50 protein-coding genes (1 of these 50 running past the window's edge) are annotated in these 57,671 nt (G+C 44.1%); 25 read left to right on the top strand and 25 right to left on the bottom strand.

Annotation, left to right across the window (positions count from 1 at the left end):
• A protein-coding gene (locus tag R7E78_RS05380) for a bifunctional metallophosphatase/5'-nucleotidase (RefSeq protein WP_005376363.1) crosses the window boundary here: on the bottom strand, nt 1–430 show its beginning. Its footprint begins 1,313 nt before the window's first position; the window shows 430 of its 1,743 coding nt (coding positions 1–430); it begins with the start codon at nt 428–430; its stop codon lies beyond the left edge, outside the window.
• 268 nt (nt 431–698) lie between these two features.
• Here R7E78_RS05380 and R7E78_RS05375 point away from each other — a divergent pair, with 268 nt between their 5' ends.
• Nucleotides 699–2,333, top strand: coding sequence for an ATP-dependent endonuclease (locus R7E78_RS05375; RefSeq protein ID WP_213965239.1), 1,635 nt, complete (start codon nt 699–701; stop codon nt 2,331–2,333).
• A gap of 153 nt (nt 2,334–2,486) precedes the next feature.
• Here R7E78_RS05375 and R7E78_RS05370 read toward each other — a convergent pair whose 3' ends face one another.
• Both R7E78_RS05370 and R7E78_RS05365 read right to left on the bottom strand, forming a co-directional pair.
• Complete coding sequence (locus tag R7E78_RS05370; RefSeq protein WP_017634175.1) at nt 2,487–2,969, bottom strand: DUF1097 domain-containing protein; 483 nt, start codon at nt 2,967–2,969, stop codon at nt 2,487–2,489.
• 227 nt (nt 2,970–3,196) lie between these two features.
• Nucleotides 3,197–4,102 (bottom strand): LysR substrate-binding domain-containing protein, encoded by a 906-nt coding sequence (locus R7E78_RS05365; RefSeq protein ID WP_005376369.1) that lies wholly within the window; start codon nt 4,100–4,102, stop codon nt 3,197–3,199.
• A 301-nt stretch (nt 4,103–4,403) separates the two neighbouring features.
• Here R7E78_RS05365 and focA point away from each other — a divergent pair, with 301 nt between their 5' ends.
• Nucleotides 4,404–5,855, top strand: a complete 1,452-nt coding sequence (gene focA / locus R7E78_RS05360) for a formate transporter FocA (RefSeq protein ID WP_025767788.1) — start codon at nt 4,404–4,406, stop codon at nt 5,853–5,855.
• Between the two features lie 137 nt (nt 5,856–5,992).
• On the opposite strand, the gene R7E78_RS05355 is transcribed toward focA, so the two are convergent.
• The 3 genes from R7E78_RS05355 to R7E78_RS05345 form a co-directional block, all read right to left on the bottom strand.
• Nucleotides 5,993–6,562: a YceI family protein gene (locus R7E78_RS05355; protein ID WP_017634178.1), complete on the bottom strand. Its 570-nt coding sequence runs from the start codon at nt 6,560–6,562 to the stop codon at nt 5,993–5,995.
• Entirely contained in the window at nt 6,559–7,098 is a 540-nt protein-coding gene (locus tag R7E78_RS05350; RefSeq protein WP_047103577.1) for a cytochrome b, read from the bottom strand. The genes R7E78_RS05355 and R7E78_RS05350 overlap by 4 nt, the downstream gene beginning before the upstream one ends.
• A 174-nt stretch (nt 7,099–7,272) precedes the next feature.
• Nucleotides 7,273–7,515, bottom strand: coding sequence for a DUF2164 domain-containing protein (locus R7E78_RS05345; protein WP_042520836.1), 243 nt, complete (start codon nt 7,513–7,515; stop codon nt 7,273–7,275).
• A gap of 183 nt (nt 7,516–7,698) precedes the next feature.
• Between R7E78_RS05345 and R7E78_RS05340 the strand changes: the two genes are divergently transcribed.
• Together R7E78_RS05340 and R7E78_RS05335 are read left to right on the top strand one after the other, a co-directional pair.
• Nucleotides 7,699–8,331 (top strand): hypothetical protein, encoded by a 633-nt coding sequence (locus R7E78_RS05340; protein WP_318057733.1) that lies wholly within the window; start codon nt 7,699–7,701, stop codon nt 8,329–8,331.
• 187 nt (nt 8,332–8,518) lie between these two features.
• On the top strand, nt 8,519–9,307 hold the full coding sequence (locus tag R7E78_RS05335; protein ID WP_318057732.1) for an EAL domain-containing protein: 789 nt from the start codon (nt 8,519–8,521) through the stop codon (nt 9,305–9,307).
• Nucleotides 9,308–9,334: 27 nt separating this feature from the next.
• Here the strand turns inward: R7E78_RS05335 and R7E78_RS05330 are convergent, their stop codons facing one another.
• From R7E78_RS05330 to R7E78_RS05320, 3 genes are all read right to left on the bottom strand, one after another.
• The gene (locus R7E78_RS05330) at nt 9,335–10,594 is read right to left on the bottom strand and encodes a DEAD/DEAH box helicase (protein ID WP_318057731.1); all 1,260 of its coding nucleotides are present in this window, start codon (nt 10,592–10,594) and stop codon (nt 9,335–9,337) included.
• 67 nt (nt 10,595–10,661) lie between these two features.
• A complete protein-coding gene (locus R7E78_RS05325) occupies nt 10,662–11,264 on the bottom strand; it encodes an ACP phosphodiesterase (protein ID WP_017820947.1) in 603 nt (200 codons plus the stop codon).
• 81 nt (nt 11,265–11,345) lie between these two features.
• A complete protein-coding gene (locus R7E78_RS05320; RefSeq protein ID WP_162488831.1) occupies nt 11,346–11,519 on the bottom strand; it encodes a hypothetical protein in 174 nt (57 codons plus the stop codon).
• 314 nt (nt 11,520–11,833) lie between these two features.
• On the opposite strand from R7E78_RS05320, the gene R7E78_RS05315 reads away from it, so the two are divergent.
• Nucleotides 11,834–13,264: a methyl-accepting chemotaxis protein gene (locus R7E78_RS05315; RefSeq protein WP_025767793.1), complete on the top strand. Its 1,431-nt coding sequence runs from the start codon at nt 11,834–11,836 to the stop codon at nt 13,262–13,264.
• A gap of 430 nt (nt 13,265–13,694) precedes the next feature.
• On the opposite strand, the gene R7E78_RS05310 is transcribed toward R7E78_RS05315, so the two are convergent.
• Nucleotides 13,695–14,363 carry an HAD-IA family hydrolase gene (locus R7E78_RS05310; RefSeq protein WP_047103569.1) on the bottom strand — a complete coding sequence of 223 codons (669 nt, stop codon included), beginning with the start codon at nt 14,361–14,363 and terminating at the stop codon, nt 13,695–13,697.
• A 195-nt stretch (nt 14,364–14,558) separates the two neighbouring features.
• On the bottom strand, nt 14,559–15,068 hold the full coding sequence (locus R7E78_RS05305; RefSeq protein WP_005386088.1) for a hypothetical protein: 510 nt from the start codon (nt 15,066–15,068) through the stop codon (nt 14,559–14,561).
• Between the two features lie 145 nt (nt 15,069–15,213).
• Between R7E78_RS05305 and R7E78_RS05300 the strand changes: the two genes are divergently transcribed.
• The 4 genes from R7E78_RS05300 to glgC all read left to right on the top strand — a co-directional run bounded on the left by R7E78_RS05300 (nt 15,214) and on the right by glgC (nt 20,963).
• The gene (locus R7E78_RS05300) at nt 15,214–15,684 is read left to right on the top strand and encodes a CreA family protein (protein ID WP_318057730.1); all 471 of its coding nucleotides are present in this window, start codon (nt 15,214–15,216) and stop codon (nt 15,682–15,684) included.
• A 234-nt stretch (nt 15,685–15,918) separates the two neighbouring features.
• Nucleotides 15,919–17,223, top strand: a complete 1,305-nt coding sequence (locus R7E78_RS05295; RefSeq protein WP_005376376.1) for an inosine/guanosine kinase — start codon at nt 15,919–15,921, stop codon at nt 17,221–17,223.
• Nucleotides 17,224–17,459: 236 nt separating this feature from the next.
• Nucleotides 17,460–19,208 carry a formate--tetrahydrofolate ligase gene (locus R7E78_RS05290; protein ID WP_318057729.1) on the top strand — a complete coding sequence of 583 codons (1,749 nt, stop codon included), beginning with the start codon at nt 17,460–17,462 and terminating at the stop codon, nt 19,206–19,208.
• A 537-nt stretch (nt 19,209–19,745) separates the two neighbouring features.
• The gene (glgC, locus tag R7E78_RS05285) at nt 19,746–20,963 is read left to right on the top strand and encodes a glucose-1-phosphate adenylyltransferase (RefSeq protein ID WP_213971520.1); all 1,218 of its coding nucleotides are present in this window, start codon (nt 19,746–19,748) and stop codon (nt 20,961–20,963) included.
• Nucleotides 20,964–21,060: 97 nt separating this feature from the next.
• Here glgC and R7E78_RS05280 read toward each other — a convergent pair whose 3' ends face one another.
• Both R7E78_RS05280 and R7E78_RS05275 read right to left on the bottom strand, forming a co-directional pair.
• Nucleotides 21,061–24,222: a chitinase C-terminal domain-containing protein gene (locus R7E78_RS05280; RefSeq protein WP_318057728.1), complete on the bottom strand. Its 3,162-nt coding sequence runs from the start codon at nt 24,220–24,222 to the stop codon at nt 21,061–21,063.
• A gap of 277 nt (nt 24,223–24,499) precedes the next feature.
• The gene (locus R7E78_RS05275; RefSeq protein WP_005386077.1) at nt 24,500–25,381 is read right to left on the bottom strand and encodes an AraC family transcriptional regulator; all 882 of its coding nucleotides are present in this window, start codon (nt 25,379–25,381) and stop codon (nt 24,500–24,502) included.
• 206 nt (nt 25,382–25,587) lie between these two features.
• On the opposite strand from R7E78_RS05275, the gene R7E78_RS05270 reads away from it, so the two are divergent.
• The 7 genes from R7E78_RS05270 (at nt 25,588) to R7E78_RS05240 (ending at nt 32,122) form a co-directional block, all read left to right on the top strand.
• Complete coding sequence (locus R7E78_RS05270) at nt 25,588–26,736, top strand: iron-containing alcohol dehydrogenase (RefSeq protein WP_047103556.1); 1,149 nt, start codon at nt 25,588–25,590, stop codon at nt 26,734–26,736.
• A 294-nt stretch (nt 26,737–27,030) separates the two neighbouring features.
• Nucleotides 27,031–27,687, top strand: a complete 657-nt coding sequence (locus tag R7E78_RS05265; protein ID WP_005376394.1) for a lysoplasmalogenase — start codon at nt 27,031–27,033, stop codon at nt 27,685–27,687.
• 162 nt (nt 27,688–27,849) lie between these two features.
• Nucleotides 27,850–28,584 (top strand): amino acid ABC transporter ATP-binding protein, encoded by a 735-nt coding sequence (locus tag R7E78_RS05260; protein WP_318057727.1) that lies wholly within the window; start codon nt 27,850–27,852, stop codon nt 28,582–28,584.
• On the top strand, nt 28,584–29,381 hold the full coding sequence (locus R7E78_RS05255) for an amino acid ABC transporter permease (protein WP_033906535.1): 798 nt from the start codon (nt 28,584–28,586) through the stop codon (nt 29,379–29,381). The genes R7E78_RS05260 and R7E78_RS05255 overlap by 1 nt, the downstream gene beginning before the upstream one ends.
• A gap of 9 nt (nt 29,382–29,390) precedes the next feature.
• A complete protein-coding gene (locus tag R7E78_RS05250) occupies nt 29,391–30,209 on the top strand; it encodes a transporter substrate-binding domain-containing protein (RefSeq protein WP_318057726.1) in 819 nt (272 codons plus the stop codon).
• Nucleotides 30,210–30,290: 81 nt separating this feature from the next.
• Nucleotides 30,291–31,211 carry an amino acid ABC transporter permease gene (locus R7E78_RS05245; protein WP_017820957.1) on the top strand — a complete coding sequence of 307 codons (921 nt, stop codon included), beginning with the start codon at nt 30,291–30,293 and terminating at the stop codon, nt 31,209–31,211.
• A 92-nt stretch (nt 31,212–31,303) separates the two neighbouring features.
• Entirely contained in the window at nt 31,304–32,122 is an 819-nt protein-coding gene (locus R7E78_RS05240; RefSeq protein ID WP_054700950.1) for an EAL domain-containing protein, read from the top strand.
• A 126-nt stretch (nt 32,123–32,248) separates the two neighbouring features.
• On the opposite strand, the gene R7E78_RS05235 is transcribed toward R7E78_RS05240, so the two are convergent.
• Entirely contained in the window at nt 32,249–32,782 is a 534-nt protein-coding gene (locus R7E78_RS05235) for an RNA-binding S4 domain-containing protein (protein ID WP_138940210.1), read from the bottom strand.
• 226 nt (nt 32,783–33,008) lie between these two features.
• On the opposite strand from R7E78_RS05235, the gene R7E78_RS05230 reads away from it, so the two are divergent.
• Complete coding sequence (locus R7E78_RS05230) at nt 33,009–33,962, top strand: endonuclease/exonuclease/phosphatase family protein (protein WP_170890110.1); 954 nt, start codon at nt 33,009–33,011, stop codon at nt 33,960–33,962.
• Between the two features lie 17 nt (nt 33,963–33,979).
• Here R7E78_RS05230 and cra read toward each other — a convergent pair whose 3' ends face one another.
• A complete protein-coding gene (cra, locus tag R7E78_RS05225; RefSeq protein WP_047103541.1) occupies nt 33,980–34,960 on the bottom strand; it encodes a catabolite repressor/activator in 981 nt (326 codons plus the stop codon).
• A 373-nt stretch (nt 34,961–35,333) separates the two neighbouring features.
• Here cra and fruB point away from each other — a divergent pair, with 373 nt between their 5' ends.
• Genes fruB through fruA form a run of 3 tightly spaced genes read left to right on the top strand, consistent with a single transcriptional unit; the run spans nt 35,334 to nt 39,206 of the window.
• Entirely contained in the window at nt 35,334–36,467 is a 1,134-nt protein-coding gene (fruB, locus tag R7E78_RS05220; protein WP_047103539.1) for a fused PTS fructose transporter subunit IIA/HPr protein, read from the top strand.
• Between the two features lie 9 nt (nt 36,468–36,476).
• The gene (gene pfkB / locus R7E78_RS05215) at nt 36,477–37,448 is read left to right on the top strand and encodes a 1-phosphofructokinase (protein ID WP_318057725.1); all 972 of its coding nucleotides are present in this window, start codon (nt 36,477–36,479) and stop codon (nt 37,446–37,448) included.
• A gap of 18 nt (nt 37,449–37,466) precedes the next feature.
• The gene (gene fruA, locus R7E78_RS05210) at nt 37,467–39,206 is read left to right on the top strand and encodes a PTS fructose transporter subunit IIBC (protein WP_033906530.1); all 1,740 of its coding nucleotides are present in this window, start codon (nt 37,467–37,469) and stop codon (nt 39,204–39,206) included.
• 82 nt (nt 39,207–39,288) lie between these two features.
• On the opposite strand, the gene R7E78_RS05205 is transcribed toward fruA, so the two are convergent.
• The 4 genes from R7E78_RS05205 to R7E78_RS05190 form a co-directional block, all read right to left on the bottom strand.
• Nucleotides 39,289–39,999 carry a hypothetical protein gene (locus R7E78_RS05205; protein WP_047103537.1) on the bottom strand — a complete coding sequence of 237 codons (711 nt, stop codon included), beginning with the start codon at nt 39,997–39,999 and terminating at the stop codon, nt 39,289–39,291.
• Between the two features lie 175 nt (nt 40,000–40,174).
• Nucleotides 40,175–43,234, bottom strand: coding sequence for an efflux RND transporter permease subunit (locus R7E78_RS05200; protein ID WP_047103536.1), 3,060 nt, complete (start codon nt 43,232–43,234; stop codon nt 40,175–40,177).
• Nucleotides 43,234–44,295: an efflux RND transporter periplasmic adaptor subunit gene (locus tag R7E78_RS05195; protein WP_005376420.1), complete on the bottom strand. Its 1,062-nt coding sequence runs from the start codon at nt 44,293–44,295 to the stop codon at nt 43,234–43,236. Before R7E78_RS05195 ends, R7E78_RS05200 begins: the two co-directional genes overlap by 1 nt.
• Nucleotides 44,295–45,368 carry an efflux RND transporter periplasmic adaptor subunit gene (locus R7E78_RS05190; RefSeq protein WP_017820965.1) on the bottom strand — a complete coding sequence of 358 codons (1,074 nt, stop codon included), beginning with the start codon at nt 45,366–45,368 and terminating at the stop codon, nt 44,295–44,297. Before R7E78_RS05190 ends, R7E78_RS05195 begins: the two co-directional genes overlap by 1 nt.
• 160 nt (nt 45,369–45,528) lie before the next feature.
• On the opposite strand from R7E78_RS05190, the gene vdeR reads away from it, so the two are divergent.
• Complete coding sequence (vdeR, locus tag R7E78_RS05185) at nt 45,529–46,257, top strand: efflux transporter transcriptional repressor VdeR (protein ID WP_005376423.1); 729 nt, start codon at nt 45,529–45,531, stop codon at nt 46,255–46,257.
• Between the two features lie 71 nt (nt 46,258–46,328).
• Here the strand turns inward: vdeR and gcvT are convergent, their stop codons facing one another.
• Both gcvT and R7E78_RS05175 read right to left on the bottom strand, forming a co-directional pair.
• Nucleotides 46,329–47,447, bottom strand: a complete 1,119-nt coding sequence (gene gcvT / locus R7E78_RS05180) for a glycine cleavage system aminomethyltransferase GcvT (protein ID WP_047103535.1) — start codon at nt 47,445–47,447, stop codon at nt 46,329–46,331.
• A 260-nt stretch (nt 47,448–47,707) separates the two neighbouring features.
• On the bottom strand, nt 47,708–48,331 hold the full coding sequence (locus tag R7E78_RS05175; RefSeq protein WP_005376429.1) for a helix-turn-helix domain-containing protein: 624 nt from the start codon (nt 48,329–48,331) through the stop codon (nt 47,708–47,710).
• Nucleotides 48,332–48,710: 379 nt separating this feature from the next.
• On the opposite strand from R7E78_RS05175, the gene R7E78_RS05170 reads away from it, so the two are divergent.
• The 3 genes from R7E78_RS05170 (at nt 48,711) to gcvP (ending at nt 53,431) form a co-directional block, all read left to right on the top strand.
• Nucleotides 48,711–50,006, top strand: a complete 1,296-nt coding sequence (locus tag R7E78_RS05170) for a serine hydroxymethyltransferase (protein ID WP_005376430.1) — start codon at nt 48,711–48,713, stop codon at nt 50,004–50,006.
• Between the two features lie 53 nt (nt 50,007–50,059).
• The gene (gene gcvH / locus R7E78_RS05165; RefSeq protein ID WP_005376432.1) at nt 50,060–50,440 is read left to right on the top strand and encodes a glycine cleavage system protein GcvH; all 381 of its coding nucleotides are present in this window, start codon (nt 50,060–50,062) and stop codon (nt 50,438–50,440) included.
• Nucleotides 50,441–50,566: 126 nt separating this feature from the next.
• A complete protein-coding gene (gene gcvP, locus R7E78_RS05160; protein WP_318057724.1) occupies nt 50,567–53,431 on the top strand; it encodes an aminomethyl-transferring glycine dehydrogenase in 2,865 nt (954 codons plus the stop codon).
• Nucleotides 53,432–53,672: 241 nt separating this feature from the next.
• Here the strand turns inward: gcvP and R7E78_RS05155 are convergent, their stop codons facing one another.
• The 3 genes from R7E78_RS05155 to R7E78_RS05145 form a co-directional block, all read right to left on the bottom strand.
• Nucleotides 53,673–54,074, bottom strand: a complete 402-nt coding sequence (locus tag R7E78_RS05155) for a VOC family protein (protein WP_005388788.1) — start codon at nt 54,072–54,074, stop codon at nt 53,673–53,675.
• 250 nt (nt 54,075–54,324) lie between these two features.
• Nucleotides 54,325–55,152 (bottom strand): MBL fold metallo-hydrolase, encoded by an 828-nt coding sequence (locus R7E78_RS05150; protein WP_318057723.1) that lies wholly within the window; start codon nt 55,150–55,152, stop codon nt 54,325–54,327.
• Nucleotides 55,153–55,418: 266 nt separating this feature from the next.
• The gene (locus R7E78_RS05145) at nt 55,419–56,309 is read right to left on the bottom strand and encodes a LysR family transcriptional regulator (RefSeq protein ID WP_250154718.1); all 891 of its coding nucleotides are present in this window, start codon (nt 56,307–56,309) and stop codon (nt 55,419–55,421) included.
• Nucleotides 56,310–56,417: 108 nt separating this feature from the next.
• Here R7E78_RS05145 and R7E78_RS05140 point away from each other — a divergent pair, with 108 nt between their 5' ends.
• The gene (locus R7E78_RS05140; protein WP_318057722.1) at nt 56,418–57,314 is read left to right on the top strand and encodes a DMT family transporter; all 897 of its coding nucleotides are present in this window, start codon (nt 56,418–56,420) and stop codon (nt 57,312–57,314) included.
• Here the strand turns inward: R7E78_RS05140 and R7E78_RS05135 are convergent.
• Nucleotides 57,311–57,671: IS3 family transposase (locus R7E78_RS05135; protein WP_318057721.1), on the bottom strand; the 361-nt coding region annotated here is incomplete at its 5' end. The two genes, R7E78_RS05140 and R7E78_RS05135, sit on opposite strands and share 4 nt — an antisense overlap.

Genomic DNA, 57,671 nt, shown 5'->3' with positions numbered 1-57,671 from the left:
TAAGTGATTCATTGGATAAATCCCAGTTGCCAGCAAGCAATGGGAACTGAGTACGTTGGCAAAACAATGCAACTGGCTCATTCCCCATATCTAATTCATGGTTACCTAACGCCATTGCATCAATCTTTAATGCGTTCAATAAGTCGGCATTGGCTTTGCCTTTAAATAATGAGAAATACAGCGTACCTTGGAAGCAATCTCCGGCATGGAGGAACAACATCCCATGACCTTGGCGCTGAGCATCATCTCTTAACTGCTCGACTCGGGTTGCGATACGAGAAAAGCCGCCAGCACTGACATAGGGCTCTAGCGTGAGTTCATTGTTTATCTTAAGCTTTAACTGTAATGACGTTGGTTCAAAGTAGGAATGTGTGTCATTGATGTGTGCCAGTTTGATTCTCACTGGCTTATGATTGTTATTCATCTTCATCTTCTCTTTTTTCATTCCTTATAATAATAAGAAGTGAATCATGACAGAATCATGAATTTTATGAAACTGCGATTTAGGATTTCATGTTTAAGTGATCACGATGCTGTCCCCCGGCTTTGAAAGCAAGCCTCGCTTGTAACGGTCTCTATTCAGTAAGAGGCTCTCGTAATTTTGTGAACTGAGCTTAACTCAAAAATTTCGAATTCATATATGCTTAGGAGTAGCAAAATAACTCTCGATAATTCAAATAATTGCAAGGAGGATTGAGATGAGACTAGAACGCATCGAAATCTCCGGGTTTAGAGGCATCAAACGCCTTTCACTCTCTTTTGACGAACTCACCACGCTTATCGGTGAAAACACGTGGGGCAAATCATCATTACTCGATGCCCTTTCCATCGCATTACCTGCCAATGGCTCATTGTATCAATTCAAACTGAAAGATTTTCACGTTGACTACTCAATTTCTCATCCACAAACACAACACTTACAGATCATTGTTTGTTTTAAAGCACAGGATAAAAACGAAGTAAAAGCGGGACGCTACAGACGCATAAAGCCTACATGGTGCACCAACGAAGAGGGTGAGCAAGTCATTTACTATCGTATTAGTGCGTCTCGCGATGAGCACGGCATTAATACAGAGTACGCGTTTTTGGATCATAACGGCAAACCCAAAAAACTTCACCACTCAGAGAAACTCGCTATTGAGTTAATGACACTTCATCCTGTAATCCGACTACGTGACTCCCGACGCTTCCCAGATTTAAACCATGTCAACGGCGATGGTAAAAATGCTCGGATTGAAAAACGAATCAACAACACCTGTCGACGCTTATTGGCTATGCCTGGCCATGTGAATAAAGGTGAGATTCGTAGTAGCCTCGACTCAATGCAAACGCTTGTTGAACACTATTTTGCGTTCAGAAGTGTCAGTAAAGGTAACCCACGCAAACCTCGTGATGGTCTTTTCTATACAAGCCCTTCCTCTGATAAAGGTTTGAGTCAGTTCTTGAAAGAAACCAATGACAAACAAAGCCGCTTGCTTTTAATGGGGTTACTCAATGCCTATCTTCAAGCTAAAGGCCCCACCGATTTAAGGCGCTGTGCGAGACCAATACTGATCATTGAAGATCCAGAAGGTCGACTGCATCCAACTCATCTAGCGAGAGCGTGGTCCTTATTGCAATTGTTGCCAATGCAAAAGATATTAACCACCAACAGTGGCACGTTACTCGGTTCTGTTCCACTGTATTCAATTCGACGTTTAATTCGGCTATCAGACAGAACCATCGCTAAGAGTTTAAACTCAACAAAGTTTGGTCGAGATGAGTTGCGCCGAATTGGTTTCCATATTCGTTTTCATCGTTCAGGCGCATTATTTGCGCGGTGCTGGTTACTTGTTGAGGGCGAAACCGAAGTTTGGCTTTTTCATGAACTGGCTCGTCAATGCGGGTATGACTTGGCTGCCGAAGGGGTTCAAATCGTTGAGTTTGCTCAATCAGGTCTAAAATCACTCATCAAAGTAGCAAAAGAGTTTGGTATTGATTGGCATGTCGTTACTGATGGCGACCCAGCAGGGAAAAAGTACGCGCATGCAGTGCGAGCACAGCTCGACCATGATCAGGAAAGGCATCGACTTACGGAGTTACCCGACCGAGACATCGAGCACTTTCTGTACAACAATGGTTTTGAACTTTTCTTTAAGGACATCATCAAAGTTCCTCATGACCACCCTATCCCTGCTAAAAAAGTCGTAAATCGTGTTTTGAAAAAACATGCAAAACCGGACTTAGCTTTGGCTATTGTTTCTCATTGTGAAGAGAAAGGCATGGAGTGTATTCCTGTTCTTCTGCGCTGGACACTTAAACGCGTTGTTACCATGGCCAACGGCAATACATGAGTTAGGCGTATTTCACACTCAGCGTATTGTCTTGTAATACAAAAAAAGCACACCAATTTGGTGTGCTTGTATCAAACATCATTAATTTTGATTAAGGGTATTGAGAGGGATAAAACTCAATACACAGTGGATACCAATAAGATCGGGGGTTCACTACTGTGCTTGCTCAGCAAGCGAAGAAGAAGTAGCGGTTGATTTCGTATGCAACCATAGCCCTGTCGCTTTCATTAGATAGCCAAACACACCACCTAGCAACAACGATGGAATGACAAGTTGCCAGTTTCCGTCAGCCGCAAATGTTGCGCATGAACCAATAAAAGTACCAGGGATGTACGCGAGCCAAGCCTGTTTAGCTTGAATACACATGAAGAATGCCACAATAGCGGTAATCACATAGCCAATAATTTCCAACCCCACGTAAGTGGAACCGTGAATAATTACCATTGCCCAGAATACGCCTGTCATATTGGTGATTAAGCTGATGCCTAGTCCTTTCAATCCGCTCGTTGGCGCTGCAAAGTAGCTCGTGCAACCTAAAAAACCAGCCCAAGAAAGCAAACCTAAAGAGATGGCGATCCAACCCCATACGCCAGATAAAATTCCAGTAGTAATAGAAATAGCTAAAAGTGTCGTCATGGTAGTCATACCTACTCGGCTATTATCGTACCTATATGGTTCAATAACTGCCTTCATACATTGAAATCAAGGACACATGTTAGATACATCAGCTCAGCTTATCGGTGATATTGATCACAATAAGATACTATTATTTTCACAATTTACATTAAAAGTTTGACGCAACCGATAAATCAACAGATTTAGGGAATAAACCAACTCATCTCGTAGGCATATTTAATCAACCTTTAAAGAACTGAAGGCTTCCCTTTCATCATTCGCAGCCCCTCTCTTTTAATGCAGTCGACTAATGGGTTTTCTGCCATATCTGAACGCCATATAAATGAAAGCGTCCTTTCCATTTTTAACTCAGGTACATTTAATGCCACAAGGTGACCTGCTTCTATATATCGCTCTACATCTAAATACGGTAAGCAAGTAAGGTACTGACCATTAGCAACTAAACTACGTAACACCGGAACGTGTTCGTACTCGCGCCACACATCCAAATCTTCAATAAGGTGGTGAATAGAACTATCAAATGTTTTTCGTGTGCCAGAGCCATGCTCTCTTAGTACCCACTTCGCTTGCTCTAACTGCGCAAGGCTAACAGACTGATTACGCGCAAAAGGATGATGAGAAGCTGCGACAACAGTAAGATGATCACGACACCATACTTCTTGGTGTAAACGGTTATCATCACAGCGCCCTTCAATAATCCCTAAGTCATACTTGTAATCTAATACCCCATCAATCACCCCTTTTGTACTTTGTACACCGAGAGAAATACGCATTTCTGGAAAGTCATTATCAATGATACTGATAAGGTCGGGAACTAAGTGCTCTGCTGGGGTTTGACTCGCTCCCATACGAATCTCACCACTCAATAAATGTTGCTCATAGAAGCCCATTTCAATCTGCAATGCATCTTGTAGCAAGCGTTTTGCTTTTGGTCGTAACCACATCCCCCAATGGGTTAACGCCATTTGCTTGCCTTGCCTCTCAAACAACGGCCTGCCAAGCATCTTCTCTAATTGCGCAAGCGACATGCTCGTCGCTGATTGTGTCAAAGCCAATTTTTCTGCGGCTTGGCTTACACTGCCGGTATCTGCAACTGCGTCGAAAACCGCTAATTGCTTAAGTGAGTAGCGCAAAGTGTCCTCCATTATTAGTGGGTATTTCCCAATTCCCACAATTGTTAAAGCATGCCCCAATAAGCAATAGAGTTCATTTTACCTAGCCCCGTAAAGTTATCAATTAATTTGATGAGGTTTCTAAATATTATCAATTTTACCTTACTAACCGCTCTCCCTATTCTGAGTACGCGGTTCGGGAACACCGCAAGCCTCAATGGTTTTGAAACCGAAGTCATTGAGGCTCTTAATAAAAACAACAATTTCATTTTTGAGTTAATAACCAAGGATTTTTTATGCGATTACAAATTAAGGAGTCAATATGGCGGTGACCAGTTCTCAAAATCACCAGTATTTTTCTCCAAAAGAGATGATGGTTGAAGCGGAAAAATTTGCGTTAAGTAAGGCAAACAAAACCAGCAGTATGACATTAAGCCTCGCCATTATGGCCGGCGCGTTCATCGGGTTAGCATTCTTGTTTTACATCACGGTGACCACCGGTAGTACGGGCGCTGGTTGGGGCTTGAGCCGCCTAGCTGGTGGACTCGCATTTAGCATGGGATTGATCCTCATAGTGATCTGCGGTGGTGAATTATTTACCAGCTCCGTCCTATCCAGTATTTCTTGGGCCAATAAGCAAATATCGTTCGGTAAGATGCTTTCGATCTGGGGCAAAGTTTACGTTGGTAACTTTATTGGTGCGATGTTCCTACTTGCGCTGGTTACTGCTGCTGGTCTTTATCAGATGGATGGCGGTCAATGGGGATTAAATGCGCTTAACATCGCACAACACAAACTTCACCACACTCTCATTCAAGCGTTTGCACTCGGTATTCTCTGTAACCTGTTGGTCTGCCTAGCGATTTGGCTGACATTTAGTTCTGCAAATGCAATGACAAAAGCAGCAATGACAATTTTGCCTGTGGCAATGTTTGTCAGCAGCGGTTTTGAGCACTGTGTTGCGAACATGTTTATGGTTCCACTTGGTATTGTTATCGCGAATTTTGCACCTGAATCTTTTTGGGCATCTGTCGGTGTGCCCGCGTCACAATACACAGACCTAAACATTAGCCACTTTATTACCGCTAACTTAATTCCTGTCACGCTTGGCAACATCGTCGGCGGAGCGGTATTAGTTGGCCTTTCAAACTGGTGTATTTTTCGCCGACCAGAACTAAAAGCAGCGAATATTTCTTCTATCACTACAACTACAACACTGTCGTCAGTTAAGGATTTCACCATGAAAAATGCCTCTTTTGTTAAAGACATTATGAACCCAAAACCAGTCACCATTCGTGCAGAAACGCCAATTGCAGCCGCGCTGGATGTGTTACTTGATAACAACGTAACTAGCGCACCTGTTGTAGACGTACAAAATCGATTAGTTGGCTTCTTCTCTGCTCACGATGTGATGGTAGAACTATGGTGTGAGGACTACATTCCGGTGAAAGACCAAAAAGTCGTCGACATCATGAGCAGAGATGTGGTCGCAATTGACGCTGATGATCGCCTCGTTGATGTTGTGGAATTCCTATGTATCGATAAAGAGCAGTTGTACCCAGCGAGCAGTATGGGTATTGCCACTCGCTTGACGTCTTTGTCTCTCGAAGAACGCGCTAAAAGTATCAAAGTAAGTAAGCCACAAGTGCTTCCTGTGCTTGAAAATGGGCAGATGGTCGGGGTGGTTACTCGTACTGAAGTATTAAAAGCACTACGCCCGATTTTTGGTGAGCGTTTAAACTTAGTGGAAAAAAGTGAGTTAGAAACAGCGTAATTCGCTAAACATTTACAACGTCTATTGGCTTTCAATCGCTATCACTGACTGGTTTATCGATGTTAGTGATGTGATTAAGATAATAAAAAAGCGCTCTTCAAGTGAAGAGCGCTTTTAGTGTATCTAAAAGGAACTAATTACTTCTTAATACCTTCGATATGAAGTTCCATATCGACGTAGCTTGAAGCACCCATTACTGGGATGTCAAAGTCAGCAAGCTCTAGGCGAGTGTTGCCAACAAAGCCAGCGCGCTCGCCGCCCCATGGGTCACTGCCAGCACCAACGAATTCAGCCTCAATAGTAATAGGCTTAGTAACACCGTGTAGCGTTAGATCACCAGTTACATCTAGTTTGCCATTGCCTTTATCAACCACTTTTGTGCTCGTAAAGGTTGCTTCACTGTATTTACCAGCATCGATGAAGTCACCACTACGAATGTGTTTGTCACGTTCAGCATGGTTTGAATCTAGGCTGGTTGTATCAACAACAACATTTACTTTTGAATCAGCAATGTTGTTTTCATCAAAAGAAAAGTCACCAGAAAATGTATTGAAACGACCTTTGATGAAACTGTAACCCAAGTGGCTAACTTTAAAGTTGATTGAAGCGTGAGCACCTTTGGTATCGATGACATAATCTGCAGCTTGCGCACCAAATGGCAGTGCCATAGCGATAGCTAATCCTGTAGCGAAAAGTGACTTTTTCATTTTGAAGCTCCTAACATTTTTCTTAATGTGTTGTCTTTATCGATAAAGTGGTGTTTTAGTGCAGCAATAGCATGTAAACCTGCAATCAGGATGACTGCCCAAGCTGCATAGAAGTGAATCTCACCTGCAATATCTGATTGGCCTGGGAATAACTCTCCCGCTCCTGGCACGGTGAACCAATTAAACACTTCGATGCCGCGTCCATCAGACGTTGAAATGAGGTAACCTGAAACAAAGATGGTGACCAATAGTAGGTACATGACACCATGCGCTGCTTTAGCAGCAAGCACTTCGTAACGTTTGCCTTCTATCTTTGGTGACGCCGTCACATGTTTCCATACGATGCGTGCCAAAGTTAAAATAGCGAGTAAAATACCGACAGAGCGATGGTAATGCGGCGCAGTTCGATACCATTCGCTGTAATAGCTAAGGTCGACCATCCACAAACCCACTGCAAATAGACCAATAATGCACAGCGCTGATAACCAATGCATCACGCGTGCAGTAAGGTTGTAATTCTTTACCAGTGTATCCATCTCAAGTTCCTAGATATATTCCTAAGTTAATGCTGAGCAAGAAACACTACATTAACCTATTTACGTCATATGAAACAGATTATTTACCATCATTTACATCCAGCCAATGGTACCGTATCTATCAAGTTGTTCGAAATTTTTGAAGGAACTTTAAATCGTTTGTAAAACTGAAACTTACAGCTTAATTTCTTGTTCTATCTCATACAGCTCTTCGGAAACTTCTAACATTCTGCGTTCAACCAGTAACTTAGCATCTTCAACACCCTTGTTATAATAAATTGGCCCTAGTTTTTCTGTAATAAAATCAATTAGAAACTCACTATCGAACTGGCCAATTTCAACATCTAGCTCGTCTTGCATGTAATCTTGAATGGCGGTGGCCAACGCCTCTTTTTGTGCGCGTTCTAGCTTTATCATTTTTTCCCTTTCAAATTTTTGTTCAACTTCTGCTTCTTTCGTGTTGCTCTATTAAAGATTAGACACGGTCATTTGTGAGAAATTTGGTGTTTAGATCAAGAAGTTGCCGAAGTAAATTAGTCTATTCTCAAAAGACTATGCTAACCTTTTGCAGTTCGTTTTGTAATTATTAAGGGATATTCTTTGCTACTCGACCTAGTTATTCAAAGTGTTAATGATTTTCAAGACGACTGTCTTAAGCTGTGTGAAAAGCATTACCCTGCGGTGCATAACCAAGGCATGAGTGAGCATCATCTTGGTCTCGCGTTTTCAAGAAGGATGGAACATACTTTTCGTCACTTTGGATACAACTGCGTGATAAAGCCAATCGAAGTGTTGGATTCTCCAGACCTTCCCCATCACTATCGAATTTCATCCGACATCGGCACTGTCTGGGTTCTGAGTCACCATATGGTCAGTGCCGGAAAATCTTGCCGGGAAAACTTACTCTCATCAATTACGGAATGGCAGAGTGAATATGGCTATGCCTTACAGCCTAATGACCTACTCTTTTTGGTTTGTGATCATTGGTTAAGTCGCAGCAAAACGAGCCGAGAATTGCTTCATTGGTGGATGGGGGAACTACCCGATCAGATCAACGAATACACAGAACAAGGAATCACACTGTACACCAGCGAGTCGCAACTCACGCAATCGTTGGACACTCGATTCGGTATTAGCCCTTGTTACATTAAGTTTGGGCATCCTTTACGGCGTTCGAACAAACAGCAGTTAGTCAGAAAATATTTGCAGTTGTATGCCGTACTGCAATGGTAGCATCAAATTGAAGTGCTGAGATTATCAATTATTTCATCAATTTGTTTGATATCACTCGACAAAACTACCCATCCATTACCATCGTTCTTGCTTGAGTTAATGAGCACACTTAGATTCATTGCCAATGAAATAGAAAAATTAGCGCGATAACGCTGATGTTGAGACATTGATTTAGGTTGTGGTAACAATGATGAGCATCTCGCAACTACTTAGTTGCATCCGGAAAGAAGCCGACGGGCAGTATATTGCGAAATACGCGAACTTCACTCTCCGCAGTGTCTTTCAACCCATATACAAGAACGATATTTCCATCGTTGGCCTTGAAGCACTGGTAAGAATTAGCAATGCCAATGGCACCATGGTTAGGCCAGATCAGTTTTTCCAATCCAAAGCGACTCCCACTCAAGATTTGCTCAATGTTGAACGCTTAAGTCGCCTAATCCATATCAAAAATTTCTCTCAGTCTCGCTTTCACACAAAACAATTGTTTCTCAATGTATTACCGGTAGCGGCAGAGATACTAGTCAAAGACATCACGTATAACCGACTGCTAAAACAAACCATTTATGAATCGCATTTGATGAATGAACAAATCGTCATGGAGTTACTTGAATTGAAGGTGGAGGATGAACTCTCTTTGTCGCAAGCAGCTCGTGAATTAAGCCAAGGCGGGTTTAAATTGGCGATCGACGATTATGGCGTCAATGCATCGACAACTGAGCGAGTGAGAAGCGTTTGCCCAGATATAATCAAGATGGATCGCTCTTTATTGCTAAGGTATGAAAACGGTGATTTTAAAGCGCTTAACGATGCATTATCACTCGCAAAAGCGTTATGCTCTAAAACCGTTATCGAAGGAATTGAAACCGAGCATCAACTTCGCTTAATGAAAAAGCTCGGTTTCGATATGTATCAAGGGTACCTACTTGCTATCCCCCAAACGTTAGACGTCTATGAAGAGGCAAAAACAGCCTGACTATGTAAGAACAAAAGTTTGCGCGGTTTAGCGAGAGCTACGTGATTTACCACGATTTTTATGAATCGCCAATTTTGCTTTTAGCTTACGCTTCTCTGATGAACGACTACGACGGCGCCCACCCCCATTTTGTTCAGGCTCAACTTCTTCTACAAGACTTGGTTCGAAACCTGCCAGCCATTCTTGGGGTAAGCGTTGATCAAGCAGGTTCTCGATAGCTTGCAACAAGTACTCCTCATCTCTACTCATCAGAGAAACCGCCAAACCTGACTTTCCTGCTCTTCCAGTGCGGCCAATTCGATGGACATAATCTTCTGCTTTGAATGGCATATCAAAGTTCACGACTTGTTCTAGCTCTTGAATATCTAACCCTCGTGCTGCCACATCGGTTGCAATCAAAGCACGTACCTTACCTTGTTTAAATTCATCCAAAGCTCTTTGGCGGGCACCCTGTGATTTATCACCGTTGATAGAAACCGCTTTGATGCCATCTAACTTGAGCTCTTTCGCTAACTCATCACTGCCTTGCTTCGTTTTTGTAAATACAAGCACTTGCTGCCAATTCCGCGAGCCAATTAAGTACGCTAGCAGTTCACGTTTCCGTTTTTTATCCACTGGATAAACCATTTGTGTTACCGTTTCAGCAGTCGTATTTGCTGGTGAAACTTCGACTTCAACTGGCGATTCCATGAGTTTATACGCAATAGTTTTGATTCGCTTCTCAAATGTCGCAGAGAACAATAGGATCTGTTTCTCAGCAGGCAAACGTCGGAAGATGCGCTGCAAGTCAGGCCAAAATCCCATATCTAACATACGGTCGGCTTCGTCTAACACGAGCATATCGGTTTTAGAGATGTTTACGTTACCATTAAACAGGTGATCCAAAAGGCGGCCTGGCGTGGCAATCAAAATATCAGCGCCCTCTTCTAACTTTCTCTTTTGTACGCCAATGCTTGTACCACCATAAACACACACAATGCGAAGTTTTGTTTCTGCCGAGTACTGATTCAAATTATCAAATACCTGCTGTGCAAGCTCGCGTGTTGGAACCAAAATCAATGCTTGAGGTGTGCCGTTAAGTTTCTTTTGCTGAACGGTTTGTATGATAGGTAAACCAAACGCAGCCGTTTTTCCCGTACCAGTTTGTGCAGCAGCAAGTAAGTTTTTTCCTGCAAGGACGTGTGGAATTGACTTTTCTTGCACTGGTGTTGGCGTCACGATATTTAGATTGCCTAGCGTCTCGATTAGCTTTTGTTCGATGCCTAAATCAGCAAAATTAACAGACATGTGTAACCTCATTATTTTTGGAGCGCAGAGTTTACCAGAGCCCCTAAAGCCATACTACTTTTCTATCTCATTGAGTTGAGTCATTAAGCTGTTGCTGAAAATCATACGACTGGCGCAAAACATCTCGATAAAGTGACGAGAACTTCTCTTCTAATTCGGTGTAATCACTTTCAATCACTTTAAATGTTGTAATTAAGTCTGCCATTCTAGGACTTCTTTGCGACATCCGATGTAGTGCAAATTCTATATTGTCTAGATCTTGATAGGATTGAAGCCATCGGCCATGCCACATCCTACTGTGGAGCACCAAAAAACGTGGCGGCAAATGTTCATGAACCTCTCGGTTTACTCTCTCGTATGCCGTTTGTACAAAGTGTTCGAGAGGCACGGAATGAAAGTCGTTCCAGTGTTTTGCGAGGCAATGATCCCAAAACATATCCAAAGCGATAGGTGCAAAACGTCGCGCAACACCAGTGAAATGAGGCTTACATTCGTTGACGATTGGATGATGGTCAGTAATACGGTCAACAAATCTATGTAATCTGATGCCATTTGAGATATCGCGATCATACAGCTTGCTTGGATCTCCTTTTACGAAGTCTCCAAGCAAGTTTCCCAATAAATGGCTGTTACTGTGATCTGCGATATGCAGGTGGGCTAGAAAGTTCATTCGACGCCAGTTTTGGCCTCTAGGGCTTGGTGTGACATGAACCTAGTATAACGTCAATTACGACGAGATGAGAGTGTTCCGCTATTCGGCTTCGTTGTCTGAGCCAACGTATTCCGACAAGATAATGCCAATTTCAAGCGCATCTAGCAGCTCTAGGCTCTCATCGTTTTGGTATTGGTCGCTCATTGTGACCTCCTTTATTTTAAGCTCTCTTGCTTTTACTTGCTGACGGGCTGGCTCTTGCCATATCCACATCAGCAACTCCTTTTTATAGTCTTTATATGACACATTCATGACAGCGAGAAGTAAAGATTTAAAAACCTATGAGCATAATCAAAAGTAAACGATTGCAATTAGGTTTCATATCCACTTAACACTTTAGAGAAATGACTCTTTTATCAACATTCATGTCAATTTAAAGATATAACATACTGTTATAGGCGTCCTTAGATCTCATTTCTTAAACTAAATTTAGTATTCGTTACATATTTTGCTGATTAACTTCGCATATTTTGTTTCGATATAGCAATAGATTTGGTCAATATCTTTTATCTCTAATGGAGCTTTAAATGAGAGAAGTTGAGTTTAGAACGATAGACAGGCTGTTTATCAAGATGTCTATCAACGACAAAATGTGGGTTATATTCCTACTATTTTTAGTAGCCCTCACTTCAGTGGCTGGAAGCCGCTACTTCAATGAAATACAACAATTTGAGCAGCAAGCCATCTCGGCGAGCGAAGCGAAGCTTTCTGGTATCGTTGATGCTCAATCAAACCGCGCTACAGAAATTGACGGCGTATCGAAATCGAACCGCGTAAGCGAGAGTTCTTTTGTCGATGGGTCTGTCACCGCTTATGCCAAGTTGCATTCTGGGGAAGTGATTAAGCTGACTCAAAATGTGTCCACACAATACGAATCGGTAAAATCATCAGCTCTATCGTCACTATTACTCAGCTTCTTATGGGTTATTCCTTTTGCCCTATTCTCTTACTGGGTGGCAACGTTTATCGGAGGAGCTCTGTGGGTTTTATATACAACAACCGAAAAAATTGGTGACGGTGACTTAACCTCTCGTCTTGGTTTCCATCCAGGTCGAGATGAATTCGGTACCATCGGCTGTGCGCTAGACAAGTCTATGGATACCTTAAGTGAACTGGTTAATAGTGTTAAAAATAATGCAACGATGTTGAGCGAGACATCTTCTGCATTCGAAAAAGATATGCAGTTGAGTGAAACCCAGATATCTCATCAATATCAAACGCTTGATTCAGTCGCGACGGCAATGGAAGAAATGACAGCCTCTGCAAAGGAGGTATCAAGTATTTCTCAACAAGCAACGACGCAGTCAGACCAAGATGCCCAGAAGATCGAACTAAGCAGAAGCCGTGTACAAAACGTGATTGGCGAGATAGAGACGTTATCTAGCTATATTGAACAAGCCTCTACGTCAGTAACCAATTTAAACGAGAATACGACGCAGATTAATGACGTGATCACAACGATTAACGCCATTTCAGAACAAACTAATCTGTTGGCACTAAACGCAGCAATCGAAGCAGCCCGTGCTGGTGAACAAGGTCGTGGATTTGCAGTGGTTGCCGATGAAGTACGTACATTAGCAAGCAGAACTCAACAGGCAACAGTAGAGATCCAAGCCATGATTGAGAAGCTTCAAATTGAGAGCCAGAACATTGCTTCAATCACCAACCGAACCGTTCAGCAAGCTCAAACCAGCAGCCAGCTTATTGATGAAATCGGCCATGATGTTACCTCTATTGCCGAGTCAGCACGCTCATTAATGGACATGAGCATTCAGATTTCCACATCTGCTGAAGAACAAAGCGCAGTTGCTAACGATATTGCATCGGAACTTTCAGAAATTCGTAGTCAATCAAGCACAATCAGAGAAGTGGCGGAGCAATCTACCGCTGGCGTCGCTAATCTCACGCAGGCCTCCGTTTCTCTTGGTGAGATATTACAACGCTACCGCACCGCATAACATTGTGGAACTTATGATCAACAAGGGCTCCTTAAGGAGCCCTTTTCTTTAAACCGTGTTCAACTATTACCTTCGGTATTTTCTACGACATCCAAGTGGATATTTGAAGTGAATCTCAAGTTCTCGCTGTACCGGATGAAATAATGTTCTTAAACAAAGCGTTCCGCTATGCTTGATCTTGCCAATTCCAATTTGCTGCTGGAAAACAATATGAATAATTACAAAGACACAAAAGACATAGAGAACCTGAATTGTCCACTCTGCCAAGGAGATGAATATCTCATTTCATCGGATGGCGAGAAATTCACATGCGCTGCTTGCGGATTTCATACAAAAAACTTCTCATCTATCCAATGTCTACATCAAACGCCTTACCTACAGTCTAAACTTAAGCACATCCACAGCTTAAGTCCGGTTTGCCATTAATAGGTCAAACAGAGCAGCCACACAGCTGCTCTTTTAATTCATCTAAATGATGGATGCGAATTACACGCTCGTCATCAACACGATTGATAGCTTCACCATTAAATAACTGCACCGTTTTGATACCGGCGTTTAGTCCCGCCTCAACTCCTTTAGGAGTGTCATCAATATAAAGACAGTCACTTGGTAAAAAGCCCATGCTCATAGCACTGTACATGATTAAATCGGGCTCAGGCTTCCAACTATTCGCATCGAATGCCGAGAACACTTTCCCTCGGAAAGCATCGAGTAAACCGGTTAACTCCAAAGCGTATTCAATTTTATCTTTAGGTCCATTAGACGCCACACAATATTCGATATTATGCGAATCCAAAAACTGAATTAATCGTTTTGCGCCATCCATCGGCTGTAAGTGACGCACAAAAAGAGACTGGACTTCTTCTCGGTATTGCGGCTCTAAAACATCAATTGGGACTTTGATATCTTTCAATTCTTTAGTATCTAAAAGGATGTCAGCGAGCTTTCCTCCTTTAAAGTGAGAAACGCACTCTTCCATCGTTAACTCAGCCCCATGCTGGTTAAATACATTGACGAGCGCTTGGCAACACAGTCTTTCGCTGTCGACCAACGTACCATCACAGTCAAATATCACGCACTTAATATTGGTAATTGCCATAGCCATCTCCAGACGTCTTAAAGGCTCAAGCCCAAGCTGATTTTAAGAATGTTTGGATTAATCTTATTTGAGTTTGGGATTGTTGAAACGACGAGCTTGGCATTTCATGGAAATAGAAGGGAGCAATTACAGTTTTTCTAAGCAAGATCACCCAACGTCATCTTGCTTTACTTTTTATGCACATTGATGTGTAAATTAGTCTTCGATAACCACTGAGTCTAACAGTTTTTGCTCGGTGCTTAGTCTTTTAGCCAGATCAGCCACAAACGAGCTTTTGTATTTTGATTCAGAAACAGCAACATCAGAGATGAGTGTATTTCCTTCGAGATGGCTAACAATAGCAGCACCAATTGGGACTCCAGATTTAAAACCAACATATAATTCAAAATCTGGTGTGAGGATAATCTGTGTCAGATATTCAATGATCATATCTTTATCATACTGCTGTTCCCAGCGCTGAGATTGCAAGATAGAGAACATAATGGTCAGTCGATGAAAATCGACCAGAAAAATATCGTCGGGGTTAAATTCAGAGTCACTTTCCAGTAGTGTGTCTTTGTCGACTACTTGATACGTTGCTTTTTCTAGCGTTTTGAAATAGACATCGCGCCCTTTCAAACTCTCTGGTGTCGGAAATTCAACTTCGACCAGATCATACAGCCATGTATTTTTACGCTCGATACTGGCTAACTGTTGTTCATTCATCTTGATACCTTCGTTTAGAGCAGTACATTAGCATGAAGCCCGCAACAAACCTAGCGCACATAGACCTTTCCGTGGCTAAATTTTGTTTTAGGTGCAAACCTCTGATAGATTTCATCAATATCTTTCCTAGTTAAGGACAAAAATAATGAAAAAGATGCTGTTAAGTACATTGCTTGCTACTACTCTAGTTGGTTGTTCAGATAACGATGTTGCTGACGTGGGGCTCGGTTGGTTTACTTTGAAAGACATCAAAGTCGGTGAGTTGAAAGACGAGGTGGTAACAGGTGTCACATGTCACATCGCCTCTATCGAAGCGGATTTCAGCTTAGCAGATCCAAGTGATAGCTCAATATCATGTCGTCAGACTGGCGAAATCACACCGGAAATGATTGCAAAAATAGATAAGAGTAAGTCCGGTGAAATTGTATTTAAGAAGTCAAAAAGCATTTTCTTCAAAACAATGAAGGTTCGCCGTATTTATGATGCCGATAACCAAACCTTACTCTACTTGTCTTATACAACAAAAGAGACCGATGGTAGTTTTAAGCATAGCCTTTCGACAGTCCCACTTTGGGGTACCAAGGCTTACGTTGAGCCAACTGAAGTGAAAAAGTAACGCGGGTAAATTTAGTTAGCGCGGAGCAGGCTCTTTCCGGGCGCTGCTGAGCAACAAGTTTAAAAAAACAACCCATTGCAATACGACAAGCGTCATAAGCTGCAGCTGCTTTGGTTGCTATTTACTCAGCTCGCTGATTTTTTCAGCGAGCAGACTTCTTTGTAATAAATCGCCACGATTTTCATTTTTTTGTGATACAATCCCGCCTCTTTTTTTTCTCACTCAAGAACAAGCATGAAGTTTCCTGGTCAGCGTAAATCTAAACACTACTTCCCAACTCACGCTCGAGATCCATTAGTAAACCAAATCCGACAGGCACCTAAGCTATATCGCCCAACTATTGTTGGTGTCGGTCAAACCATTGTAGATATCGAAGCACGTGTAGATGACGCGTTTTTAGAGAAATACAACCTGAGTAAAGGACATTCGCTCGTTCTTGAAGAAAGCAAAGCAGATGCACTTTACGAAGAACTGGTTGAGCAAGGCCTGATCACACACCAATACCCAGGTGACACGATTGGCAATACTCTTCACAACTACTCAGTTTTAGCCGATAGCAAATCCGTTTTGCTCGGTGTGATGTCTAAGAACATTCAAGTCGGTTCTTTTGCTTACCGCTACCTTTGCCGTACGTCTTCACGCATGAACCTTAACCATTTACAAACGGTAGATGGCCCTATTGGTCGCTGCTACACCCTAATTTCTCAAGACGGTGAGCGTACATTTGCTATCAACGAAGGTCATATGAATCAACTACTTCCGGAAAGCATTCCTGAAGAGATCTTTGAGAAAGCATCAGCCCTGGTTGTTTCTTCTTACCTAATGCGTGGTAAAGAAGAAGATCCAATGCCTAAAGCGGTACAAAGAGCGATCGACTTTGCTAAGAAGCACGATGTCCCTGTTGTACTTACGTTAGGGACGAAGTACGTTATCGAAGGTAACGCACAGTGGTGGCAAGAATACATTCGCGAAAACATTTCTGTTGTCGCTATGAATGAAGAAGAAGGTGCGGCGCTAACAGGTGAAACAGAGCCGCTAGCTGCTGCTGATAAAGCACTTGAATGGGTTGATCTCGTACTGTGTACGGCAGGACCAAATGGTCTGTACATGGCTGGTTACACCGACGAGAAAGTAAAACGAGAAACCACACACGACATCCTTGAAAGCTCCCTCGAAGCCTTTAACCAGTACGAGTTTAGTCGTGCGATGCGTAAAGAAGACTGTCAAAACCCAATGAAGGTCTACTCTCACATCGGCCCTTACCTTGGTGGACCATTAGAGATTAAGAACACTAACGGTGCGGGTGATGCAGCCCTCTCAGCCTTACTGCATGACATGGCAGCAAACTCTTTCCACCAAAAAGAAGTGCCTAACTCAGAAAAGCACGAAGTACGATGCTTAACCTACTCCTCTCTTTCTCAGATTTGTAAATACGCAAACCGAGTAAGCTATGAAGTGTTGACGCAGCACTCTCCTCGCCTATCGCGAGCGCTTCCTGAACGAGAAGATAGCTTAGAAGAGACTTATTGGGATCGTTAAAACGACAGCTTTAAAGCTAAAAATATATCAAGGTCACCATTTGGTGGCCTTTTTGTTTTTATCTAGCACTATAACGAGTAGATTTCGTTAGTATGTCGCACAATACGAAGCAGTAAACTCTTTACAAGCCTAACCGAAACAGTACCATCACCAAGCAGACCTTTGCTTCACAATAATACTCGTTATAACTCAGGTAGTTTTTCAACGCTACCTGAGTACCACTTTGGGGATTCTCCATGCAGTCAGATATCGAAATTTGCCGAAAAACACCACTTTCTTCTATTGATGTTATCGCGGAAAAAGTAGGACTATCACCCGAAGAGTATGACACTCACGGGAAGCACAAAGCCAAAGTCCACCCAAAATGTTTGGAACGACTCAAAGCAAATGATGACGGTAAACTTGTACTCGTCACTGCGATCACGCCGACTCCTCTTGGCGAAGGAAAAACCGTTACGACGATAGGCCTGGCGCAAGGTTTAGCAAAGCTTAATCAATCTGTTATTGCATGTATAAGGCAACCTTCGATGGGACCCGTCTTCGGTATTAAAGGTGGCGCAGCGGGCGGCGGTTATTCTCAAGTAGCTCCAATGGAAGAGTTAAACTTACACCTTACTGGTGACATTCACGCAGTGACAGCGGCGCACAACCTTGCTTCAGCCGCTCTTGACGCTCGCTTGTTCCATGAGCAACGCGAGGGTTATGATGCCTTTGAATCACGCACCGGGTTAAGAGCACTTAAAATCGACACGGCAAGTATTACTTGGAAACGAGTGATGGACCATAATGATCGTGCACTACGTAAAGTCAAAATTGGCCTCAATGATGCAGGAAAAACCATCAATGGTTTCGAGCGTGACGAAGGGTTCGATATTTCAGCTGCTTCCGAGTTAATGGCTATAATTGCACTAGCCAAAGATTTAAAAGATTTACGTCAACGTATCGGGAAAATTGTCGTAGCGTACGATTTGAACGGAACCCCCGTCACTACGGAAGATCTACAAGTTGCAGGAGCAATGGCAGTAACACTAAAAGAGGCGATTGCACCAACACTGATGCAAACTCTAGAAGGTGTTCCTACGTTGATCCATGCAGGTCCATTTGCAAACATCGCCCATGGAAATTCATCCATTATCGCGGACGATATTGCGCTAAAACTGTCAGGTTACACGGTAACTGAAGCCGGTTTTGGTTCGGATATGGGATTTGAGAAAGCGTGTAACATTAAAGCTGCTGCCGCTAACAAAGCTCCAGACTGTGTAGTGATCGTAGCAACATTACGCGGCCTCAAAGCGAATTCCGGACACTACGATTTACGGCCAGGTATGGCTATTCCAGATTCCATCTTTAATCCGGACCAAGCAGCATTGGAGGCTGGGTTTGAAAATTTAAAATGGCACATAAATAACGTTCATAAATACGGTTTACCTGCTGTCGTTGCCATTAACCAGTTTCCACAAGATTGTGTGAAAGAGCTTAAAGCTCTTGAAGAGCTGATTCACCAATTTAATCCCGAAGTTAAAGTAGCCATCAGCACCGCTTTTTCGCAAGGCGGACAAGGCGCAACGGAACTAGCTCAACATGTTATTGATGCGTGTACCACGCCTGTAGAGTTTTGTCCGTTATACAACAAAGAGCAATCATTACTCGAAAAGCTCATGGCAGTATGTGAAGCGGGCTATGGAGCAACCAATATAGAAATGACTCCTATCGCGACTGAACAGCTCAAACATTTTGAAAATCTAGGTTTTAACAACTTAGCGGTTTGCATCGCGAAGACACCACTATCTATAACCACAGACTCCGCAGTCAAAGGCGCACCAACTGGTTTTACCGTCCCAATCCGCGAGCTGCGCTTGTGTGCGGGCGCAGGATTCGTTTATGCATTATCTGGTACCGTGATGACGATGCCAGGCTTACCTGATAAACCCGCATTTATGAACTTAGATCTTGATGATGAAGGAAATATCGTCGGTCTCTCTTAGTGCAGTGATGACGTATCGCTATCAGTGAAGTGAGCATATTCATTGAGTGAGTGGTCTACTTACCTATCCACTCACTCTCAACAACTGTGAAAAGAGTTGTCTAAGGCCTTCTACTCTTGAATCGTTGATACAAAGCTCTCCTGCCTTACATCAACGCGCCTGTTTTAGACCTTTAGAGTTAAGACGCTAACCCTAAGCCTTGTTTAGCCATAGTTATTAAGCTAGAAAACCCTATTTATCTTCTTGTTTTGTCACCACTTTACATTGTAAATCCATACTTGTTGACTTCTCCTTTCTACCATTTTGCGCCAATTTGATGCACGGGCTATTTAGCGCTTCACTAATATGGTGCAGTTGTCTTACAGTGAAATTTTAACCTCCTTGATTTTTAAGGAGATATTCTATGGCTCGATTCTTGTAGTAGACTTTTCACTAATAAGCACATTAGCACATGCTTTTCAAAACCTCTGCGTTGCATACCACCTCCTTCAGGTTAGCACCGTTTTGATGCATGTCAGAAAAGGGAAAGGGAATACTATGGAAGACGCACTTGCCGTAATTTTAGCAGGAGGGATGGGGTCTAGACTCAGCCCACTCACCGATGACAGAACCAAGCCAGCCGTACCTTTTGGCGGAAAATATAGAATTATAGATTTCACACTAACCAATTGTTTACATTCGGGTTTACGCAAGATCCTTGTTTTAACCCAATATAAATCTCATTCACTTCAAAAACACTTGCGAGACGGCTGGTCGATATTCAATCCAGAGCTAGGCGAGTACATTACTGCTGTTCCACCACAAATGCGCAAAGGTGGTGCATGGTATGAAGGAACCGCCGATGCGATTTATCACAACATGTGGTTGCTATCGCGAAATGATGCAAAGTATGTGGTTGTGTTATCCGGCGATCATATCTATCGAATGGACTACGCCGCAATGCTTGAAGAGCATAAAGAGAAAGGTGCTAAGCTCACCGTTGCCTGTATGGATGTTCCCGTAGAGGATGCTTCAGCATTCGGTGTAATGGGCACCGCAGAAAACGGGCTCGTTACTTCGTTTATAGAGAAACCTGAAACCCCACCTACCCTTCCTGGAAGCGCGACCAGAAGCCTTGTTTCTATGGGAATATATATCTTTGATATGGATGTTTTGAAAGAAGTGCTTGAAGAAGACTCAAAACTCGATTCATCAAGCCATGACTTCGGAAAAGACATCATACCTAAGCTGATTGATACGGAATCCGTTTACGCTTATCAATTCTGTGGTAGTAAAGGGCGCGTCGATAAAGATTGCTATTGGCGCGACGTAGGTACCATTGATTCCTTCTATGAAGCGAATATGGATCTACTAGAACCTGTGCCGCCAATGAACCTTTATCAGTCTAATTGGGCGATTCGTACTTACGAGCCGCAGTTTCCACCAGCTCGTACTGTATCGTCGGCTACGGGTAATGAAGGTATTTTTATTAACTCCATCATTGCTACCGGTGTCATCAATTCCGGCGGCTCAGTACAGCACTCCATTATTTCTTCTAATGTACGTATCCAAGACAGTGCAACGGTAGTCGATTCTATCATTTTTGATGACGTGGAAGTCGGTGAAGGAAGTCAGTTGGTCAACTGCATAGTTGATAAACATGTTCGTATTCCGCCACATACTCAAATTGGCATCAACAAACTTGAAGATGCGAAGCGATTTAAAATCTCAGACAAAGGTATTGTCGTCATACCTGAAAGTTACCAATTCGATTAAACGACAAACTATCACAACAAAAAAGCGCACGATAGTCATCGTGCGCTTTTGTTTAAGTGCCTGTAAACATTAGGCTATAACAAATAATCCATAATAATTAGATGTTACATACCGTTGACCAGCTACCATCTGTACCCGGTTCAGCCGCTGTCCACCAGTTCGCTTGGTAAACCACACCGTTGTGGATGATCTTATCACCTTGGTTAGCGTGGCTTGGATTACCTGCCCAATCCGTTTGTGGCAGAGCTGGGTATGTCACTAAACCTGTCGTATCACACGTACCTGGTTCAGTGGTACCACCACCCGTGCCCGCATTGAGATCACCAATTGGTAGATCTGGCTGTTCAAACTTAAACGCAAACTCTTTACCACCAGAAATCACTGAGTAGTTAGCCGGACCAGAGATTGGTAGGTAGTAAACCATATCAAGCTCGTAAGTGCCGCCCGCTGGCAAGTCTTTCCATGCTGGTAGAGAGAACGACACACGGTGCATTACGCCATCTAAGCCACCAATGTTGTTTGCTCGAGTATGTCCAGAAGCAATCACTTTCAAACCACCACCTGATTGGTCTTTCGCATTGTCCGGCGCAGATACTGGGATATCGAATTGGAATTCAGTACCGCCAGGGATCGCTTGACCAGTGTTGTTCGTAAACGTGATTTTCGGGTTAATTGGGTAGTTTTGGTCGCCAACTTTGAAGCCGCCAACACTAACAGTAATGTCTACTGCTTCAGTTGGTGTTGGACCAGTCGCTACTTTATTACCGTAAGGCGTCGCAGACTTAAACTTGTCGTAGATAGCTTTGGTCATAGTGTTACCCATGTGGTATTCACCATTACCCGCCGCACAAGCTTGTTCAGTGGCATCTACTGCCGTACGATTACCATTTGCATCCAGTACGTAACAGTTGTAGTCACCGGCTAGTTCCCAGAACATGATACCGCCGATCTCTTTATCGATAACGTAATCGGCTTTCACCTCGATAGAAGCTTTATCTTCCGTAGATAGGAATACGCTCTTCTCTGCGTTCCACAACCAAGGTGCCACAGCAACGCTATCGTAATGACGAGTATAAGTACCAACAAACTTATCTGAAGGATCGTTGACAGGGTCAAGACCGTAAGCAGCTGCGTAAGAGCCCCAAATACCGTTTTCTAGGTTCTTAGCATGCCACATTGGGTTAGAACCAGCGCCCATTTCGTTTCCTTTAGGGTCGGTATCATGCCACATGTTGTCGATACCAATAGCGCCGTGACCACAGTTGTTCTTCTCACCTTCACCTGTGCCCGGTTGGCACTCTGCTTGGTTTGGTAGTGCCGCTCGGCCCCAAAGGCCATTTTCGCCACCAGTAACACCTTGCCAACCACGGGTGTAGTAAGGAACACCAATGTTGATACGACCTGCTGGCATAGAACCACGGAAGTAATGGTAAGCCCAGTCTGTGTTCAAGTAACCGATACCACCGTATGCAGCAGTGCCGTATACGTTCCACTGCGCTAGCTCAGAGTCTTTACCTGTATCGAATAAAGCCGCGTTATGACCAACGTGATCATTCCAAGCCCCATGCAAGTCGTAAGACATGATGTTTACGTAGTCTAGGTACTTAGTTACATCGAAGGTTTCCATCCCACGTAGCAAGTAACCTGAAGATGGTGCTGCGATAGTCAGCATATAATGAATACCATCTTGCGCGGATGCCGCATCAAGTTTCTCACGCAATACTTTCATCAGCTCTTGGTAAGACGCCCATAAATACTGACGACGTGGTTCCATGAAGTCTTTGTCGTAAGGGTTACCAGCACCAGCCATTGACGTCGGGTATTCATAGTCGATATCCAGACCATCGAACTTGTACTGACGCATCATATCAACGGCTGAAGTTGCGAACTTCTCAATACCAGCATGATTAATAGAACCGTCCGCATTCGTCGTCATGGTGTAGAAGCCACCATCAGCTACACGATCGCCGTTCGTATCGAAGTGACCGCCCGTTTCAGCCCAACCACCAATCGAGATTAGCGTTTTAACATCATGTTTTTGCTTGTAAGTTGCTAGTGCACCAAAATGACCTTTAAAACCAAGAGCGGGATCTACCTCAACGCCTGGCCAAGTTTTACCTGTAGCAGGGTTGTTAGGATCATTTACGTCGCCAACGTTTACTTTGCCGTCAGAACCAATGCTCACAAACGCGTAGTTAATGTGAGTAAGTTGTTCCCAAGGAATGTCTTTAACAAGGTAAGTCGATTGTGGGTCGTCACCTGATCGCCAACTGGTGAAGTAGCCGATTACACGACGTGGGTGATCAGCCCCCATTTTCTCACGGCCTTCTTCGTCATAAATAGAACAGTAAGGAACATCTACACCCGTTGTTTGATAAAGACCATCAGGACGACAATTAGATGTCACTGCGCCGCCGTTTACTGTTAACGTCGCAATTGCAGAATCTGCTGTTGCTCCAGCATCATCGGTTGCTCTCGCATAAACACTTAATGAGCCAGCTTGTGAAGGGATTACATCCAGCGTGTATGGCGCTGTTGTAGCAGTGCCAGCAAGCACACCTGCAACATAAAAATCAACTTTAGCAACGGTACCATCCGCATCCGTAGCATTTGCAGTCAGTGTTACGGAACCACCCAGGTCAATAGAGCTCGCAGAAAGCGCGACATCCACTGTCGGCGCTTCGTTACCAGGTTGCGCTGATGCCACAGTTAACGTCACAACACTTGCCGTACTAACGGCACCTGCATCGTCATAGGCCTTGGTAGAGAACTCGTGCTGTCCTTCAGTTGCTGTCCACGATGCAGCATACGGCGCAGACGTTGCCTGACCAACTAATACACCATCAACAAAGAACTCTACTTTGCTAACAGTCCCATCAGTATCTGCCGCATCTGCAGCTAGGTTAACAACATCACCCGCAGTCACAGAAGCCGACGCAGAAGGCGATGTCAGAGTAACCGTCGGGACTTCATTCTGAGGTGGATCAACCGGTCCAGTGCCATCACAAGCGCCAAGTGTTTCCCACTCGCCCCACTCACCAGATTGCGCTGGATTGTTGTTTTGCGTCCAGTAACGCGCTTTATAAGCATTACCTTCATGCTGAACTTGGTCGCCACCGTTATAAACTTTTGATGATTGCCAAGTTTCTAGAGGGGCACAGTCAACTGCTGCGTAGCTATTGAAGGCCATAAGACAAGAAGCGGTGAGTGTGCTTAGTGTGAACACGTTTTTCACTGCGTTGCCGTTTTTAAGGTGCATAATCGCTCTTCCTTAAGTTATTGTTAAAACAATACTAAATGCGCTAAACGAAGCGCATCTATACTTTTATTTCGACGTAAAATAACTTAAGTACAAGTTGGTGATTTCACACTATCTATTTACGAGTTTTCCACACCGCCTCGCAACAATCCACTAAATGATTGCAACAACGTACCTATTATTTGGCACCAGTAACTAATTTTATAACTCAAATAAATATGTCACTCGCAAATTAATAAAAAAGGTAAAAAAAGTCGCCATTTTGAAATAAAGATCACTAAGCCTTTGTTGACCTTGGCGTTTCATTAAAATGCCGCTTGTACTCGCGACTAAACTGTGATGGGCTCGTGTACCCGACCATTCTCGCTGCATCATTAACACGTCGCCCCTCTAACTGGATCAATTCGCGCGCTTTGTTAAGTCGAACTTTCTTAATATATTGCAGCGGAGATTCAAGCGTGACATTGCGAAATGCTTGATGGAAAGCAGACACACTCATGTTGGCTTCTTCAGCCAATGCTTGTACGTTCAACTGTTCATGATACGCTTGATGTACACGATTTAGTGCTTTAGCGACCCTCGCGTAAGAACCTTCTTGATGTGCTAGGTCAAATAAAACATACCCCTCTTTGCTCACCAAAGTACGATACACAATTTCCTCAAGAAGCAGCTCGCCAAGCATGATGACATCAAGCTCGTTACACATTGCTTTCATTAACCGCTTGCACGCATCCAACATACCTTCATTCATACGTACCGACTTAAGGCCGCAACGGGTTGCATCCAGACACTTATTACTGAATTTCTCAGCCTCTAATTTTTTAACGAGTTTATGAAGAAGCGTTGGCGAAATATCTATCGAAATGCCAAGTAAAGGCTCATTGTTTGTCGCAAACGCTTCGCACTCTAGTGGCATGGGAACCCCGACAACAAGGTAATCTTCGGGCCCATATTGCACTGGTGTATCACCAATATGAATGTTCTTATGCCCTTGACCCAATACGATGATGCCGGACTGATAGACAAACGGCTGGCGATGATTCCCTTTGCTACTGCGATAAAACCATACGCCATCTATCGCTGTTTTCTTCATACCTTCTAGGTCATGCAGCCCCTGCTTTTCAACATATTGCTGCATGATATCTGCGAGAGTGTGCATTAGAGCGCTCCATCAATGACCAACGAGTTTGGTCTCTATTATCGTTTCGAGCACTATACTTCCTCTCGACATTAACTTTCTAGCTCAAGAGCATTAATTTTGTAGAAATAGGCAAATTATTTGCAGAAATCGACCTGTTAACGATCGTTAATCAGGACTAATATGCATGTATTCAATCTCCTTCACTGGAAGCAAGAGGGCTAATAATGAACTTTTCTTATGTAAACCCAACCAAGATTTTCTTTGGTCAAAAACAAATCGCTGCAATCAAAGAAGCTATCCCATCCGACCAAAAAGTTTTAGTGGTATACGGTGGTGGCTCCATCAAAAAAAATGGCGTGTACGACCAAGTAGCAGAAGCTCTTGAGGCACATGAATGGCTAGAGTTTTCAGGTGTTGAACCAAACCCAACCAAAGAAACACTCGATAAAGCAGTCGCAATGGTAAAAGAGCATGGCGTTGACTTTATTTTAGCGGTAGGTGGTGGTTCAGTCATCGATGGCTCCAAATACGTAGCAGCGGCATCAAAGTATGATGGTGATGGTTGGGATATCATGATTGGTAAGCACCAAGTCACTGAAGCGACGCCTCTAGCTGCAATTTTGACATTGCCAGCAACAGGCTCAGAGTCAAACATGGGCGCAGTTATCACTAAAAAAGAAACTCAAGACAAACTTCCGTTCATGTCTCCAGCAGTGCAGCCAAAATTTGCCGTGTTAGACCCAGATGTAATGAAAACACTGCCAGAACGCCAGCTTATCAACGGCATTGTTGACGCATGGGTGCACGTATGTGAGCAATACTTGACGCTTCCTACCGGTGCAATGGTTCAAGATGGTTACGCAGAAACACTGCTGAAAACTTTAAAAACACTCGGAGAACAGTTTGCGGAACGAGACGACGATATGTGGCGCGCAAACTTAATGTGGTCTGCTAACCAAGCATTGAATGGGTTAATTGGTAGTGGCGTTCCACAAGACTGGGCGACACATATGATCGGCCATGAATTAACGGCTCTATGGGGCGTTGATCATGCGCGTTCTCTTGCAATTGTCCAACCGTCGTTACTTCGTAACCAAATGCAGTTTAAGCGCCCTAAGTTAGAACAAATGGGTCGCAACGTATTTGGTCTTGAAGCAGGTGAGGATTTAGCAGAGCGCACAATCGAATCTATCGAAGCGTTTTATCATCAACTTGATGTCGCAACTAAGCTCGAAAACTATGGTGAGAGCCGTGAACAAGCTATCGATGCCATCATTGATCAACTAAACAAACACGGCATGACTGTTTTAGGTGAAAACCAGGCGATCACACTTGAACGTAGCCGAGAAATCTTAGAGTTAGCTGTCTCATAACTGCAACAATTCTTCACTGCCCTTCCTAGGGTTTAACGGTATTGTGACTTAACAGTCACAATACCGTTTTTTTATGCTATTTTGTAAGCCACATCACGTTCAAAACGAGGAGGCTTCTAAAAACAACGATTCCCTCCAGACAAAAAATCGGCCGTGTTGGTTAGTAAAGAGACAACTGTCCAGCTTTACACAAATAAAAATAATTGAGATCAAAGAACGAGTTAACTCGTTAATTAAGTTTTGATTTGTTGTAGTGATGTACTACATAATTTTGTCTGTTCGAGAAAACACTTTATGTGGCTAGTTGTTGTCGTATTAGCATTCATACATATCATCAGTATCCGTAAAGGCTCTAAATGGCTCTTTTACGTTTCTAAACCATTACCAGTGCTCTGTATGCTTGGTATTTTAATTCAGTCCCCGGCTTACCCAATGCCATATGCGCATTGGATTTTGATTGGCTTATCGCTCTCGTTGCTTGGTGACGTGTTATTAATGCTCCCTAGAGACAAGTTCATTACAGGATTAGTGCTCTTTTGCTCTGCCCATCTCTCCTATAGTTATGGTTTTGCCATCATGTCAGCGTGGCATTTTACACCTTGGCTCCCAATTGCCTTGTTCGGACTCGGTATATGCGTCTACTGGTTGTTCCGACCGGATCTCGGTAAAGAAAAACGGCCAGTTGCTAGTTATATATTGGTACTGATGACTATGTGCTGGGCTTCGATCGAGTATTATTTGAGTGGGAAAACACAATCCTCCTCTTTTGCAGTGCTCGGAAGCTTTATCTTTATTATCTCTGGCATCGTATTGGCTTTCGAACGCTTTGGAGGACGGTCAATATTTTCACGACAAGTTGTCATGGTGACCTACTATTCTGCACAGACACTAATGGTTATGTCTGTTGTTGCGATTGTTGTTCGTTATCCGTATCTCGTTGAACTGAGTTAGTCATACTCTAGACTGCACCAACATTAAAGAAACATGGATGTATCTTGTAATCGATCTGAATAGAGTCTTAAAATCATCGCCTAAACATTAGCTTATTCTTAATGAAATTATGCGCACAACTTGCTATTGTAAAAGGATATTTTTCCGTTATAGCGTGCCCCTTTGAAAGAGAATACTCCCGTCGTTGAGTTTAGCGACGTAAACAAGTGGTATGGCGATTACCACGCTCTAAAAGATATCAACTTCTCCGTGCATTCTGGCGAGATCGTCGTGGTGTGTGGCCCTTCTGGTTCAGGAAAATCAACGCTCATTCGTTGCATCAACCATCTTGAATCGATTCAAGAAGGCCAACTTCATGTGTTCGACCAGCCTTCTCATGCAAAATCCCTTAAGCCCGGCAAAATCGGCATGGTGTTCCAGCACTTCCACCTTTTTCCTCATTTAACTGTACTGGAAAACCTTACCTTAGCGCCGATTCGCACACTCAAATTGTCAAAACAAGAAGCTGAAAAACGCGCACGGCATTACCTCAAGCGCGTCAATATTGAAGAACAAGCGAGCAAATACCCCATCCAGCTTTCCGGCGGTCAGCAGCAGCGCGTCGCGATTGCCCGTTCCTTATGTACGGAACCGGACTTACTCCTTTTTGACGAACCGACTTCGGCGCTTGACCCGGAAATGATCAACGAAGTGTTGGATGTCATGGTTGAACTGGCTCAAAGTGGAATGACGATGATTTGCGTCACGCACGAAATGGGATTTGCCAAAAAAGTAGCGAACCGCGTGGTATTTATGGATGAAGGCCAAATCGTGGAAATGAACTCACCGATCGCCTTATTTGAAACACCACAGCATCCACGAACCCAAGCATTTTTGAACCAAATTTTAAGTTACTGATGATAGTTCGCGTAATCAAACCCGTCCTTCAAGCTTTGCTGCAAATGATGCTCCTCTTCATCGCGATTGTGTGGGTGTTGGACTCTGGTGCCGCTGCTATGGGCTATCAATGGCAATGGGAACGCGTACCTGATTACATCGCTTTTTATGAAGATGGGGAATGGTGGCCAGCAGAACTTATCGATGGGTTATTGGTCACGCTAAACATCTCGGGTATTAGTCTATTCTTCACCTTAGTGTTGGGGTTAGTCACCGCGTTACTAAGGCTTAGCGATTCGAAAGTCGGCAATGTTATTGGCACCACTTATGTCGAGGTAATACGCAACACGCCGTTGTTGGTGCAAATCTATTTGCTCTACTTCGTGTTTGGCCCCGTGATTGGTTTGGACCGATTCAGTACCGCCGTTTTGGCATTGTCCCTTTTCCAAGGTGCTTACACTGCAGAAATATTCCGCGCAGGTTTAAACAGTATTCCTAAAGGGCAATTCGAAGCAGCACAAACACTCGGGTTATCACCGTTTTACACTTACAAAGACGTAATTTTGCCCCAGGTTTTACAGCGCACATTACCGCCATTGACCAATGAAGTGGTTTCTTTGATCAAAAACTCTTCCATTGTAAGCGTGATGGCGATTTTTGATTTAACAACACAGGCACGCAACATCGTCTCAGAGACGGCGATGCCGTTCGAAATTTGGTTTACCGTGGCAGCAATTTATCTTGCTCTCACTCTGTCACTTTCTGGCTTGTCTGCATGGCTAGAACACAAACTCGGAGCCAGTTGGCGCAAATTATAAGGAGATAACATGAAGTTATTCAAAGCGACCATTACTGCATTATTAGGGCTAGCCATAGCTATGCCTACAATCGCGAAAGAAGATGTCGCCACACCCAATGTAGAGCAAATCAAAGAACGAGGAACTTTGCGCGTTGGTATGTCAACATTTGTACCTTGGGCAATGCGTAACAAGCAAGGTGAGTTAATCGGTTTTGAAATCGATGTTGCCAAACGCTTAGCACAAGATTCAGGTTTGAAAGTGGAATTCGTACCGACTGCGTGGGATGGCATTATTCCCGCACTACTGGCGAAAAAGTTCGACGTGATCATTGGTGGCATGTCTGTTACGCCTGAACGTTCCAAAAGCGTCTTGTTTACTGCGCCCTACTCGCACTCAGGCGTTCAAGTAGCAGCAAACAAAGAACTCGCCTCTGGTTTTAGCGAATTTTCGGATTTTGACTCACGACGCGTAAAAATTGCGGCTCGTCGCGGCGCATTCACCGTTCAAGTAGCCAGAGAAACCTTCCCGAAAGCGAAGATCCTGCAATTTGATGACGACGCGCAAGCGTTCCAAGAGGTGCTGAATGGTAACGCCCACGCGGTCATTGCTTCTAGCCCAAAACCAGAACATGAGACAGTGAAACACAGCGACAAACTATTCCTTCCATTCTCTGAGCGACTATCACAAGGTAACGAAGCCTTTGCAGTTCGCTTGGGGGAAGAAGATAAAAAGGCCTTTTTCAATAAATGGATTGAAGCAAGAACCCAAGATGGATGGTTAAAACAACGTTATGAATACTGGTTCTCGACATTAGATTGGCAAGTTCAAGTCGCGCAAGGCCAGTAATCTAAATGGCTCGTGGACGCCGCGAGCCTATACTCTCCAATCATCCATTTTACTTTTCCATAACTTATCGGAGTCAAATTTTTGGGCGAACACACTACCACTCGCACAGCACCCGCGAAATCCAGCACAGGCTACCTTTTACCGCAATTAAACACACTAGACTGGGTACTACTTGTTATGTGCGGTATCGGTGGTGTTTGGCTGTACCATCGGTCCGCTGTTGGTGTGCATTATTTGTGGCAGTGGAAAGAGGCGCTTGAATTACTTTTCACGCCTAGAGCAGATGGTGGTTTGCCCTACTTCTTCCAAGGTTTGATTTCGACGTTAAGGCTCAGTATTTGGGGCATCAGCTTCGCATTAGTGTTTGGCACTTTGTTAGGCTTAGCACGCTTCTCTCGTTCCGTTTGGTTGCGCACACCTGCCAATGCGTTTATCCAGTTAGTGAGAAACATCCCTCCGTTGGTGTTTGTTTTTATTTTCTACTTTTTCATTTCTAACCAATTGATCCCGTTACTCGGTTTGGAAGATCTTCTACGAAACTACAACGGCGAACCAAATGCGCTACAGCGCTTTCTGTTTGGGCCTTCTAACCTTTGGGAAAACCTTGCCTCTGGCGTGTTATGCGTCGGCTTACTCTCTTCTGCCTACATTGCAGAAGTTGTGCGCGGTGGTTTACAAAGTATCGACCAAGGTCAGTGGGAAGCGGCTGACTCATTGGGCTTGTCTCGATGGGTGAAATACCGATTTGTTATCGCGCCACAGGTGCTTAAATCAATAACACCTGCACTTGCCGGTCAAACCATCTCTTTGGTGAAAGACACCTCTATTGTTTCACTGATTTCGATACAAGAAATGACGTTTGTTGGGACAGAGATGGCAAATTCATCAGGGTATATATTTGAAATTTGGTTGATTGTCGGCCTTGCTTACTTCTTAATCTGTTTTGGTCTGTCACTTATTTTCCGCCATATTGAAGCAAAATCGGAAGCCATTTCAAATTAACTCAACCGCATATGTAATTAGGCACATTTGATTCTTCAAATCAGAATTGCACCCTGTTACATTGGCAAGATGCTAAATTTTCGGCGTTTTTCATGGAGTTAAAGAATCAATCCGACTACGAGCGATACATAAAACAAGATAATCTTGGTGAATATTACGTAGTTCTCAATCAATTCACTTTTCACAGTGTTTATCAGCCAATTTTTGATAAGCACCAACGCGTTATTGGAATGGAAGCCCTCCTTCGTATTCATGGCGCAGACGGCGTTCAAATTCGCCCAGACATTTTTCTCTCCAACGCAAGTATTGACCCTTACTTTCGCTTATGTGTTGAATTTTTATCCCGAGCCATGCACATCAGAAACTTCGCTCGTCACTTTGCCGGAACGCCGATTAAGCTCTTTCTCAATGTTATGCCTCAAACTCTACTCACGCTCACCAAAGACATGGGCTTTAAAGACAACGGCTTGCTTTACAAACGTCTTGCCGATTTGGGTATGACCCCGTCTGATGTGGTGTTTGAGGTTGTAGAAGAATCCTGCGGTGATACTGATTTACTGATTAAAGCCGTACAGTTAATGAGAGCGAATGGCTTTATCTTTGCCATCGATGATTTTGGCGCGCAACATTCCGACATTGCCCGAGTTCAGCAGCTTTGTCCTGACATAATTAAAATTGATCGCTCTTATCTACTCGATTATTGCGCTGGTGATACCTTTTCCATTCGAAGTGCAGTAGATCTAGCAGCAACCATGGGGGCCAAAGTGATTATCGAAGGGGTTGAAGAGAACAACCAGCTGCAGGCCATGCGTCAACTGGAACTCGATTATTATCAAGGGTTTTATCTCGGTAAACCGAGTGCAATTCATCACTGGACAGAATACGCAACCTGCCAATGCACGGTGCATTAAGCTTATCTCGTCATGCCGCATAAGCCACACAAACTATCCCAACAAAAAAGCGCCGAACACATGTCGGCGCTTTTGGTATGTTTGGGTTTGAACACTAAGATTCAATCACTTATAAGATTCTATAGCTTAGAAGAAGTCGATAGAATTACGTCCACTCTTCGGATCACGAGTGGCTTGTGGTTTGTCTTCTTTTTTGCCTTTCTTAGCAGACTGAGACAACGCTTCTTTCTGCGCTTTACGCTCTTTATGTGCCGCTTTGCGGCCTGTTGATTTAGGCCCAGAGGCTTTAGGTGACTTACTTTGACGAGACTTATCTTTACGAGAAGACTGCGCTTCTTTTTTCGCTTTCTTTTCTGCTTTTTGCTCTGCCGTTTCAGGTTCGGTTACTGGCGCATCGCAAACCACAACATAATATTCCTGGTTAAACTCGAAAAAGTCACCATCATACATCTTGCGGCGCTTACGTGTTTCTAGTTCACCATTCACCGCGACGTAGCCTTCCTCGATGATATGTTTTGCTTCGCCGCCACCGCTGACCAAGTTTGCGATTTTAAAAAGCTTGTACAGTTCGATTGGATGCGCATCAACATCGATGCCAACCGCTTCGATCTCAATCTCTTCGCCTTCTAAATACTCTTCGTGGTCGTAATCTTGGGTCATGTTACTTACTCTTACTATTTGATGCCCTGAAGTTTAAACGCAATGCTTAAAAATAGAAACCTCTGCCGATGTTCAATCACCGATTCGCCTTGGCATTTGAGCACCTCTTAACCCATTTAACTTGTCGCTTGTTAACTTGTATACCGATGCGTAGCTCAAACGAAGCTGCAATTACGCAACCTGAAGGTATATACTCTCTAAGTTATTGTTGAAAAGAGCGAATACTTTGTCTCAACCAAGTAGAATTACCTTTGTCACTGCGAACTTGTTTAATTTTGTCGCACCGCCTAACGCCTACTATGATTTCGAGAACATATACTCGTTAGAGCAATGGCGAGACAAACTTTCGTGGACGCAACGTCAAGTTGAAAAACTGGAAGGCGACGTGATTGGCTTACAAGAAGTGTTCAGTATCGAGAAGACCCAGGAATTTTTTTCAACCATCGGCTACCCCTACTTTGCGACCGTTGACACCCCACATGTTGAGGATGAGTACATTTACTCAAGCCCTGTTGTGGCAATCGCCTCTCGGTTTCCAATAGAAAAAGTACAAGCGGTAGAGTTTGACTTAGCAACGCTTGAGCCTTTTGGAGTAAGTGTTGCTCCAGAGTTCAGTCGCAAACCTATCTATGCCCAAGTAATACATCCTGTACTTGGTCATATCGCCGTTTACGTAACGCACCTGAAATCTCAACGCCCGGCCGACTCAGAACAACCAGAAACGTCTAGCACGATTATTGGGCGCTGGTTATCCACCCAGCAAAGAGGCTGGGAAGCAGCGATGTTAAGAGACGCGATGCAAAAGAGGTATCGAAAAGAACCAATGCCGACAGTGTTAATGGGCGATATGAATCAACCTATCACTCCTATCAGCGTTAACAGCGCATTGGTATCCAATACTGGTGACAGCGTCACTGAATTACAACTCAAAGATGGTTGGTTATTGCAAAGTGACACCCTGAAGGATGAACGCCCAGCCACGCACTATCATTTTTCCACTGGGAATGTACTCGACTATATCTTGCTCTCACAAGAGTTTGACACCTTATCAGATATATCGGTTGCCGAGGTTGTTGACTATCAGGTGTCTAACCAACATCTGATCAACCCGATTTATGACAGAGATAAAAACGCCAGCGACCACGCATTTGTGGCGCTGACGGCTGAAGTAAAGCTTTGAGCAACCTATTTAGTTACTTAGTGACGTTTCACAATTTTACGCGGGATAAGTTCTACGCCAGGCTTGTAACGCTTAGCGGAAGCATTGAGTGCTAACTCCATTGCGCTGTCCGCGATCAACTCAAACTGTTGAGGCAAAGAGTTGATTTTCACAGGCAAAAAGTCCAACAGTCGATTATCACCAAATGTCGCTAAACGCACCTTTCCCATCAGTTCTGGTTTTTCTAGCATTACATCCAACACACCTTCTAACAGTGTGTATGACGTTGTAACAATGGCATCTGGCAATGCGTTCTCTGCTAACCATCTCTCTAAGACTTTCTTGCCTTCTTCCCGGGAGAAGTGTTGTCCATAACCCACTGTTGCCGTTTTACCACCTTGTTGAGAAGCAGATAGAAAACCAAGCTCACGCTCTTTTGAGACTTGAAGATCTTGCAATGCACCGATTAAGCCAATGGACTTAATATCCTCTGACAGTACTGACTGAGTGAGTTCAAGTGCGGCATCAAAATCTTCGCTGATGACACAACAAAAGTGCTCATCATCCATTGGACGGTCTAGCGCGATAACTGGCGTACCAGAATTTTGTAACTTAAGGTAATACTCGTTTGCAGTGGGCATACCACTTGCCACAAACAACGCATCAATGCGACGACTGACTAATGCTTCCGCCACCTTTTGCTCTGTATCAGGATCATCATCAGAGCAGCCAATCAAAATTTGGTACCCCGCTTTCCGAGAGTTCTGCTCTATCAGCTTTGCAAGACGCGCATAACTGGTGTTCTCTAAGTCTGGGATGATAAGCCCAAATGAGCGTGAATTACCTGCCCGCAAGGAAGACGCCGCATGATCTGGCTTATAATTGTACTCATCTACAACGGCCATCACCTTTTTCTGAGTCTTCTCGCTGATGCGGTATTTCTGCGCTTTTCCGTTAATCACATAGCTTGCAGTTGTCTTAGAAACACCCGCTAATTTGGCTATTTCATCCAGTGTCATATTCTAAACCTTATTCTGTGCGCGCGATCATATTAATACATCAACGATCTTTCGATAAGTTGAATTATAAGCTGAACCGATTCAGTATAAAAGCTGAAAGGATTCAGCAAAACTTAAAAATTGACGTAAATCACCCGAACACGCAACAAACCAATTTGTGAGCTAGGCTATAGGACAGCGGCAAAGGCTCGTTTGTTAACGTCAGTTTTTAAAACAGTTTTTCTGAGTCTTTTAAAAAATTTACCAACAAGCTGAATCGATTTAGCTTGAAAGATAAAAGGTTTGAGGAGTGATAAGCGCTCAGAAGAAGCGGCGTTCAACTTCTCACACAGAATACATTTTTAAATTGATACCTTAAGGCTGGAGAAGCACCATGCTTAAGCTAAATAAGAACGACATTACCCTCTCGCAATCAGCGACAGATAAGTTTGAAGCAATAAAGAGTATTGCTCATAGCCTGACTGATAAAGGCCTAGTTGAACGCGGTTACGTTGAAGGCATGCTAAACCGTGAAAACCAAAACTCTACGTTTTTGGGGAACGGTATCGCCATCCCGCACGGTACAACCGACACTCGTGCAATGGTGAAAACAACGGGTGTTGCTGTGCATCACTTCCCACAAGGTGTCGACTGGGGTGATGGCAATACTGTGTTCGTCGCTATCGGTATCGCAGCTAAATCTGATGAACACCTTGGCATTCTTAAACAGCTCACCAAAGTGCTAGGCGCAGATGGCGTAGAAGAGCGTCTGCGTAATGCAAAAAATGAAGACGAAATCATCGCCCTACTGCACGGTGATGTTCAGCTTGAAGCAGACTTTGACGCTTCTTTAATTCAACTGATGTTCCCTGCGAGCGACATGCTACAGATGAGTGCTGTTGCAGGTGGTCTGTTGAAAAATACGGGATGTGCTGATAACGAATTCGTTGCCGATCTCGTTACCAAACAACCAACTCACTTAGGTAATGGCCTGTGGTTAATTGGCAGTGACAAACATGTCACTCGCACAGGTGTGTCATTTGTCTCGACGGCAAACGACTGCGAATATGAAGGTCAAAAAGTGCGTGCACTTTTCGCGTTCGCAGCATGTAACAATGCTCACCAACCTATCCTAAAAACGCTTTCTAATATTGTGTTTAACAATGAACACGGCAAGCTTTTAGATGCATCAGTAGAACAGATTCTTGCTTTGTTCAAAGGTGAAGAAGTCACAGCCGCATCTTCAGAAGAAGGCAATACCGCTGTATTTAAAATCAAAAACTCTCACGGCCTACATGCTCGTCCGGGGGCAATGTTAGTCGCAGAAGCGAAAAAGTTTGAATCCACTATACGTGTTGCCAACCTAGACGGAGATGGAAAAGCAGTAAACGCGAAGAGCCTAATGAAAGTTATCGCGCTGGGCGTTAAGCACGGTCACCAACTTCAATTTACAGCAGAAGGCCCTGATGCCCCGCAAGCCTTGGAGTCTATCGGAAATGCAATCGCTTCTGGCCTTGGTGAAGGTTAAGGATCCGATATGACAAACAAAACAAATAAGGTTGTCACTATTACGCTCAACCCGGCATTGGATTTAACAGGTTCAGTAAATGAACTAAACGTTGGTTCCGTGAGCTTAGTACAGCAAAGCAATCTCCACGCTGCAGGTAAAGGTGTCAACGTAGCAAAAGTGTTGAGCGATTTAAGCGCAGACGTCACGGTTACCGGCTTTCTTGGTAAAGATAACCCTGAGCTATTCCATCAGCTTTTCAATGACATCGGCGTTAAGAATGAGTTTGTAGAAGTACAAGGTGCAACTCGTATCAACGTCAAGCTCGTTGAGGCTAATGGAAACGTTAGTGACATTAACTTCCCTGGTGTTCAAGTTACGGCAGAAGAAATCGCGCGCTTTGAAGAAACCCTATTCCGCCTTGCTGAAACACACGATTACTTTGTATTGGCAGGCAGCCTACCGGGCGGTGTTACTGCAGAGCAATGCGCTGCATGGATAGAAGCACTGCATCAACAAGGCAAAAAGGTGTTGTTCGACAGTAGCAAAGCCGCATTGAAGTCAGGTATTGATGCTCACCCATGGTTAATTAAACCTAACGATGAAGAACTTGGTGATTTTGTTGGCGAACATCTAGCAACACCTGAACAGTGCCAAGCTGCAGCGCAAACACTGAGCGACAAAGGCATAGAAAACATCGTGGTTTCTATGGGACCTGACGGTGTTATGTGGCTCAACCAAGGCGAATGGCTTAGTGCAAAACCGCCTCGAATGCATGTCGTGAGCACCGTTGGCGCAGGCGATACGCTGGTCGCTGGCTTGTGTTGGGGCCACATGCAACTGATGCCTAAAAACGATTTATTGCGCTTCGCTACGGCACTTTCTGCTTTGGCAGTTAGTCAAGTTGGCGTAGGGCTAACCAGTCAGGAAGAACTGGAAAATATCAAGCGACAAACTGAAGTTAGCGCGCTTTACCCTATTACAAACTTAGAACAAAACTAAGGAACAGAAGGTTATCGTATGAATATTGCCATTATTACTGCCTGTCCGAGCGGTGTAGCAAATAGCATCCTTGCGGCAGGATTACTAGAACAAGCCGCCGCAAAATTAAACTGGAATGCCAAAATAGAATGTCAATCAAGTGTGGTTGAACCAACACTATTGACGGAAGCTGACGTTGAACAAGCAGAAGTCATTGTCATTGCGGCAAATACTAGCGTCGACACTTCTCGTTTTGTAGGAAAAAAGGTTTACCAAGCGGAAATTAGCGAAGTAGCAAAAGACGCAACTGCGTTTCTCCAGCAAGCGGTTGAAAACGCCACTTTACTTGAAAAAGCAACCACACTTGCAGCCCCTATCACTACAGATACAACATCAGCATCAAAGAAGATTGTTGCAATCACGGCATGCCCTACTGGCGTTGCGCATACCTTTATGGCGGCAGAAGCTTTAGAAGAAGAAGGCAAGCGTCGTGGCCATCAAATCAAGGTGGAAACTCGTGGTTCAGTTGGCGCTAAAAACCAACTGACTGAGCAAGAAATTGCAGATGCCGATCTGGTGATCATTGCTGCGGATATTGAAGTGCCACTTGATCGCTTTAACGGAAAAAAGATGTACCGCACGAAAACAGGCCCAGCTCTGAAAAAAACAGCCGAAGAGATGGACAAAGCATTCGAGCAAGCCACGATTTACCAACATTCAGGTTCTGCAAATTCTGCTTCGGCAGCAGACGAGAAGAAAGGCGCTTACAAACACTTGATGACAGGGGTATCGCACATGCTGCCTGTGGTTGTCGCTGGTGGTTTGATCATCGCCCTATCGTTCGTGTTTGGTATTGAAGCATTTAAAGAAGAAGGCACACTAGCAGCAGCCTTGATGAACATTGGTGGTGGCTCTGCATTCGCATTGATGATTCCTGTACTTGCTGGCTATATTGCGTTTTCAATCGCTGACCGTCCTGGTCTGGCTCCTGGTCTTGTTGGTGGTATGCTAGCAAGTTCAACGGGTGCTGGTTTCCTAGGTGGTATCGCAGCTGGCTTCATTGCCGGTTACGCAGCGAAACTCCTCGCAGATAAGGTGAAACTGCCACAATCGATGGAGGCGCTTAAACCGATTCTGATCATTCCATTTGTAGCAACATTGTTCACTGGCCTTGTGATGATCTACATCGTAGGCGGCCCAGTTTCAGGCATCATGAACGGCCTGACTGACTTCCTAAACAACATGGGATCTGACAGTGCAGTACTACTGGGTATTATCCTTGGCGCAATGATGTGTTTCGACCTAGGAGGCCCTGTCAACAAAGCCGCTTACGCATTTGGTGTTGGCCTTTTGGCTTCACAAACTTACGCGCCAATGGCGGCAATCATGGCCGCAGGTATGGTTCCTGCGCTAGGTATGGGTTTAGCGACCTTCATTGCGAAGAACAAATTTGAACAAAATGAACGTGAGGCAGGTAAAGCATCATTTGTCTTGGGCCTTTGTTTCATCTCTGAAGGCGCAATTCCATTTGCTGCGAAAGATCCAATGCGCGTGATTCCATCTTGTATGGCAGGTGGCGCACTTACTGGTGCCCTATCGATGCTATTCGGTGCGAAATTAATGGCACCACACGGCGGTCTATTCGTGCTGCTAATTCCTAACGCAATTTCACCAGTATTAATGTATTTAGTGGCTATTGCAGCAGGTACAGCGGTAACTGGCTTTACTTACGCATTCTTAAAAAGCAAAGCAGAAGCGAAACAAGAAGTCGCAGCTTAATTAGAGCGACTCCGGTTAACAATGCCACCCTCGAATTTGGCATTTAGCACCTCCCTTTAATTCCGGTTAAGGGAGGTGTTTTTTATTCCGCAGCCGGAACGGCTACAATGTCTACTTCCCCACTGCTCATATCCACCGTTGCTTGATAAGCGCTATGCGGGTCACCGTAGTGCTTGAAGGTAAAGTGGTAAACGTTAGCTGGCGTCCACAAGGTTTTTGACTCTGCGGGCAGAATGTCATAGCCGTCTTGCTGATAAAGCTCTGTCGCCATTACATTTGCGATTGCCGCCTGCTGGTTAGCGTCTCGATCCACCTTTTGCTCTAGTGACGGGTTACTTGGATAAGACTCACCGTTGTAACTCATGAGTCGATATGAGCCATTACTCCAAACGATAAAGTCCTGCCAACCATTACTGTAACTGTCGGCTAGTACAATAGGCGTGCGAGTTACCGACATTCGATTAATAACGTTTCCCTCATTATCAAACATATATGCAGAGCAGCCACCACTACCACAGAAATAGCGATCTTGAAGCAACACTATGTGTTCTGCCTTGCCGTCGCTGTTTAGGTCGGCGCTACCCGATAGATAACGTAGATTGTCTTGCTCGAGCGACAGCCCTTCAGGGGCTAAAACCTTACTATCAATCCAACTGGAAATGACTTCAGCACTAACACTGTTGACTTTAGGGGCAGGTTGTTTGGTTTCTGTCGGCATGCTATCCGTCGCGGTGCAGCCAACCAAGGTGAAAGAACCAACGAAGAAGAGTCCGTTTAATATACGCTTATTCATGTAATCTCAATCTTTGATGTGTCGTTACATCAGTATACGCATGATTTGCATTGTAATCGTAAGAAAATCATTAAAATCAAGCAAATGAATGGTTTGGTATATATTAGTAAGATCAAAAAAGCCCCGAAGAAAACCTTCAGGGCTAGGCAGGAAGCTGGCAAATAGCCAGGAGTCCCTATGCAGTGGTCGGTTTTACCCTAAACAGAATTGCAAACATCACTGGCACCACTATCAGTGTCAGTACAGTAGCAAAACCAAGACCTGCCATAATCGTTATTGCCATCGAGCCAAAAAAGGCGTCGAAGACCAATGGAATCATCCCCAAGATAGTTGTTAGTGCCGCCATACTTACCGGACGAACGCGGCTTATCGCACTATCAACAATCGCGAGGTAAGGATCTTTACCAGACTCCAACTCAAGGTTAATTTGGTCAAGCAACACAATACCGTTTTTCAAAATCATGCCACTTAGGCTTAACAAACCAAGGAATGCTGTAAAACTGAACGGCATGTTCGTGGTAAGCAAACCAAAAGCAACGCCAATGATCGCTAACGGAACGGTGAACCAAATGACCAACGGTTTTTTGATTGAGTTAAACAGTAAAATAGTAATGATGAACATCAACAAGTAACCCATCGGCAATGAACCGAATAGGCCTTCTTGTGCATCTTTGGATGATTCGTACTCACCACCCCATGTGATTTCGTATCCTTCTGGAACATGCAATGCCATCACTTTAGGCTGTACACGAGCAAATAAGCTTGCTGCCGTGTCGTCACTCAACACATCATGGTCCGCGAGAACGGTTAACGTACGCTTACGGTCACGACGCTGAATTAGCGGCTCACTCCAATCCAGTTGAACGCCATCAATCACTTGATCAACCGGAATGTACGTTTGCAACGAAGGACTCCAAATGGTCACGTTTTGTAGTGATTCAAAATCTACGCGTTCTTCTTCAGGAAGGCGTGTCATAATTGGCAACGTATGTGTACCATCACGCAAGTAACCTAAGGTGCTACCACCAAACGCCATTTGCAGTGTGCTTGAAAGATCTTCTTTCGAAATACCTAAGCGACGAGCTTTAGACTCATTGAAAACGGGTACAAGTTCCTTGGTGCGCTCTCGCCAATCGTGACGAATGTTTCGGGCACCAGGGTCGGTATGAAGGATGTCTTCGACTTGCACCGCCAAGTCACGTAAAACTTGTGGATCAGGGCCAGTAATACGCGCTTCGATCTTAGACGCTGGTGATGGACCAAATTCCATCAATTTAAACTGGAACGTAGGCGCATCAAATGTTTTCGCCAGATTCGCATCTAACTTATGCAGTAAACCAAACATTTTCTCACGATCAGTCGCGCGAACTTGGAACTGAGCGTACGCTTCGTAACTTTTTTCTGGTTGATAGGTTAAAGCAAAACGCTGTAGGCCCTGCCCAATCGAAGCAGAAACAAAGTCAATATCATCTTGCTGACGAATGTAGCTTTCGATCTCTTCAGCTTTTTTGATCGTTTCACGGATGTCAGTACCCTCTGGCATCCACATATCCACGTAGAACATCGGCGTATTCGATGGTGGGAAGAACTGCTGTTTTACATTACCAAATGCCACGACAGCACCCACTAATAGCGCCACCATGCCAGCAACGGTAAGCCAGCGGAATCGCAATGCAAATTTCAGTGATGCCCCAAATACGACAAACAACCAGCCTTTATAAGGATCATCTTCGCTAGTACCCTGCTCTTTGTTTTCCTCTTTCAACAAAAGATCGGCAAGGAAAGGCGTCAGTGTAATAGCGGTAATCCAGCTTAAAAATAGTGAGAAACACAGCACCCAGAATAGAGAGCCCATGAACTCACCTGTCGCATCTTGCGACAAGCCGATAGGTGCAAAAGCCGTAATTGCAATAACAGTTGCGCCCAGCAAAGGCCATTGTGTTTGCTTTACAATATCGACAGCCGCTTGAACTTTGGTACGCCCTTTCTTTAGGCCAACCAATATGCCTTCCACGACAACAATCGCGTTATCAACCAGCATACCCAAGGCAATAATTAACGCGCCAAGAGAAATACGATGCAGTTCGATGTTGTTGTAATTCATCAAAATGAAGGTACCAAATACCGTCAATAACAACACAACTCCAATGATGACACCACTGCGTAAACCCATAGTAAACAGCAACACAATGATTACGATCGCCACTGCCTCCGCTAGACTAATTACAAACGCTTTAACAGATTCATCCACCTCATTGGCTTGGTTGTAAAAGTAGTTCATATCGATGCCAGCAGGCTTGATAGACTCAAGGCTCGCGAGCTCCGCATCCAAACGTTCACCAACCTCAACCACGTTCACACCCGATGCAAACGAGATACCGATATTAATCGCTTTTTGACCGTTAAAGAGTACGACGTTGCTTGGCTTCTCTTGAATACCGCGAGAAATCGTTGCTACGTCTTTTAGACGAATTAGATTTCCTGTGTCACGGCCATGAATGATCAGATTTTCTAGTGCTTCTACAGTGTTTAAGGTGCCGCTTGGGCGAATAACCAGGCTTTCGCCATTGACCATCACTTCACCTGCTGAAACCACATTGTTTTGCTGGTTCAACAAGCTCGAAACCACATTCATGTCTAAGTTCAGTGCAGCAAGGCGATCAAGTGAGATCTCAACGAATAGCATTTCTTGCTGATCGCCCGTGATGTCTACCTTACCAACACCATCAACAAGCTCGATTTCACGGGTCAGGTAATCCGCATAACGTTTCAGCTCTACATAGTCGTAATCGTCACCAGTGAGCATTAACATCACGCCATAAACGTCACCGAAATCATCAATGATCTGTAAAGACTGAACACCTTGAGGCAATGATGGTCGTAAATCATTAATTTTACGGCGCATTTCATCCCAAATTTGCGGCAGTTCATCAGGACCATAGTCCATTTCCATGCTCACCGTTATTTGAGACATACCATTAGAAGACGTAGAGGTAATTTTGTCGATATAAGGGAGTTTTCGAATCTCTTTTTCTAGAGGATACGTCAGCTCTTCTTCAACTTCTTTTGACGTCGCGCCAGGGTATGTTGAGATGATCATGGCATCTTTGATCGTAAATGCCGGGTCTTCTAATCGTCCAAGCTCCAAAAATGACGTTAAACCACCAACAGCAAGGATAATAATGAACAACCAGCTGATGACTTTGTTTTTTATTGAATACTCAGCAATGTTCATTATTGGTTATTCTCCACAACATCCACATGTTTACCTTCGCGTAATTTACGCAGATTTGAATTAATCAGAATATCGCCCTGGCTAACACCTGACGACACAATGGCTCCATTGCCATTCACTTGAGAAATCATGACAGGCACTCGTGTGACAATGTCACCTTCTTTTTTCCACACAAAGAACTCATTCCCTTCACTGCCTGCTTGAAGCGCCGTGACAGGAACACTGTAACCATCAATAGAGGTAATGCCCGCCTTCACCATATCGACCAAAACGCTTACGCTGGTTCCCGGCAATATCTCTGTTTTTGGCTGTGGCATCGTCAAGTACATTTCGTAGGTTTGAGTTTCAGCGTTGGGTTCACTTGTGTGCTCTAAATAGTCCAAAGCAAATCTGCCATCGATGCCGGAGAAGGTTGCTCTAGGCTTGTAGCTCATGCTGTCTGAGTTTGGGTCTACCATCGCTAAAACATTGTCGGAAAGCTCAATACGCACGTAAACCAAATCGTTTTGGTATAGGTTTAACACGGGTTCACCAATTGCCACACGCTCAAAACGTTCTTTGAAAACATCGGATACTTTACCGGCGAACGGGGCGAATAAACGGGTGTAATTCAATTGATTGGTCGCGTTATAGAAAGTAGCCTCAGCTAGCTCTTTATTGGCGGTTAGCTCATCAAGTTCCGCTTTTGAAATCATTTGACGTGCATGCAAGTCTTCACCGCGTTTAAGCTGACGAATTGCGAGTGTGTATTGTGCTTCTGCGTCATTCACGGCTTGCTTCTCTTTGCTATCATCTAGCTTTGCGATCATTTGCCCCTGCTTCACAACGTCACCCGCTTTAACCAATACGTGCTGAACTTCCCCAGCGCGGCGAAATGCCATTGGCGTTTGCTCTGCAGGCACTACTATGCCTTTGAACGCGCGATGTTGACTTTGTACTGGTGCATCCACCGAGATAGTCGACACAAAAAGTGGCTGCTCGACGATAGCTTGGTTTTCATTTTTGCACCCTGTTAAAACTGCAAGTGCAATCGCAGAGATCGTAAGTAGAGAACGTTTCATTAAATGCCTCCCTCACGAACCCAAGCTTTCACCACTTGTCCTTCAACCAGTCTCTCAACACCAGCAATAACAACGTAATCATTGTTATCAAGCCCGGCTTTCACACCACCTGCTGCGTCAAGTGACACAGTGACTTTATTGACCTGCTGCGTGCTTCTGTCCATTACCCAAACTTCACCTTGCGTCCCATTTTTGTTGACCCAAGCAGACTGAGGTAACGTCATCGCGTCCGATACATGTTGTTTAGCAATGTGTACCTGCCCAGTCATACCTGTCAGCAAATTGCGATCTTCTGGTCGAGTGATGGTCACGATCGCCTCATAACTATTGGTATCGATGTTTGGCTGCGTCGAAATTTCTTTAAATTGCCCAGGGATACGTTTTCCTGGCTCGCTATCCATCGTCACCCACATATCGGAGTTTTGCAGTGACTCAAGTGATACAGATTCCGCATAACTTACTGGCAAGGTGAAAGATACATCCAACGTCGTGTTATCAATGAGATTCAAGATCTCCTGCTTCTCTGCTACTACTTGAAACGGGTTGACATAGGTATATGACACAATGCCATCAAACGGTGCGTGAATTTTGGTATAGCTCAAATCGGTTTTAGCTTGTTCGTAGTTCGCCAATGCCGCTTTATATTGAGTTTCTTTCTGATCGTACTCATCAGTACTAATGAGTTTTTTTCCGTAAAGGTTTTTCGCGCGGTCCCATTGTGTTTTCGCTAACGCGTACTGCGCTTGAGCGGCATCTAACGCAAGCTGAAGATCTTTAGGGTCTAACGTTGCGAGCACTTCACCTTTTTGGACTTTTTGACCCATGCGTACACGTAATTCATCAACCTCTCCACCAACCTGAAAAGAAAGCTGCGCGCGATGTGTTGCATCAATACGCGCTAAAAAGGCGTGCGAGTCTTCAAGTTCTAGGTCTTTCACCGCCAGTAATTTTACAGGTTTGATTAAAGGTTCAGACGGCTCAGAAATGGCTTTATTACACCCAGTTAGCATCCCAGAAAGACTTAATGTCACCACTGCGCCAACTAAAGTGCGCTTTAAATATTGTTTTCGCACCCGCTTTCTCCGTAGGTTTTATATATTACACGGCCGTGCAGTATAAGCAGAATTTGAAATTGATCAACATATTTTCCAGGTGGATAGCAAATTAATTAGTCAAAGCGTTCGGTTTCTGGTAAAAGTAAGCGCGTGATTAATATTCGGGAAAATTCGAACTATGAATGAAAGAAAGCAGGGGCGTAGAAGTGCTGAAGCAGCAGAACAAACTAAGTGTCTGATCCTTAAAGTGGCAGCAGATATGTTTTGTGAACTTGGTTACGAGCGTGTCTCGCTGCGCAATATCAGTGAAAAGGCTGGTGTTTCACATAGTTTGATCCGTCACCACTTCGGCAGCAAAGAGAAAATCTGGCAAGCGGTTAGCGATGCAATGGACGAGTTCATGCAGTGCTATATGGCTGAACTCATCAATGAAATGCCGGAGAACACACCTTCGAATAGAAAAATTTATCTGTTTATGGTTCGCATGCTAGCATTTGCTCTCGTCAATCCTCATCCAGTACAGATGATCGCCGATGCCATTCGACAAGGCGATGACGGTGCTCTGCTGCAGTATTTCTTAAAGTCAAAAGATGAGTTCGCTGCGATATTTACCGGAATTTTCGAGCAGTACAACAGCGAAAACCCTAATGCACAATTTGATCAGTGGGAATCAAAGTGGCAAATGTTGATCTTCGCACATGGTGCTGTCAGTCTCGCGCCAATGATGCAAGAAACATGGCCGGATATTGCAGATAATCGCGAAAAACTGCTGATCAAGCATTGGGAATTGTTTAATACCATTATGGCCTCTCAATTTGGGATCCCAAAAGAAGAGATGATTCATCCGGAAAAGCTTGAAGATATCGTTATTGATATGTGCTGTACTATTGATGAAGCAGTAAACTAAAAGTAAACAAGCGAAAAGAAGACATAAAAAATGCCGAGCTACAAAGCTCGGCATTTTTGTTTCAATTCGTTTTAACCACGGTAGTAACGTTGTGGTACGAACGGCATTTTTTCAACGGTCATTGGTAGCATTTTACCACGCACTTCAGCGAACACTTCAGTACCAATCGCCGCCAAATCCGCACGAACATAACCCATTGAGACTGGCTTACCTGCATTCGGACCCGCCGTACCGCTGGTTACAACGCCAATTTTAACGCCGTCAGCATCAAACAGTTCAACACCTTCACGCACTGGCGCTTTGGTTTGACCTACTAGACCCACACGCTTACGCGCCACATCTTTAGTCTCAATCTGCTTAAGAATAATGTCTGCGCCAGGGAAACCACCTTCACGTTCACCACCAATACGACGAACTTTTTGGATACCCCATAGCAAGCTCGCTTCAACAGGTGTTGTTGTTGTGTCTAGGTCATGACCGTATAGACAAAGGCCACACTCAAGACGAAGTGAATCACGAGCACCAAGGCCAATCCATTCAACTTCATCTTCCGCAGTCAGTTTACGTGCTAGCTCTTCCGCTTTGTCAGCAGGAACCGAGATTTCGTAACCGTCTTCGCCTGTATAACCACTACGAGAAACAATGCACTCGGCGCCTAAAACATCGACTTTACAAATATCCATGAACAGCATTTCAGAAACTTCTGGTGCAAAACGCGCCAATACAGCCGCCGCTTTAGGGCCTTGGATTGCAAGTAGAGCTCGGTCTTCGATAGTTTCTAGCTCAACACCAGATGGTAAATGCGCTTGTAGGTGTGCGATATCTTGCGCTTTACATGCTGCGTTCACAACCACAAACAGATGATCGCCTAGGTTAGCCACCATCAAGTCGTCCATGATGCCGCCCTCTTCATTAGTGAAAAAAGCGTAACGCTGTTTACCAGACTCAAGATCCACAATATCCACTGGGACTAATGTTTCTAGGAACGCAGCTGCACCGTCACCAATTAGGCGAAGCTGTCCCATGTGAGAAACATCAAACAGACCTGCCGCATCACGAGTATGTAAGTGTTCCTTCTTTACGCCTAGAGGATACTGAACAGGCATATCGTAACCCGCGAACGGGACCATTTTGGCACCAACTTCAACGTGAAGTGCGTGTAGTGGTGTTTTCAGTAGTTCTTGAGTCATTTTCGTCTCCATTTAGATAGACCCGAGAATGCTATCGGCATTCGATGTGTTTCCAATAATAAACATGGCTCATTCTATTTTGCACGAACAAGACGTAGATCGACTTGCAAAAGTGTGACTCTTAACATTTTAATCACAACAAATCGTACAAAAAAAGCGCTTTAATGAGCAAGTTCTCATCAAAAAAGCGCCTTTTCATCATAACGACCACCAACAGCAATCGTTTGCTTTCATTATAGGAAATTTACAAGTATTTATCACTATTTGGCTGTCACCCACAAAATGAGCGCATCTTCCTCGCTAACACTGGTCAACATATGTCCCATATTTGCATCGTAATAAACGCTGTCTCCCTCGCTTAAAACAACAGGTTCGTAAAACTCAGAATAGAACATAACCTCGCCAGATAAGATAAGTAAAAATTCTTCGCCGTCATGACGAACCCAGTCTTTATATTCATCAAAACTACGAGCTCGAATTTGGCTCTTAAACGGCATCATTTTCTTATTGGAAAGTTGTGTCGCGAGCAGTTCATGTTCATAGGTTTGTGTTGGGTGTGGTTTACCTTCATTCTTCTTGGTAACATCCCTGCGCCCTGTCGCTACCTTTTTTCTAGGTGGCTCAAAGAGTTGTGGCATGTCAATTTGTAAGCCTAGTGCCAATTTTTGCATCGCTTGAAACGTCGGGGAGATCTGCTCATTTTCTATTTTGCTCAGTGTAGATCGAGCAAGCCCGGTTCGCTGACTCGCTTCTTCTAATGTGATACCGAGTTTCGAGCGGATATCCTTAATACGCTGGCCCAGTTTTAACGGCTCGATATTTTGGTCATGTTGCTCTTTTGCCAACGTCATCGATGGGTATTCATCGTAAATACTTTCTGCCATAAATCCCTCTATAGATATCCATATTTTTTGTCTTACTCGCATTGTGCATGAAGCACATAGTGGATAGAAGTCCACCAAGTGAATTAAAGCGTGCTCTTGTTAACAAATTTTGAAATCTTGTTTCCTATAGGAAATTTTTGGTTGATTGTTCCCGTCACAGGCGCTATGTTACCAACTTGTTAGATGTAGAGATGCATATTTCCGTAAGAGATTGGTAAAGGAAACACGCCATCCAACGGAGTTTTTGCCCAAATTTAGGGCCGGATGTTCACTCTGTTCTGCTACGCAGTTCAGCTGTTTTTGAGGACAAATGAACCACAACCGCAAATCATAACTCATCTATTGCGGGTTCATTTTCAGATTTGGAAGGTCAACTACCATGAATAAGAGTTACCCTAACCACAGCTTGGAAAACTTTTTCTCTACCAACCTCTCTGCGACAGATGATGCTGTCTTTGCTGGAATTCAAGCGGAATCCGCTCGCCAAAACGAACAAATCGAACTTATCGCTTCCGAGAACATTGTTTCTAAAGCGGTAATGCAAGCTCAAGGCACATGCCTAACAAACAAATACGCTGAAGGTTACCCAGGTCGTCGTTACTATGGTGGTTGTGAGCACGTAGATACAGTGGAAGCCATTGCTATCGAACGCGCAAAAAAACTTTTCAATTGTGAATACGCAAACGTTCAACCACACTCAGGGGCACAAGCAAACGGCGCAGTAAAGCTGGCACTGCTTCAACCTGGTGACACCATTCTTGGTATGTCTTTAGACGCAGGTGGTCACCTGACGCACGGCGCACGCCCTGCACTTTCTGGTAAATGGTTTAATGCAGTTCAATACGGTGTTGATCGCGAAACACTAGAAATTAACTACGAAGATGTTCGTGAGCTAGCACTTGAGCACCAACCTAAAATGATCATCGCAGGTGGTAGCGCTATTCCACGTACTATCGACTTTGCAAAATTCCGTGAAATCGCAGACGAAGTAAATGCAATTCTTATGGTCGACATGGCGCACATCGCTGGTCTTATCGCAACAGGCGCACACCCTAGCCCATTGCCACACGCACACGTTGTTACGACTACAACACATAAAACATTGCGTGGCCCTCGCGGCGGTATGATTCTTACTAACCACGAAGACATCATTAAGAAAATCAACTCAGCCGTATTCCCTGGCCTACAAGGTGGCCCACTGATGCACGTTATCGCAGCCAAAGCGGTCGCATTTGGTGAAGCGCTTGGCCCTGAATTTAAAACTTATATTGATTCGGTGATCAATAACGCAAAAGTCCTAGCGGAAGTATTGCAAACTCGCGGTTGCGACATCGTAACTGGTGGCACAGACACGCACCTAATGCTGGTTGACCTTCGTCCGAAAGGGTTGAAAGGCAATAAAGCAGAAGAAGCTCTAGAGCGTGCTGGGATCACATGTAACAAAAATGGCATCCCATTCGATACAGAGAAGCCTATGATTACATCGGGCATCCGTTTAGGAACGCCTGCGGGTACAAGCCGCGGCTTTGGCGCTGAAGAATTCAAACTCATCGGTAATTGGATTGGTGACGTACTGGACGGTTTAGTGAACAACCCTGAAGGTGACGCAGAAGTTGAAAAACGCGTTCGCAAAGAAGTAAAAGAACTTTGCAGTCGCTTTCCTCTATACCAGTAAACGATTTTTTTGAAATCATAATAATTCCTGACAAGTTATTCGGAGATTAAGCAATGGACAAAACACTGAAGTTTGCAGATAGCCACGAGTGGGTACGTGACAACGGTGACGGCACAGTAACAATTGGTATTTCTGAGCATGCACAAGAAATGCTAGGTGACGTGGTATTCGTTGACCTACCAGACGTAGAAGACGAAGTTGAAGCAGGTGAAAGCTTCTCTCTCGTTGAATCTGTAAAAGCAGCGTCAGACATCTACGCACCAATCACTGGTGAAATCGTAGAAATCAATGAAGAACTAGAAGACAGCCCAGAGCTAATTAACGAAGAGCCGTACGAAGGTGGCTGGATCGTAAAAGTGAAGATGTCTGATGTATCTGAACTAGATAACCTGAAAGACGCAGACGAATACCTAAACTCTATCGAAGAAGAGTAATTAGGATGTGACGAAAGCTGTTCCCTAGCCTGTTTAGAGAACAGCTTTTTTTCTAGGTTCGGACGTATAATTTAATTTATCAGTAACGCAAATCCGTTACCCGAACCAAGGAGTAGGTAAAGGACAATGACTGAATTACTTCAAAGCCTCAGCACACAAAACGAGTTCGTTGCTCGCCACAATGGACCAAACAAATCTGACCAACAGAAAATGTTGGAAGCGATCAACGCAGTTAGCCTAGATTCGCTTATCGACGAAACCGTACCAGCACAAATTCGCCTAGAGCAACCAATGAGCTTGGCAGAAGCGAAAAGCGAAGCAGACATGCTGGCAGCCATGCGTAAGTTCGCCGATCAGAACCAAGTTAAACGTACATTCATTGGTCAGGGTTACTACAACACCTTCACGCCGAACGTGATTCTACGCAACGTGATGGAAAACCCGGGCTGGTACACCGCTTACACCCCTTACCAACCAGAGATCTCACAAGGTCGTTTAGAAGCACTTCTAAACTACCAACAAATGGTGATGGATCTTACTGGTATGGAAATCGCGAACGCGTCATTGCTCGATGAAGCAACGGCAGCAGCAGAAGCGATGACACTTTGTAAGCGTGCGGGTAAAAGCAAGAGCAACGTATTCTTCGTTGCTGACGACGTTCACCCACAAACCATCGAAGTGGTAAAAACTCGTGCGAAATTCATCGGCTTTGAAGTCTTGGTTGGTTCTTTAGAATCACTACCAGAGCAAGACGTGTTCGGCGCACTAGTTCAGTACCCAAGTACAACAGGTGAAGTTCGTGACCTAACGGACATCATCGCTAAAGCGCAAGCAAACAAAACACTAGTGACTGTAGCAACGGACCTTCTTGCTTCTACCCTACTTAAACCTGCAGGTGAAATGGGCGCAGACGTAGCAATCGGTTCAGCACAACGTTTTGGTGTGCCGATGGGTTACGGCGGTCCACACGCTGCTTTCATGGCAACGCGTGATAAGCACAAGCGTACAATGCCTGGTCGTGTTATCGGTGTTTCTATCGATACCAATGGTAACCAAGCACTGCGTATGGCAATGCAAACGCGTGAACAGCACATCCGTCGTGAAAAAGCGACATCAAACATCTGTACTGCTCAAGCACTGCTAGCGAACATGGCGTCTTTCTACGCGGTTTACCACGGCGCAGAAGGTCTACGCACGATTGCTCGTCGTACGCACCACATGACAGCCATCCTAGCCGCTGGCCTAACTAAAGGCGGCTTCGAGCTTGCTCACAACAGCTTCTTCGACACCATCACTATCAACACAGGTGCACAAACTGAAGACCTATACGCGAAAGCACTAGCCGCAGACATCAACCTACGTAAGTTGGGTACTCAGCTAGGTGTGAGCTTCGACGAAACGACAACCGTGGCAGATGTAGAAGCCCTATTCGCAGTATTCGGTGTGAAAGAAGAAGTCGCAGCACTATCAACTGAAATCTCAGGCAACGAGTTTGCAGCCATTCCAGAAGCATTGCGCCGCACAACAGAATATCTAACACACCCTGTGTTTAACACTCACCACAGCGAAACACAGATGATGCGTTACCTAAAACAGCTAGAGAACAAAGACTTCTCACTCACGCACGGCATGATCCCACTGGGCAGCTGTACGATGAAGCTGAACGCAGCAGCGGAGATGATTCCAGTAACTTGGCCTGAGTTTGGTTCGATCCACCCGTTCGCACCAGCAGAACAAGCAGCTGGTTACGCAGCACTCGCAAAAGATCTTAAAGAAAAGCTATGTGAAATCACTGGCTATGACGCATTCTCACTACAACCAAACTCTGGTGCATCGGGTGAGTACGCAGGTCTTATCGCGATTCAACGCTACCACGAAAGCCGTGGCGAAGGTCACCGCAACGTATGTTTGATCCCAAGCTCTGCGCACGGTACTAACCCTGCGACAGCATCTATGGTGTCAATGAAAGTGGTTGTGGTTAAGTGTGATGAAGAAGGCAACATCGACATCGACGACCTAGCAGCGAAAATCGAGAAACACAAAGACAACCTATCAAGCATTATGATCACTTACCCTTCTACGCACGGCGTTTACGAAGAGAAAGTGAAAGAAGTGTGTGAAATGGTTCATGCCGCTGGTGGTCAGGTTTACCTAGACGGCGCTAACATGAACGCGCAGGTTGGTCTAACATCACCAGGCTTCATCGGTTCAGACGTTTCTCACCTAAACCTACACAAAACCTTCTGCATCCCGCACGGTGGTGGCGGTCCGGGTATGGGTCCTATCGGTGTGAAATCTCACCTAGCTCCTTTCTTACCAGGGCATATTGAAGACGGTGTAGAAGGCGCAGATTTCGCAGTATCAGCAGCAGATATGGGTAGCGCTTCTATCCTGCCTATCTCTTGGGCTTACATCGCAATGATGGGCGAAGCTGGCCTAACAGATGCTACAAAAGTAGCAATTCTGAACGCAAACTACGTGATGGAAACACTTCGCCAACACTACCCTGTTCTTTACCGTGGCAAAAATGGCCGCGTAGCGCACGAATGTATTATCGACATTCGTCCGCTGAAAGAAGAAACAGGTATCAGCGAAGAAGACATCGCGAAGCGTCTAATGGACTACGGTTTCCACGCACCAACTATGTCGTTCCCTGTAGCGGGCACGCTAATGGTTGAGCCAACGGAATCGGAAGATCTAGAAGAGCTGGACCGCTTCTGTGATGCGATGATCGCTATCCGCGAAGAAATGGAGAAAGTGAAAAACGGTGAATGGCCACTGGATAACAACCCACTTGTTAACGCGCCACACACACAAGTTGATCTTTCAGCTGAAGATTGGGACCGCCCTTACTCTCGCGAGATTGGCTGCTTCCCGTCTAAAGCGACCAAATCTTGGAAGTACTGGCCAACGGTAAACCGCGTAGATAACGTATACGGCGACCGTAACCTAATCTGTTCATGCCCAAGCATCGATAACTACGAAGATTAATTTTTGTAGTCTCTAAATCGACAAAGGCGAACCGTTTGGTTCGCCTTTTTGTTTTTGGTGTGCCGCCCTAACACTTGTTGATACATCGAGAAGGAATGATGGCTAGTTATTGTTTGCACAAAAGTGATTTAGAAATACAGTAACTTCTGAGAACCTTTGAATTAGCACTAATATCTCAGAGCCTTAAAGGCTTGTTGGAAACTCCTCATGAACACTATGCTATGCAGGTGCTATGTAGTTTCTAGTTCAGTTGCAGTAAGTCCCATTTATTACCATAGAGATCTTGGAACACCACCACTGTCCCGTATTCTTCCACACGAGGCTCTTCATTAAATACAACACCATTTTTCTTCATCAACTCGTAGTCACGCCAAAAATCATTAGTTTGCAGAAACAGGAAAACACGACCACCTGTTTGATTTCCTACTGCATGCGTTTGCTCCGGTGTACTCGCTTGAGCTAAAAGTAGGTTTGTACCATTGGAGTTTGGAGGAGAAACTTGAACCCAGCGTTTACCACCACCTAGGTTGGTATCTTCAACCAGAGTGAATTGAAGTTTTTGAGTATAGAATTCGATAGCATCGTCGTAATTTTCAACGACTAGAGCAATGTTTCCGATTTGCTGCTGAACAGTTTTGGCCATGATGATTTCCGCTGTGTCAAAACGCTAATTGTACTCTATTTTGAGACTTTTCTAGAAAGCACATAACGCCTTGCAAATGTGTAAGGCACACAATACGAATGCTTACGCACGGCGCCTTTGTCACTAGAACCGACAAACAATATAGCTGCCACCAGTGTCGAATCTTGATTGAGCAACTTATTAAAGCCTTAGCTATAACTCAAGAGCAAATCTCTAACCTAATAAAGAAGGCTGCTCGTATACCACGGTATTATAGTTCTTCTAGTTTTCCCTTAGCTAAATCTTCTTGTTGCTTAAGGAACATGAAGAAGTTTGCCTCACTGATAAACGGGTTACCGCTTGTGCCGAGCTTCTTCCTATTTTCAAAAAGGAAATTTTTATGTGGATGGTTCGAAAGGTTAACGTTCACAATAGGTGCCTGTAGTGAAATTTTTCTAATTTTCTCCATGCTAGTCAGGAACTGGCCAATAACTTCTGGATCATTGCTACTTACGCTATGCCCACCAACGATAAAAGCACGATATTGTTCGCCATTATCTTCAACAGTGAAGTCTAAGGAATAATCACCTTCCGTGTGGCCAGGTGTGAGATAGAACTTAAACTCATGTCCACCAATAGCCATAGAGCTATCGCTTTTTATCTCTATGTCTAAATTTGGAGGAAGGAACTTGTTCTCACCTTCGCTTTTGTTTGATTGCTGTATAGATAGTTCATGAGCGCTTTTGGTCATCACGACTTTGGAACCATACTTCTCTTGAAGTAACTGGGCGCCTCCAACGTGGTCAGAATGCCCATGAGTTACCAATATGTGCGTTATTGGCTTATCTTTTAGCCCTAGCTTCTCTAGGTTGATAGGTATCCACTCAGAGTAAGGGAAGTCAAGCGTATCAATGATAACGAGTCCGTCGTCTGTAGCAATGGCATATGATGAGACCCACTTGTCTCCTACATAATAGACATTATCAAACATTTGAAATGGTTCTACATAACCGTTCTTATCATTCATTGCTGGAACATATTGACTTAAGGAAGAAAAAGACGAAGCACTGAAAAGTAAACCTACAATAATTTTTTTCACGAAATCACACACAAATATATCCTTAATAATTTCTTATAGAACCTCGCGGATGAGAAAGCTCTAAACGATTTTCAGAGGCAAATACAACTGCAAATACTTTCTACTTAGCTTGAGTTTTAGCTGACCGAATCACTTGTAAACTCGAATCCCATTAACTGCCTATGTATTCATGATTCTTTTAGAGGTTAAATAAATGAACTCAATTGAAGCAGAGTCATGAAGCTTCACTTGAGGTTACCGGCACAGCACAATGTGATAAACCTCTTTCAAGCAAACATTTGAATGCGATTTTTCCAATTTAAGACATGTTCAATAAATGCATCAACTCTTGCAGGCCTTTTATCGCGGTCTCGATACATAATGAATACTTCTTTACCCGAGCATTGCCATTCTGGCAACAAAGGCAGCAGGTTATGTTGATCATGATTTAGCTCATGAAAGTAATAGGTTGGAATCCACGCAATTCCTAAACCATGGATGACGGCGTCTCTAACTAGCAGTACATCATTTGAAGTGAATTGAAACTTTAGCGGATGATCAAATGTTTCATTGGTGATTTGATTAACTAATTTCCATTGGCTGTCGTTGTTTACCGTAATTAGGCGATGATGAACAAGTTGTTCTGGATGGGTAATCGGTTGGTGTTGTTCTAAATAGCTTCGTGATGCACAAAGCGCAAATGGAATCGACCATAATTTCTGAGCAATCCAGTCTTGTTCAATAAGATCACCAAGACGAAAACTAACATCGACACGGTTAGATACAAGATTGATTTTTTCATTCTGTACATCTAAATCGATACATACCTTCGGATGTTGCTCTGCAAATTCATAAACGCACCGCTTTAACCACATCTGTGTCATGTTAATTGGCGCTGATATTTTGATCGTTCCGCTTAAAGACTGACGCTCAGTCGCAATTCTCGATGTCACATTATTTAAGCTAAGAAGTAGCGGCTCACAGAGTTGATAATATTTTTCGCCATCAGTTGTTAACGCAAAGTGGTGTGCACTGCGGTTAAATAGTCTGCAATTTAAGTTTGTTTCCAGCCTTTTTAACTTCCGGCTTAGCGTGGCTAACGGGACATTAAGACGCTCAGATGCTTGTGTTAGGCTTTGATAGCGAGCAACAGAAACGAATAACAAAAGATCATCCAAAGAGTGACGTTCCATATTTGGGATTAACCCTCTTAAATTTGGCGATTAAAAATCAAATATGAAATATATAGCATTATCGCGTCAAGTTAATTTTTATCAGGAAGATCTATGTCTAAACATTTATCAATTTGGTGCGGTGTTGTTGTCGCTATCTTTTTTTGGTCTAGTAACTTTAACGTAATAAAGGCTATTAATAGCGATGTCTCTCCTTTGGATTCAGCGACGTTACGATTTTCCGTTGCAGCTTTAATACTCTTACTGATAAGAGGTACTAAACGCTCTCCATATGGAGCCAAACTCACACGAAAAAGTATGTTGTCGTTGTTTGTTATAGCAACCGTGGGTGTAACTATCCAAAACTTCTCTATTTTCTCTGCAATGAGATTTACTACCCCAGTTAACGCAGCGGTTGTTCAGGCAAACCTACCACTTGTCACTATCTTGTTGTCGGGCTTTATTCTCAAAACTTCCATTTCGGTTAAAACTCTTTTAGATGCACTAATCAGTTTTTGTGGAGTGGTAATCGTCATTACAGGGGGAAATATTCATTCTATTAGCAGCAATAGTAATATTGGTGATCTATACATGTTATTTGCTTTAATTAGTGGGTGTTTATACACAATTCTAGCGAAGCGTTTAACATCTCATATCCCAGTAACTCAGCAGTTACGTTGGGTGTTAAGTATTGGTGCCATTCAAATGGTCGCTATAGCGATGTACCACGGCGACTTTAGCCGTAGCTTAAATGCCATAACATTTAAAGACCTAGCATTAATAGCTTACATGAGCCTGTTTGGAACTTTGATTGCTTATTACTTTTGGATGAAAGGCGCTATCGTTCTTGGTCCAGATAAGATGTCTCCATTATTTAATATTATGCCGGTATTCACTCTACTGATTTCGTTCATTTCTGGTGAGCAGGCTCAATGGGAAAATGTTTTAGGCGTCTTTATCGTTGCGGCTGGTGTGTATGATCTGCTCCAGCCAGACTGGACACTCCATTAAGCGACATTTTGTTGTTCAAAGTTAACTGGGCTTAGATACCCGAGAGCACTGTGCCTTCTCGTCCGATTATAATCAACCTCTATGTATTCGAAGATCGCTTGGCGCATCTCGTCTCGCGTCATGATCGGCTCATATTGGATCGCTTCAACTTTCATTGAATGGAAGAAGCTCTCAACACAAGCGTTGTCCCAGCAGTTTCCTTTTCTACTCATACTTTGCTTTAGATTATAAGCGGTCATGAGGTCTCGATAGTCTTTTGAGCAATACTGGCTACCTCGATCACTGTGAACGATAACTTGCTCAGGGAATCCGCGACGGAACAAGGCCATTGATAGCGCATCGCAGACCAGCGTAGCA

This window comes from Vibrio sp. YT-19(2023) (genome assembly GCF_033337395.1).
This window is presented reverse-complemented; position numbering and strand designations above follow the sequence as displayed.

What these genes read in the sequence shown, in the direction of transcription:
- R7E78_RS05375 (WP_213965239.1), top strand. Translation starts at nt 699, where the DNA reads ATGAGACTAGAACGCATCGAAATCTCCGGGTTTAGAGGCATCAAACGC.
- R7E78_RS05370 (WP_017634175.1), bottom strand. Translation starts at nt 2,969, where the DNA reads ATGACGACACTTTTAGCTATTTCTATTACTACTGGAATTTTATCTGGC.
- focA (WP_025767788.1), top strand. Translation starts at nt 4,404, where the DNA reads ATGGCGGTGACCAGTTCTCAAAATCACCAGTATTTTTCTCCAAAAGAG.
- R7E78_RS05355 (WP_017634178.1), bottom strand. Translation starts at nt 6,562, where the DNA reads ATGAAAAAGTCACTTTTCGCTACAGGATTAGCTATCGCTATGGCACTG.
- R7E78_RS05350 (WP_047103577.1), bottom strand. Translation starts at nt 7,098, where the DNA reads ATGGATACACTGGTAAAGAATTACAACCTTACTGCACGCGTGATGCAT.
- R7E78_RS05345 (WP_042520836.1), bottom strand. Translation starts at nt 7,515, where the DNA reads ATGATAAAGCTAGAACGCGCACAAAAAGAGGCGTTGGCCACCGCCATT.
- R7E78_RS05335 (WP_318057732.1), top strand. Translation starts at nt 8,519, where the DNA reads ATGATGAGCATCTCGCAACTACTTAGTTGCATCCGGAAAGAAGCCGAC.
- R7E78_RS05330 (WP_318057731.1), bottom strand. Translation starts at nt 10,594, where the DNA reads ATGTCTGTTAATTTTGCTGATTTAGGCATCGAACAAAAGCTAATCGAG.
- R7E78_RS05325 (WP_017820947.1), bottom strand. Translation starts at nt 11,264, where the DNA reads ATGAACTTTCTAGCCCACCTGCATATCGCAGATCACAGTAACAGCCAT.
- R7E78_RS05320 (WP_162488831.1), bottom strand. Translation starts at nt 11,519, where the DNA reads ATGTGGATATGGCAAGAGCCAGCCCGTCAGCAAGTAAAAGCAAGAGAG.
- R7E78_RS05315 (WP_025767793.1), top strand. Translation starts at nt 11,834, where the DNA reads ATGAGAGAAGTTGAGTTTAGAACGATAGACAGGCTGTTTATCAAGATG.
- R7E78_RS05310 (WP_047103569.1), bottom strand. Translation starts at nt 14,363, where the DNA reads ATGGCAATTACCAATATTAAGTGCGTGATATTTGACTGTGATGGTACG.
- R7E78_RS05305 (WP_005386088.1), bottom strand. Translation starts at nt 15,068, where the DNA reads ATGAATGAACAACAGTTAGCCAGTATCGAGCGTAAAAATACATGGCTG.
- R7E78_RS05300 (WP_318057730.1), top strand. Translation starts at nt 15,214, where the DNA reads ATGAAAAAGATGCTGTTAAGTACATTGCTTGCTACTACTCTAGTTGGT.
- R7E78_RS05295 (WP_005376376.1), top strand. Translation starts at nt 15,919, where the DNA reads ATGAAGTTTCCTGGTCAGCGTAAATCTAAACACTACTTCCCAACTCAC.
- R7E78_RS05290 (WP_318057729.1), top strand. Translation starts at nt 17,460, where the DNA reads ATGCAGTCAGATATCGAAATTTGCCGAAAAACACCACTTTCTTCTATT.
- glgC (WP_213971520.1), top strand. Translation starts at nt 19,746, where the DNA reads ATGGAAGACGCACTTGCCGTAATTTTAGCAGGAGGGATGGGGTCTAGA.
- R7E78_RS05280 (WP_318057728.1), bottom strand. Translation starts at nt 24,222, where the DNA reads ATGCACCTTAAAAACGGCAACGCAGTGAAAAACGTGTTCACACTAAGC.
- R7E78_RS05275 (WP_005386077.1), bottom strand. Translation starts at nt 25,381, where the DNA reads ATGCACACTCTCGCAGATATCATGCAGCAATATGTTGAAAAGCAGGGG.
- R7E78_RS05270 (WP_047103556.1), top strand. Translation starts at nt 25,588, where the DNA reads ATGAACTTTTCTTATGTAAACCCAACCAAGATTTTCTTTGGTCAAAAA.
- R7E78_RS05265 (WP_005376394.1), top strand. Translation starts at nt 27,031, where the DNA reads ATGTGGCTAGTTGTTGTCGTATTAGCATTCATACATATCATCAGTATC.
- R7E78_RS05255 (WP_033906535.1), top strand. Translation starts at nt 28,584, where the DNA reads ATGATAGTTCGCGTAATCAAACCCGTCCTTCAAGCTTTGCTGCAAATG.
- R7E78_RS05250 (WP_318057726.1), top strand. Translation starts at nt 29,391, where the DNA reads ATGAAGTTATTCAAAGCGACCATTACTGCATTATTAGGGCTAGCCATA.
- R7E78_RS05240 (WP_054700950.1), top strand. Translation starts at nt 31,304, where the DNA reads ATGGAGTTAAAGAATCAATCCGACTACGAGCGATACATAAAACAAGAT.
- R7E78_RS05235 (WP_138940210.1), bottom strand. Translation starts at nt 32,782, where the DNA reads ATGACCCAAGATTACGACCACGAAGAGTATTTAGAAGGCGAAGAGATT.
- cra (WP_047103541.1), bottom strand. Translation starts at nt 34,960, where the DNA reads ATGACACTGGATGAAATAGCCAAATTAGCGGGTGTTTCTAAGACAACT.
- fruB (WP_047103539.1), top strand. Translation starts at nt 35,334, where the DNA reads ATGCTTAAGCTAAATAAGAACGACATTACCCTCTCGCAATCAGCGACA.
- pfkB (WP_318057725.1), top strand. Translation starts at nt 36,477, where the DNA reads ATGACAAACAAAACAAATAAGGTTGTCACTATTACGCTCAACCCGGCA.
- fruA (WP_033906530.1), top strand. Translation starts at nt 37,467, where the DNA reads ATGAATATTGCCATTATTACTGCCTGTCCGAGCGGTGTAGCAAATAGC.
- R7E78_RS05205 (WP_047103537.1), bottom strand. Translation starts at nt 39,999, where the DNA reads ATGAATAAGCGTATATTAAACGGACTCTTCTTCGTTGGTTCTTTCACC.
- R7E78_RS05200 (WP_047103536.1), bottom strand. Translation starts at nt 43,234, where the DNA reads ATGAACATTGCTGAGTATTCAATAAAAAACAAAGTCATCAGCTGGTTG.
- R7E78_RS05195 (WP_005376420.1), bottom strand. Translation starts at nt 44,295, where the DNA reads ATGAAACGTTCTCTACTTACGATCTCTGCGATTGCACTTGCAGTTTTA.
- vdeR (WP_005376423.1), top strand. Translation starts at nt 45,529, where the DNA reads ATGAATGAAAGAAAGCAGGGGCGTAGAAGTGCTGAAGCAGCAGAACAA.
- gcvT (WP_047103535.1), bottom strand. Translation starts at nt 47,447, where the DNA reads ATGACTCAAGAACTACTGAAAACACCACTACACGCACTTCACGTTGAA.
- R7E78_RS05175 (WP_005376429.1), bottom strand. Translation starts at nt 48,331, where the DNA reads ATGGCAGAAAGTATTTACGATGAATACCCATCGATGACGTTGGCAAAA.
- R7E78_RS05170 (WP_005376430.1), top strand. Translation starts at nt 48,711, where the DNA reads ATGAATAAGAGTTACCCTAACCACAGCTTGGAAAACTTTTTCTCTACC.
- gcvH (WP_005376432.1), top strand. Translation starts at nt 50,060, where the DNA reads ATGGACAAAACACTGAAGTTTGCAGATAGCCACGAGTGGGTACGTGAC.
- gcvP (WP_318057724.1), top strand. Translation starts at nt 50,567, where the DNA reads ATGACTGAATTACTTCAAAGCCTCAGCACACAAAACGAGTTCGTTGCT.
- R7E78_RS05155 (WP_005388788.1), bottom strand. Translation starts at nt 54,074, where the DNA reads ATGGCCAAAACTGTTCAGCAGCAAATCGGAAACATTGCTCTAGTCGTT.
- R7E78_RS05140 (WP_318057722.1), top strand. Translation starts at nt 56,418, where the DNA reads ATGTCTAAACATTTATCAATTTGGTGCGGTGTTGTTGTCGCTATCTTT.